General features: G+C 45.2%; 41 protein-coding genes and 1 pseudogene. 26 read left to right on the plus strand and 16 right to left on the minus strand.

Annotated features, from left to right (window positions below; all coding sequences use genetic code 11):
- Window positions 1-301: 301 nt before the first annotated feature.
- From ACBR23_RS18730 to rpsT, 4 genes are all read right to left on the minus strand, one after another.
- Window positions 302-2,176, minus strand: a complete 1,875-nt coding sequence (locus ACBR23_RS18730) for a DNA-directed RNA polymerase subunit gamma (protein ID WP_371113951.1) — start codon at window positions 2,174-2,176, stop codon at window positions 302-304.
- A gap of 566 nt (window positions 2,177-2,742) precedes the next feature.
- Entirely contained in the window at window positions 2,743-6,132 is a 3,390-nt protein-coding gene (gene rpoB, locus ACBR23_RS18735) for a DNA-directed RNA polymerase subunit beta (protein WP_371113953.1), read from the minus strand.
- An 808-nt stretch (window positions 6,133-6,940) separates the two neighbouring features.
- Window positions 6,941-7,720, minus strand: coding sequence for a TatD family hydrolase (locus ACBR23_RS18740; protein ID WP_341736225.1), 780 nt, complete (start codon window positions 7,718-7,720; stop codon window positions 6,941-6,943).
- A 161-nt stretch (window positions 7,721-7,881) separates the two neighbouring features.
- On the minus strand, window positions 7,882-8,181 hold the full coding sequence (gene rpsT / locus ACBR23_RS18745; protein ID WP_341736226.1) for a 30S ribosomal protein S20: 300 nt from the start codon (window positions 8,179-8,181) through the stop codon (window positions 7,882-7,884).
- Between the two features lie 726 nt (window positions 8,182-8,907).
- Here rpsT and hisD point away from each other — a divergent pair.
- On the plus strand, window positions 8,908-10,221 hold the full coding sequence (gene hisD, locus ACBR23_RS18750) for a histidinol dehydrogenase (RefSeq protein ID WP_371113954.1): 1,314 nt from the start codon (window positions 8,908-8,910) through the stop codon (window positions 10,219-10,221).
- A 306-nt stretch (window positions 10,222-10,527) separates the two neighbouring features.
- Here the strand turns inward: hisD and ACBR23_RS18755 are convergent, their stop codons facing one another.
- Together ACBR23_RS18755 and ACBR23_RS18760 are read right to left on the minus strand one after the other, a co-directional pair.
- Window positions 10,528-11,181, minus strand: a complete 654-nt coding sequence (locus tag ACBR23_RS18755; RefSeq protein ID WP_371113955.1) for a YdcF family protein — start codon at window positions 11,179-11,181, stop codon at window positions 10,528-10,530.
- A gap of 66 nt (window positions 11,182-11,247) precedes the next feature.
- The gene (locus ACBR23_RS18760) at window positions 11,248-11,895 is read right to left on the minus strand and encodes a DUF2301 domain-containing membrane protein (protein WP_371120003.1); all 648 of its coding nucleotides are present in this window, start codon (window positions 11,893-11,895) and stop codon (window positions 11,248-11,250) included.
- Window positions 11,896-11,979: 84 nt separating this feature from the next.
- Between ACBR23_RS18760 and ACBR23_RS18765 the strand changes: the two genes are divergently transcribed.
- Entirely contained in the window at window positions 11,980-12,624 is a 645-nt protein-coding gene (locus ACBR23_RS18765; RefSeq protein ID WP_371113957.1) for a hypothetical protein, read from the plus strand.
- Window positions 12,625-12,694: 70 nt separating this feature from the next.
- Here the strand turns inward: ACBR23_RS18765 and ACBR23_RS18770 are convergent, their stop codons facing one another.
- A complete protein-coding gene (locus ACBR23_RS18770; RefSeq protein WP_341736230.1) occupies window positions 12,695-13,450 on the minus strand; it encodes a DUF561 domain-containing protein in 756 nt (251 codons plus the stop codon).
- Between the two features lie 326 nt (window positions 13,451-13,776).
- Here ACBR23_RS18770 and ACBR23_RS18775 point away from each other — a divergent pair, with 326 nt between their 5' ends.
- The gene (locus tag ACBR23_RS18775; protein ID WP_371120002.1) at window positions 13,777-14,931 is read left to right on the plus strand and encodes an AAA family ATPase; all 1,155 of its coding nucleotides are present in this window, start codon (window positions 13,777-13,779) and stop codon (window positions 14,929-14,931) included.
- Window positions 14,928-15,221: a DUF4276 family protein gene (locus ACBR23_RS18780; RefSeq protein WP_371113960.1), complete on the plus strand. Its 294-nt coding sequence runs from the start codon at window positions 14,928-14,930 to the stop codon at window positions 15,219-15,221. The genes ACBR23_RS18775 and ACBR23_RS18780 overlap by 4 nt, the downstream gene beginning before the upstream one ends.
- Window positions 15,222-15,353: 132 nt before the next feature.
- Here ACBR23_RS18780 and ACBR23_RS18785 read toward each other — a convergent pair whose 3' ends face one another.
- Window positions 15,354-15,656, minus strand: coding sequence for a WGxxGxxG family protein (locus tag ACBR23_RS18785; RefSeq protein WP_371113961.1), 303 nt, complete (start codon window positions 15,654-15,656; stop codon window positions 15,354-15,356).
- A 275-nt stretch (window positions 15,657-15,931) separates the two neighbouring features.
- On the opposite strand from ACBR23_RS18785, the gene ACBR23_RS18790 reads away from it, so the two are divergent.
- Complete coding sequence (locus ACBR23_RS18790; RefSeq protein ID WP_341730348.1) at window positions 15,932-16,576, plus strand: hypothetical protein; 645 nt, start codon at window positions 15,932-15,934, stop codon at window positions 16,574-16,576.
- Between the two features lie 19 nt (window positions 16,577-16,595).
- Window positions 16,596-17,342: a pentapeptide repeat-containing protein gene (locus ACBR23_RS18795; protein WP_371113962.1), complete on the plus strand. Its 747-nt coding sequence runs from the start codon at window positions 16,596-16,598 to the stop codon at window positions 17,340-17,342.
- 38 nt (window positions 17,343-17,380) lie between these two features.
- Here ACBR23_RS18795 and ACBR23_RS18800 read toward each other — a convergent pair whose 3' ends face one another.
- Window positions 17,381-17,509, minus strand: coding sequence for a hypothetical protein (locus tag ACBR23_RS18800; protein ID WP_371113963.1), 129 nt, complete (start codon window positions 17,507-17,509; stop codon window positions 17,381-17,383).
- Between the two features lie 213 nt (window positions 17,510-17,722).
- Between ACBR23_RS18800 and ACBR23_RS18805 the strand changes: the two genes are divergently transcribed.
- The 9 genes from ACBR23_RS18805 (at window position 17,723) to ACBR23_RS18845 (ending at window position 25,449) form a co-directional block, all read left to right on the plus strand.
- The gene (locus tag ACBR23_RS18805; protein ID WP_371113964.1) at window positions 17,723-19,543 is read left to right on the plus strand and encodes an efflux RND transporter periplasmic adaptor subunit; all 1,821 of its coding nucleotides are present in this window, start codon (window positions 17,723-17,725) and stop codon (window positions 19,541-19,543) included.
- A 318-nt stretch (window positions 19,544-19,861) separates the two neighbouring features.
- The gene (locus ACBR23_RS18810) at window positions 19,862-21,127 is read left to right on the plus strand and encodes an ABC transporter permease (protein WP_371113965.1); all 1,266 of its coding nucleotides are present in this window, start codon (window positions 19,862-19,864) and stop codon (window positions 21,125-21,127) included.
- A 189-nt stretch (window positions 21,128-21,316) separates the two neighbouring features.
- Entirely contained in the window at window positions 21,317-21,652 is a 336-nt protein-coding gene (locus ACBR23_RS18815; protein WP_340521667.1) for a cation:proton antiporter subunit C, read from the plus strand.
- A gap of 83 nt (window positions 21,653-21,735) precedes the next feature.
- Window positions 21,736-23,166, plus strand: coding sequence for a cation:proton antiporter (locus ACBR23_RS18820; protein ID WP_371113966.1), 1,431 nt, complete (start codon window positions 21,736-21,738; stop codon window positions 23,164-23,166).
- Window positions 23,163-23,546 (plus strand): Na+/H+ antiporter subunit E, encoded by a 384-nt coding sequence (locus tag ACBR23_RS18825; protein WP_341736239.1) that lies wholly within the window; start codon window positions 23,163-23,165, stop codon window positions 23,544-23,546. The genes ACBR23_RS18820 and ACBR23_RS18825 overlap by 4 nt, the downstream gene beginning before the upstream one ends.
- 140 nt (window positions 23,547-23,686) lie before the next feature.
- Complete coding sequence (locus ACBR23_RS18830; protein ID WP_340521673.1) at window positions 23,687-23,917, plus strand: hypothetical protein; 231 nt, start codon at window positions 23,687-23,689, stop codon at window positions 23,915-23,917.
- Entirely contained in the window at window positions 23,914-24,201 is a 288-nt protein-coding gene (locus ACBR23_RS18835; protein WP_340521664.1) for a monovalent cation/H(+) antiporter subunit G, read from the plus strand. Before ACBR23_RS18830 ends, ACBR23_RS18835 begins: the two co-directional genes overlap by 4 nt.
- Complete coding sequence (locus ACBR23_RS18840) at window positions 24,191-24,778, plus strand: DUF4040 domain-containing protein (RefSeq protein WP_371113967.1); 588 nt, start codon at window positions 24,191-24,193, stop codon at window positions 24,776-24,778. The genes ACBR23_RS18835 and ACBR23_RS18840 overlap by 11 nt, the downstream gene beginning before the upstream one ends.
- Window positions 24,778-25,449: a Na(+)/H(+) antiporter subunit B gene (locus tag ACBR23_RS18845; RefSeq protein ID WP_341730309.1), complete on the plus strand. Its 672-nt coding sequence runs from the start codon at window positions 24,778-24,780 to the stop codon at window positions 25,447-25,449. The genes ACBR23_RS18840 and ACBR23_RS18845 overlap by 1 nt, the downstream gene beginning before the upstream one ends.
- A 108-nt stretch (window positions 25,450-25,557) precedes the next feature.
- On the opposite strand, the gene ACBR23_RS18850 is transcribed toward ACBR23_RS18845, so the two are convergent.
- Both ACBR23_RS18850 and ACBR23_RS18855 read right to left on the minus strand, forming a co-directional pair.
- On the minus strand, window positions 25,558-26,178 hold the full coding sequence (locus ACBR23_RS18850) for a Uma2 family endonuclease (protein WP_371113968.1): 621 nt from the start codon (window positions 26,176-26,178) through the stop codon (window positions 25,558-25,560).
- 63 nt (window positions 26,179-26,241) lie between these two features.
- Complete coding sequence (locus tag ACBR23_RS18855) at window positions 26,242-28,494, minus strand: transglycosylase domain-containing protein (protein WP_371113969.1); 2,253 nt, start codon at window positions 28,492-28,494, stop codon at window positions 26,242-26,244.
- Here ACBR23_RS18855 and ACBR23_RS18860 point away from each other — a divergent pair.
- The 4 genes from ACBR23_RS18860 to ACBR23_RS18875 all read left to right on the plus strand — a co-directional run bounded on the left by ACBR23_RS18860 (window position 28,485) and on the right by ACBR23_RS18875 (window position 30,715).
- Entirely contained in the window at window positions 28,485-28,649 is a 165-nt protein-coding gene (locus ACBR23_RS18860; RefSeq protein WP_371120001.1) for a hypothetical protein, read from the plus strand. The two genes, ACBR23_RS18855 and ACBR23_RS18860, sit on opposite strands and share 10 nt — an antisense overlap.
- A 75-nt stretch (window positions 28,650-28,724) precedes the next feature.
- The gene (locus ACBR23_RS18865; RefSeq protein WP_371120000.1) at window positions 28,725-29,555 is read left to right on the plus strand and encodes a RimK family alpha-L-glutamate ligase; all 831 of its coding nucleotides are present in this window, start codon (window positions 28,725-28,727) and stop codon (window positions 29,553-29,555) included.
- A gap of 358 nt (window positions 29,556-29,913) precedes the next feature.
- Window positions 29,914-30,225 (plus strand): hypothetical protein, encoded by a 312-nt coding sequence (locus tag ACBR23_RS18870; protein ID WP_371113973.1) that lies wholly within the window; start codon window positions 29,914-29,916, stop codon window positions 30,223-30,225.
- A 79-nt stretch (window positions 30,226-30,304) separates the two neighbouring features.
- Window positions 30,305-30,715 carry a hypothetical protein gene (locus ACBR23_RS18875; RefSeq protein WP_371113974.1) on the plus strand — a complete coding sequence of 137 codons (411 nt, stop codon included), beginning with the start codon at window positions 30,305-30,307 and terminating at the stop codon, window positions 30,713-30,715.
- Between the two features lie 365 nt (window positions 30,716-31,080).
- On the opposite strand, the gene argS is transcribed toward ACBR23_RS18875, so the two are convergent.
- The gene (gene argS, locus ACBR23_RS18880) at window positions 31,081-32,838 is read right to left on the minus strand and encodes an arginine--tRNA ligase (protein WP_371119999.1); all 1,758 of its coding nucleotides are present in this window, start codon (window positions 32,836-32,838) and stop codon (window positions 31,081-31,083) included.
- 243 nt (window positions 32,839-33,081) lie between these two features.
- On the opposite strand from argS, the gene ACBR23_RS18885 reads away from it, so the two are divergent.
- The 3 genes from ACBR23_RS18885 to ACBR23_RS18895 all read left to right on the plus strand — a co-directional run bounded on the left by ACBR23_RS18885 (window position 33,082) and on the right by ACBR23_RS18895 (window position 39,601).
- Entirely contained in the window at window positions 33,082-33,477 is a 396-nt protein-coding gene (locus tag ACBR23_RS18885; RefSeq protein WP_341736251.1) for a hypothetical protein, read from the plus strand.
- A gap of 482 nt (window positions 33,478-33,959) precedes the next feature.
- Complete coding sequence (locus tag ACBR23_RS18890) at window positions 33,960-35,354, plus strand: malic enzyme-like NAD(P)-binding protein (protein ID WP_341736252.1); 1,395 nt, start codon at window positions 33,960-33,962, stop codon at window positions 35,352-35,354.
- A 377-nt stretch (window positions 35,355-35,731) separates the two neighbouring features.
- Window positions 35,732-39,601, plus strand: coding sequence for a PAS domain S-box protein (locus ACBR23_RS18895; RefSeq protein ID WP_371119998.1), 3,870 nt, complete (start codon window positions 35,732-35,734; stop codon window positions 39,599-39,601).
- A 271-nt stretch (window positions 39,602-39,872) separates the two neighbouring features.
- Here ACBR23_RS18895 and ACBR23_RS18900 read toward each other — a convergent pair whose 3' ends face one another.
- The 3 genes from ACBR23_RS18900 to ACBR23_RS18910 all read right to left on the minus strand — a co-directional run bounded on the left by ACBR23_RS18900 (window position 39,873) and on the right by ACBR23_RS18910 (window position 43,260).
- A complete protein-coding gene (locus ACBR23_RS18900) occupies window positions 39,873-40,370 on the minus strand; it encodes a GNAT family N-acetyltransferase (protein WP_341736254.1) in 498 nt (165 codons plus the stop codon).
- A 93-nt stretch (window positions 40,371-40,463) separates the two neighbouring features.
- Entirely contained in the window at window positions 40,464-41,054 is a 591-nt protein-coding gene (locus ACBR23_RS18905) for a tRNA-(ms[2]io[6]A)-hydroxylase (protein WP_371113978.1), read from the minus strand.
- 37 nt (window positions 41,055-41,091) lie between these two features.
- Window positions 41,092-43,260 (minus strand): tetratricopeptide repeat protein, encoded by a 2,169-nt coding sequence (locus ACBR23_RS18910; protein ID WP_341736255.1) that lies wholly within the window; start codon window positions 43,258-43,260, stop codon window positions 41,092-41,094.
- A gap of 99 nt (window positions 43,261-43,359) precedes the next feature.
- On the opposite strand from ACBR23_RS18910, the gene ACBR23_RS18915 reads away from it, so the two are divergent.
- The 4 genes and pseudogenes from ACBR23_RS18915 (at window position 43,360) to ACBR23_RS18930 (ending at window position 45,831) form a co-directional block, all read left to right on the plus strand.
- Window positions 43,360-44,022 (plus strand): glycoside hydrolase family 108 protein, encoded by a 663-nt coding sequence (locus ACBR23_RS18915; RefSeq protein WP_340521635.1) that lies wholly within the window; start codon window positions 43,360-43,362, stop codon window positions 44,020-44,022.
- Window positions 44,023-44,483: 461 nt separating this feature from the next.
- Entirely contained in the window at window positions 44,484-45,167 is a 684-nt protein-coding gene (locus ACBR23_RS18920) for a hypothetical protein (protein WP_371119997.1), read from the plus strand.
- Between the two features lie 90 nt (window positions 45,168-45,257).
- Window positions 45,258-45,386 (plus strand): annotated as a pseudogene (locus tag ACBR23_RS18925) (MerR family DNA-binding transcriptional regulator); the annotation flags it as partial.
- Window positions 45,334-45,831: a hypothetical protein gene (locus ACBR23_RS18930; RefSeq protein WP_371119996.1), complete on the plus strand. Its 498-nt coding sequence runs from the start codon at window positions 45,334-45,336 to the stop codon at window positions 45,829-45,831. The pseudogene ACBR23_RS18925 and the gene ACBR23_RS18930, both read left to right, overlap by 53 nt.
- A 304-nt stretch (window positions 45,832-46,135) precedes the next feature.
- Here the strand turns inward: ACBR23_RS18930 and ACBR23_RS18935 are convergent.
- Window positions 46,136-47,106, minus strand: a 971-nt coding sequence (locus ACBR23_RS18935) for a valine--pyruvate transaminase (protein ID WP_371125672.1), incomplete at its 5' end; no start/stop codon positions are given.

A 47,106-nucleotide genomic window follows, 5' to 3' on the forward strand; every position in this document is an offset into this window, starting at 1 on the left:
GAGAAGCATCTTGCCCCCCCGCATCGTTGCGGGGACTTGGAGAAGAATCCTGTCCCCCCGCATCGTTGCGGGGACTTTGAGAAGAATCTTGTCCCCCCGCATCGTTGCGGGGACTTGGAGAAGAATCTTGTCCCCCCCGCATCGTTGCGGGGACTTGGAGAAGAATCCTGTCCCCCCCGACCTAAGGGGGGTTAGGGGGGATCGAAATTCCATGCAGCCTCATAAAAAATTGGTATCAAACAGTCACCTTTTTTTAGCAAACAGTTGACAACTGACTCCACATCAACCATCAACCCTCGCCCTAATTATTTATCACCGACAAAATCGTCTGATGATAAATAACCCTCCCCGGAGTAGTCCGAATATATTGATTAATCACATTCCCCTCCTCATCCTCCCGAACCCGACGAAACTCATACTCCTTAGTCACAATTCCCCCAGGCGATCGCTCCATCTTCAAAGGCTCCCCCTCCGGTTCCCCACTCTCAATAACCCCCTGGAACCTCACCCAAACATAAGAATGCAAATCCACAACCTTCTGCTCATAAGCAACCACCACATCATCCAAATTCGCAAAAAACCGACCAGCCCCCCTCTGCCCATGAGGATTATCCGCCGTCAAATAATAGCAACCCAAAACCATATCCTGAGAAGGAGTCACGATCGGTCTCCCCGTCGCCGGCGACATAATATTATTACAAGCCAACATCAACAACCTCGCCTCCGCCTGAGACTCCAACGACAAAGGAACATGCACCGCCATTTGGTCCCCATCAAAGTCCGCATTAAAAGCCGGACAAACCAAAGGATGCAACTGAATCGCCCTCCCATCCACCAAAATCGGCTCAAAAGCCTGAATCCCCAACCTGTGCAAAGTAGGAGCCCGATTCAACATCACCGGATGACCCTCAATCACCTCCTGCAACACCTCCCACACCCCAGCATCACCACGCTGAATCATCTTCTTCGCAGCCTTGATATTATTCACCAACCCCTGACGAATCAACCGGTGAATCACAAAAGGTTGAAACAATTCGATCGCCATCTCTCGCGGCAATCCACACTGATGAATCTTCAACTTCGGCCCCACCACAATCACCGAACGACCAGAATAATCCACCCGCTTACCCAACAAGTTTTGGCGAAACCTACCCTGTTTCCCCTCAATAATGTCCGACAAAGACTTCAGCGGCCGATTATTCGCCCCCACCACAGTCCTACCCCGTCTCCCATTATCAATCAGCGCATCCACCGCCTCCTGCAACATCCGTTTCTCATTCCGAATAATAATCTCCGGCGCCAAAATCTCCTGCAACCTAGCCAACCGATTATTCCGATTAATCACCCGCCGATAAAGATCATTCAAATCCGAAGTAGCAAACCGTCCCCCATCCAACTGCACCATCGGCCGCAAATCTGGAGGAATCACCGGAATCACCGACAACACCATCCAATCCGGCTGCGAACCAGTAGCAATGAAATTATCAATTACCCGCAACCGTTTAATCAACTTCGCCCGCTTCTGTCCCTTCGCATTCGCAATATCCTCCCGCAGTTTCTCCGCCTCCGACTCCAAAGGAATATTCTGCAACAAAACCTGCAACGCCTCCGCCCCAATTCCCACTTCCACCCCCGTCAGAGTCGAATCCTCACTATACAATTCATCCTCAATTTCCAGCCAAGCATCCTCCGTCAACAACTGCTTGTATTGCAACTTATCCGCATTCCCCGCATTCAACACCACATAAGCATTGAAATAAACAATCTGCTCCACATCCCGCAAAGGCATATCCAACAAAATTGCCATATAGCTAGGAATACCCTTCAGATACCAAACATGAGCCACCGGTGCCGCCAACTTAATAAACCCCATCCTATGACGACGCACCCGCGACTCCGTTACCTCCACCCCACATCTCTCACAAACAATTCCCCTATGTCTCACTCTCTTATATTTCCCACAATGGCACTCCCAGTCCTTCGCCGGCCCAAAAATCCGCTCACAAAATAAGCCGTCCATTTCTGGTTTTAAGGTTCTATAGTTAATTGTTTCTGGTTTTGTTACTTCTCCGGTTATCTGACCGTTGGGTAAGGTTCTTTCTCCCCACTGTCGAATTCTTTCTGGTGAGGCTAATCCTATTTTGACGTAATCAAAGCGTTGTTCTAACTTAGCCATTTTGACTCCAATTGATGATTTACAGTCGATGATTTTTGTGGATTTACTGTTTTTGTTGGCTCGATGGTTTGAGCAGGGGTGAATTTGTGATGGGGAGGTTATTAGTTATTGGTTATTAGTTATTGGTTATTTGTTCTTGGTTATTTGTTCTTCCCCTAACATATAACACTTCGACGCTTCAACTAAGCGGTTCGGACCCTGGGGCTCGGCTGACTCAAGCGCGGACTCGAAGGGCACGGCACACCGCCACTAACCACTAACCACTAACTAATAACTAAATTTTGTTTTTCCATTCTGATTGCTGTTGTTCTGCTTGGGTGCGGAATGGTTGCCAAATTTATTTTTTTGCCAATTAATACAGCCTGTTGAGCGGTGAATTTCTGTTTCATTAATTGCTGGGACAACTCTTGCAATGGTCATGTTCAGCGTCTCTCCCTTTTAGAGCGTTGATTTGCAATCTTACCGGTGGGTGGTACGAACAATGTTGAGGCTTTCTATTTGAGATGGTTGATTTGAGACTTTGGGTTTAGTGTTGCTCAAAATCTCAAATCCACTATCTCCAATACCTACATATCTTCGTCTAGTTCATCACGGGAAAGAGATTCATAGGTTGGTCTAGAGGGCGATCGCCTGCCACCGACATCTGCCATCAAATCTACCTCTACGTGTTCGCTACCATCATCGGATGTGTTGACTTTATGAACAGCAATATCTAAACACAAAGATTGCAATTCTCGCATCAACACTTTGAAAGATTCTGGAGTACCGGGGCGGGGAATTGCCTTACCTTTGACGATCGCATTTAGAGCCTCATTTCTGCCCTGCATATCGTCGGACTTTACTGTCAACAACTCCTGCAAAGTATAAGCAGCCCCAAAAGCTTCCAAGGCCCACACTTCCATTTCCCCAAACCGCTGTCCGCCTTGCTGAGCTTTACCACCCAAAGGTTGTTGTGTTACCAACGAGTAAGGTCCGGTGCTCCGGGCGTGAATCTTGTCATCTACCAAGTGGACGAGTTTCAGCATATAAGCGATGCCGACTGTCACAGGGCGATCGAACGGCTCACCAGTGCGACCATCATAGACAATAGTCTTGCCTGGATGTTTTTCATCAAACACCCAGGGTTTGCCTGTTTTTTCCCGCGCTTCTTGCAACTTGCCGTGCACAGTTTCGCGAGACTTCTCAGCCCCGTGCATTTCATCGAAAGGCACCATCTTAAACCGCATCGACAGATTTTCCCCAGCCCAACCCAGCAAGCACTCAAAAATCTGACCCACGTTCATCCGTGACGGTACACCTAGGGGATTCAACACCATATCAACCGGTGTCCCGTCCGGCAAATAGGGCATATCCTCCATGGGCAAAATCCGAGACACAATACCCTTATTCCCGTGGCGGCCTGCCATTTTGTCTCCGACTTGAATCTTGCGCTTTTGGGCGACATAAACTCGGACTACCATGTTTGCACCTGGGGGTAGTTCGTCGCCTTGTTCTCTGGTGAACACCCGCACGTCTACAACGCGGCCTTTTTCACCGTTGGGAACGCGCAGGGAATTGTCGCGGACATCTCGCGCTTTTTCGCCAAAAATAGCCCTCAACAGTTTTTCTTCCGGCGGTTGGTCTGATTCACCTTTGGGAGTTACTTTACCGACCAAAATGTCGCTAGCTTCCACCCAAGCGCCTTTGCGGATAATCCCCTGTTCGTCTAATTGTCGTAGTGCGTCTTCGCCGACGTTGGGAATTTCGCGGGTGATTTCTTCAGGGCCGAGTTTGGTTTGGCGGGCTTCGATTTCATACTTTTCAATGTGAATCGAAGTATAAACATCTTCGTAGACCAGGCGTTCGCTAATCAACATCGCGTCTTCGTAGTTGTAGCCTTCCCAGGGCATATAGGCTACGAGGATGTTGTGTCCCAGGGCTAGTTCTGCGCCTTCGGTGGAGGAACCATCGGCGAGGACTTGACCGGCTACGACGCGATCGCCCTCATAGATCAGCGGACGCTGATTCAAACAAGTATCCTGGTTAGAACGCTGATACTTTTGTAACTCATGTTCGATGCACCCAGCATACTTTTGCTTGAAAGCCGAAGGATTTCTCGCCCTGAGTTCGTCATAATCCCGAATCATAAACAACTCTTCCGATGAAGGGGATTCAGCATCGGGGGCTAGGGATTTGACGATTACTCTGGTGGCATCGATGTAGACAACTTCTCCGTTGGTGCGGGAAACCACCACCATCCCCGAATCTCGCGCTGCTTGAGCTTCCAAACCTGTACCCACGAGTGGTCGTTCTGGTTTGAGCAATGGCACTGCTTGGCGCTGCATATTGGAGCCCATCAGAGCTCGGTTCGCGTCGTCGTGTTCCAGGAAGGGAATTAGTGATGTGGCGACGGAAACGATTTGGACTGGCGAAATTGCCATGTAGTCCACTTGCATGGGTGTCGTCGTGGTGAATTCCTGACGGTAGCGGACGGCTACGGTTTCGCCGAGGAGGTTGTTGTTTTCATCGAGGCTAATGTCCCCCGGTGCAACCCGCAAATCATCTTCTTCATCGGCTGTCATGTAAACGGGAGCTTTGTCTCGCAGCACCTTTCCTTTTTCGACTGGGTAAAAAGGGGTTTCGATGAAGCCGTAGGGGTTGACTCTGGCGTGGGTTGCTAGGGAGCCGATGAGTCCGGCGTTGGGGCCTTCAGGTGTTTCGATGGGGCAAATCCGACCGTAGTGGGACGGGTGAATATCCCGAACTGCAAAGCCTGCGCGTTCGCGGGTTAGACCTCCTGGTCCTAGGGCGGATAGGCGTCGTTTGTGGGTCAGTTCTGCCAAGGGATTGGTCTGATCCATAAACTGCGATAGCTGGGAAGAGCCAAAGAACTCTTTGATGGCTGCTACTAGGGGTTTTGGATTGACCAGGGATGTGGGACTTAGGGAGTCGGAATCGGAAACGGTCATTCTTTCGCGAATGATTCGTTCTAGGCGGTTGAGTCCTACTCTGACTTGGTTTTGCAGCAGTTCTCCGACACTTCGGACGCGACGGTTTCCTAGGTGGTCGATGTCGTCTGTTGAGCCGATGTCGAATTCGAGGTTAATTAAATAGTCGATCGCGGTCAGGATATCCTGGGATGTCAACACGCGCACTGTGTCTGGGACGGTCAAGTTCAACTTTTTGTTGAGCTTGTAGCGTCCTACTCTGCCCAAGTCGTATCGTTTGGGGTCGAAGAATCGGGAATTGAGTAGTTGTTCGCCACCTGCTACCGTGGGGGGTTCCCCCGGTCTTAGTTTGCGATAGAGCTCCATCAGGGCTTCTTCTTCGCCGAATTGTCCTTCTTTTTCGATCGTCTTTTGGAAGTATTCGGGGTGCCGCAAACTGTCGTAGATTTCGCCGTCTGTGAGTCCCAGAGCTTTGAGCAAGACTTGGGCGCTGAGTTTGCGGGTTTTGTCGATTCTGACCCAGACTAAATCGTTTTTGTCGGTTTCAAATTTCAGCCATGCGCCACGGTTGGGAATCAGAGATGCGTTGTAGGAGCGGCGGCCGTTTTTGTCGGTTTCTGATTTGTAGTAAACGCCTGGGGAACGCACGATTTGATTAACAATGACTCGTTCTGCGCCGTTGATAATGAAGGTCCCGCGTTCTGTCATCAAGGGCAAATCGCCGATGAAGACTTCTTGTTCTTTGATTTCGCCTGTTTCTTTGTTAATCAAACGGGTGGGGACGTACATTTGTACTGAGTAGGTACTGTCCCGTCGTTTGGCTTCGTCTACATCGTACTTGGGGCGCTTCAGTTTGAAGTCTTTGCCGATGAAGTGGAGTTCTAGCTTCCCTGTGTAGTCTGTGATGGGGGAGAAGCTGTCTAGTTCTTCGATGAGTCCGGCTTCTAGGAACCAGCGAAAACTTGCCCGCTGGATTTCGATCAGGTCGGGCAAGGTGAATGCGAATTCTGTGTAATCTTTACTGGTCATGGGTGTCCTTTTTCCTGAGAAAGCTCTAGCTTTTTACATGGTGCCCAACCGGGGCGTTTTTTACCTTGCTTTCGTTTTTTTGAGAGATTGTGTGAGAGAATTTATATGATGTTTTCCATCGCTTACCAACTACTGCAACGGTTATTTTTGCGGGTAGCTCGCAGCGGATTATTGTTCATTTTGGCTTCGATCGAGATCTTTTTTGTGCCGATCTCTTGGTGTTCTATTTTTAATTCCCTACACATTTCATTCCTAGAATTTACTTTTCAGCTATCGCCAAATTTCTGAAGACCCCAGTTTTTTAGATGTGTATTTTTCCGGTGTATTAGTTGATTGTTTGGCCGGACTGGTCGGTGCAATACTAACTTTCGCTTGCAGTTTCTCGGAAACTGCTATCGCCCTAGTAGTGCGCCAACGCTCGATCGGCTTGTTCTTTTGATTATAGGGCGCAAATCCGATCGATGGCCAACTTCAAACGATAACATATTCGTGGTGCCGACTGATATGGCAGTAAGTAGAAGGAATAAGGCTCTGCGACCCTTCGACCCTTCGACTACGGGAGCTTGCAGGTTTCCGGTCACGAATCGTGTCAGGAAGAAAGAAGAAGACTTATGCAGCCAGCTTTTTACTCATCTGTATTTTTGGTTTAATTAGGTGAATTTACTGCTCTACAGGTAGTTTCTAGATCGCATAAAGACATCTACCAAATCTAAGCTATTGTTAGCATATTTTAGAAAAAGTCTTACTGTTAATCTACCTAACTTCTTTTGGGACTGGCTTTTTTCCTCCTTCCTCTGTTCGGCTTTAGTTAAAGTGAAAGGCCGAATAGCCGACAGGCATTTTCTGTTGTCTGCTGGGACACAGTTAAGAGAGAAACTCCTCTCAATTTAGCAACTTGCGCGGCTACGTGGTACACGAAGGCTGGTTCGTTGCGTTTTCCCCGTTCTGGTACGGGGGCGAGAAAGGGCGAATCTGTCTCGACTAGGAGCCGATCGCTATTTACCATACAAGCTGATTCTTGTATTTGCAAGGCTTTTTTAAAAGTGACTGTACCACTAAAACTGATGTAGAAACCCAGGTCTAAAAACCACTGGGTTTCTTCTGGTGTTCCTCCCCAGCAGTGCATGACTCCGCGCACCGGACCACGAGTTTGCCAAAATTCCCTCAGCATTTCTGCCATGGGGGCCGCTGCGTTACGACAGTGGATAATCACCGGTTTGTCTAGTTGCTGGGCGATCGCGAGTTGTGCTTCAAATACTTTGAACTGGTGTTCTCGATCGTCCGCTTTGTAAAAGTCTAGTCCGGTTTCGCCGATCGCCACTACTCTGGCATCTTGACTCGCCAATTCCCTAATCTGGTTTGCAGTCTCCTCTGTCCACTTCCCTGCGTCTAGGGGGTGGAGGCCTACGGCAAAGGATACTTCAGCAAACCGATTGGCGATTGCTTGAATTCCGGCAAACTCTTCTGGCTCTACACAAGAATGAACCAAACGAACTACTCCAGCTTCCCGCCAGCGTTCTCGAATGGCTTCTAACTCAGATTTGTACGTATCAAAGTTGATATGAACGTGGGTGTCGATGAGCTGCATGAGCGAGACAAGTACAAGTCAAAAGAATAGTGGGTGAGTGAGCGAGTTTGAGGAAGGACAGGGGGAGAGTCGGCTCTTGGTTATCTGTTATCCGTTCTTAGCTATTAAAAACTAACAACCACTCACAAATAACAACTAACTCATCACTGCTTCCTGCTTCTTTAAGATGCTACGGATACTTCATGGGGTTTGAGAGTTCTCGCCAAGCGCGACTTTTTGCGATCGCCATTGTTACGGTGGAGTACACCTTTTTTGACTGCTTTGTCGATTTTGCTGTAAGCCTCTGACATCCGCTGTTGCACTTCTTGCATTAACTCAGGACTCGGAGTGGCTGCGTATTTTTCAACCGCTGCAAAATACTTCTTCATCAGGGTTTTTACTGCTGACTTGTAAGATTTGTTGTACAAGCGGTTGCGTTCAGCGATTTGGACTCGTTTAACGGCGGACTTAATATTTGCCATAGTTCAGTTGCTGGAAGTAGGTATTCATTGATAGTTGCCCCTACCAGAGAAATTTCCAGAAATATCTCTGCTTTCTCTAGTTTTTGAGACTCTCAGGTCTGAAGACACTGAGATGCTTGATTCAGCCAGCCGATTTACCCAAACAGGATGCTTCCTGTAATAGTAGAGGTTGATTTTACGCAACCGTTGCTCGGCTCGGCTTCCGAAGGTTAAACAACCCAGTGACTAAAGTCACAGGCATCGCTTAGATCTGCGCGTTGCAGGCACTGAGTTTGACGCTGACCGACTAACCCGATGGAGACCAAACTACAATGGTCCCTACAAGTCACGGTTTATTGCGCGCAATTTTCGAGTATACAATATTTGAGGGTTTTTTATAAAAAAATTACGTCAGAAAAACTAACATAGCACATATTCTGCTCAAAATGTGATTCCCGGAAAAATCCAAGTTAAGCTATAACAAAGAGTACGGGTTATTCTAGCTTCGGCAAGAAGCATTTACAGAAGGCAGAAGGCAGAAGACAGAAGGCAGAAGGCAAAAGGTACAAGGCAGAAGGCAAAAGGCACAAGGCAGAAGGCAAAAGGCAGAAGACAATTTCTCCCGTTCTCCCATTCTCCCCCCTTCTCCCGCTCTCCCTCTCCCCCCTCTTGCTCCGATCTTCTCTCCTCTCCATCGCCACCCGGTTCTCAGGCGGGCAATTCCTAAGGAAGGCATTCCGAATCTCCATGCTGCGAATCATTACTCAGTGGGTTGAGGCACAAGCTGAACTGCGACGAATCTGCGATCGCACCCATGACGAACTTGTTGTTCACAAAGAAGCCACCGTGCGGGAGGTGCTGCAAGCTGTAAAGCGCAAAGGCGATAAGGCCCTGCTGCACTACACCGCTGAATTTGACCGCATGACCCTAAATGCGGAAGATTTACGTGTGAGTGGCTCTGAATTGGACGCTGCTTACCAGCAGGTGCCCAAAGAATTATTAAGTGCCATCCGCACAGCTTGCAAACAGGTAGAGGCGTTTCACCGACAGCGCGTCCCCAAGTCTTGGGTACAGTTTGGCTCGGATGAGGTAGTTTTGGGCAAGCGCTATACTGCGGTCGATCGCGCCGGAATTTACATCCCCGGCGGTCAGGCATCCTATCCCAGCTCGGTGATCATGAATGCGGTACCTGCTAAGGTCGCTAAAGTTCCGAGACTGGTGATGTGTACTCCCCCCGGACAGGAAAAGAAAATGAATCCTGCGGTGCTCGTAGCGGCTCAGGAAGCGGGAGTTGATGAGATTTATCGCGTAGGTGGAGCTCAGGCGATCGCGGCTTTGGCCTACGGTACGGAAACTATTCCGAAGGTGGATTTAATTACTGGACCGGGGAATATTTACGTTACCTTAGCGAAAAAACTGGTTTACGGGACTGTAGGGATTGATTCTCTGGCTGGCCCGTCGGAAGTGCTGATTATCGCTGATGGGGATGCTAACCCCGTCCACGTCGCTGCGGATATGTTGGCTCAAGCTGAACATGATTCGATGGCGTCGGCGATTTTGCTGACGGCGGATTCCGTGTTGGCGAGGAAGGTGGTGGCTGAGGTAGATAGACAGTTGGCAAATCACCCACGCCGGACTTTAACTGAAAAGGCGATCGCCAATTATGGTTTAGTCGTAGTAGTTGAGTCTCTCAAGGCGGCGGCGGAACTCTCTAACGAGTTTGCTCCCGAACACTTGGAATTGCAAGTTGCAGATCCCTGGGCTTTATTAGAGCAAATTCGCCACGCTGGGGCGATTTTCTTGGGCTACTCGACACCGGAAGCGGTGGGAGACTATTTGGCGGGACCGAATCATACTTTGCCGACTTCAGGAGCTCCTCGCTATGCTTCACCACTTTGTGTCGAAACTTTTATGAAGCATTCAAGTTTGATAGAATATTCGCCGACTGCACTGAAAAAGATGGCTAAGGCGATTAATGTTTTGGCCGAAGCTGAGGGTTTGCCTTCTCATGCTGATTCGGTGCGACTGCGGACTGAAAACGACGAGGATGTAGAATTTTAGGTTCTAAAGAGTAAATTTTAGCTAAACAGACGGAAGTACCCACACTAATCGAAGCGATATAGTGTGGGACCAAAAACGCTTGAGGCTGCGTGAGGCTGTTGGGGTTTGATATCAAATCCGGTTGTATCGGAATGATTTAACCGCGAAGGCGCGAAGTACGCGAAGGAAGAGAAGAGAGAGTTTAATACAGGACGATTAAGAGAGGATTTTATATGATATCAAATCCGGTAGCATCTGAATAATTCAGATATGTATTGGGGAATCGAGGAATTATCAAACCCTTGAACAAAATATCTAGGGTTTTAGCTAAATTTTCCAATCTACAAAAATGGCGTAAATATAAGCAATAATTTCTCCTGTTACTATGCGAAAACCTTCGCTGGATTTCCACCATTCTTGAGGATTGTAATCTTGGGGCTCTGCTGCGATAATTCCCACTTGAATTTCTGGATGCAGGACTTCTTTAAAGATGAGCCAACTTCTGCGGGCGTGAGTTCCAAAGGAATACAGATTAATGGCATCCACTTTTAAAGCTGAGGTAGCAAGCCATTCTTTAAGTGCGATCGCCGAAGCAGCAGTACGGTATTTGAGGACATTGGCTGCGGGTACTGCGATGATTTTATCGCGATCGAATCCGAGGGCAATGCAAGTGGCCGCGGTGAGTTCAGCATAATTTTTATATTCAGCTAAGTAGTAGCCTTTACTTAAGGGAATTCCTGTGGTAATTAGTTGGCGATATTTGCCTTGTTTGAATTCGGCGATCGCACTTTCGATCGCGTAATCTGGCAACCAGCCTTCTACTACCAAAATATCTGCTTTCACGGGCGAATTTACCGCCAAAAACGGATGGATATTTTTGACTATCAACATCATTGCAATTATTAATCCCATGATTGCAATTACCCAACCTTCCCTGGTAATTGCCCACTTTTCTCGCCGACGTATGAGACTGATTTTCATGGTCTGTGTTTAACAAAAAAACCAGGTTTCTTTGATTTTGGTGTGTCTAGGATTATGCTGCAATAATTATTGATTTTTGAGGTACTCAAACACGCTTTTGTCACCAATATCTTGGGGGATAGGTTGAAAAAACTTACGGACTGCAAATATGATAAACAAAACTGCCCAAACAGCGAGTAATAATTGTTCGTTTTCCCCTGAAAGAAAACCGCCAATATGTCCGATAATTAAGAACGGAACTCCGGGAGTCAAAAACTTAGTTTCTAAGCGATTGAAACAGAAAGCTTCTTTGAAATAGATGCCATTTAATGCGGCAAAAATAAAACCAATTCCCCACAAAGTTGCTGGATGTTCGTAAACTGCTAAAGCTAGGGGTTCTGTGCTTTGTATGGCGATAAAAAGTGCGGCCGCGCCACCGATCGCCCAAAATATTTGTAACAGTCGGTGTAAGGCAATCATGTAAATATGAATAGTTGCCAAACTAACGCCTAAAGCTATCCAGAAACAAGCAAAAATCGGCGTTATTGCTTGGATGGCGGTTGGGTTGTCACCCTGTTGCAGTACGAGGGTAGTGCCGATCGCCCAACAAGTGGCAGCTACCCCTAACGCTGCACGGTAAATTATCACACCCGTGCGATCGCTTTGAGTAATCGTAAACTCGCCAAATTGCCCTTGATAGACTGCCGATTCTTCAGGGGATTTTAATAGTTGCATCGCAGCTTCCTCCTATGTATTACAGACGAATGTACTTCTGTCAAGATATACTTTATTCATAAACCAGTACCACCAACTCCAGTTATGTCTAACTTTGACAAGCCTAGATTTAAAAAGCCTAAATTTGACGATAGTCCAAACCAGAGCAAATCCCTACCTTCGGAAGCTGAGCTTCCTCCGATTCAGCTTGATGAAACTATTGTAGCAGGTAGAAAGCAGAAACCACTAAATCGCCTTCAGCGTCTATTGATGGGCATTCCTGAATTTAACTTGATTAAACACGCAATGGTCACAGGTATGGATGGAATTACCCTGTTAGATCTCCAACAATTCGAGCAGAGAATTGCTCAAATATTGAATTCTCAAAGTATTGAAGTTGGGATTAAAAATCTCCTTACCTATTTAACATACCTCAAAAATAATTTGCAATTACCCTGTCATGTCACAGGCAGAGAATTGTTTATTTGGGAAGAAGATTTGGGTAGTGATTCGGGCAACAAAAAAGAATATAAAAAAACCACAAAAACTAAATCTTCTTACACAGACATCTTTGAAATCAAACAGTTTAAGGATACTGTTTATCAGAAAAATGGCATCCTTGTAGAGGTAAAGCGTCTCAGCGATAACCGAGATTTTGTGTTGCCTTTAGTGAATTTAAAAAGCAGTGATGAAAAATCCCCAAATAAGGTTTTTTTGGATGATTATTCAGTGTGGTTTATCAATCATTGAGGCAGATCCAAAGCATCTGCGTTACCAGGAAGAGCCTGGTAACGACTAAAAGATATCAGTTGGAAGCTGTTTAAATGGAAGTAGCTAAGTGCGATCGCTCTACCTTGGCTAAAGCTTCAACCAAACTGCGAACAGCGGCGATCATCGCGACTTCGCTATTAAGTTGACTGATGGCAGAACCGACACCAATACCCGCTGCACCGGCGCCAATAGCCAGCGGTGCGGTGACATTGGAGATGCCAGAAGCGCAAAGTACGGGAACCGATACGGCGCGGGAAATTTCAAAGGCGGCGGCTAAAGTAGGCGCTGCTTTTTCGATCAATCCCAAAGTGCCGGCGTGAACTGGTTGAGCACTGGTACCGCCTTCTGTTTGGATAATATCAGCGCCAGCTTTGACTAATTCTGTGGCTAATTGCACCTGTTGGTCCAAGGTCAAAATATGGGGAACAGTTACAGAAAGGGTGATGTTGGGAAGTAGCGATCGAGTTTGGCGAGTCAACTCCAAAACTTCGGCAGCTTCAAAGCGGCGACCTGAAGCGTAGAAAGAGTCAAAGTTACCAATTTCAATCAAATCTGCACCGGCTTCTACCGCAGAGACAAACTTTTGGGGCTCTACTGCTGATACACAAATTGGCAAATTTGTCAATTTTTTTGCCATGATTACCAAATCGCGATCGGCTGCAATATCAACAAATGTTGCACCGCCGAGATCCGCTGCTTTGACAACAGCCGCAACTCTGGCGGCATCAAAATTATTCAAACCGCTGATAATTTTCAGGGCGCGGCCTTGCTCAAATGCGCGCTGCAATTTAGGATTTACAGTCATCGTTAGTTTTCCAACTTAGAAAATTTCGTAAAATCATTTTGACACAGACTTGAGCAGGGTGCATCTCAATTTTGCAAATATGTTCGTAGGGGCGAAGCATGACCGCTGTAAATCTCTCGTTATCACTAATAAATTTTCTGCGGTCATGCTTCGCCTATGCAAAATCGGGATGCTCCCCTTGAGCACTTGGTGATTTTTAATAATTAATTCTTAATTACTTAGTGACTATCGCAATTTGTAGACATTATGGAAAAAAGCGTTCGGGCGGAGTAAAATTGTGCATATATTGTACATATTAAGATTCTACAAGCTCAACTACAAAAATTATGAACACATTTGAGCGTCTAAAGATCGATGGGTTTCGCCGTTTGTTTTCAGCAGAGGTGGAAATGCGACCTCTGACAGTCATGATTGGTGCTAACGGTGTTGGGAAAAGTTCTTTTTTAGAAATATTCTCACTTCTAGCAGCATCAGCCAAGGGTCAGTTACAGTCAAAAATTTCAGAGTTGGGCGGTCTAAATCAGACGGTAACATTAGACCGGGCTGATAGCTTGTCAATCTCCTTATTGATGCCTATAGAGAATCAGGAACCGCTCAACTATTCTCTAGAAATTGCAACCAAAGGTCAGTTCTATGAAATTGGTTTAGAAACTCTCATTCAAAAACGTAATCTCTCTGCTTCACGACCTTTTAAGTATATTGAATCTCGCGGTTTAGATGTCATATATTTTAATCCAGAGGATGAAAAGCTACAACGCCCAAACTGGCAACATAATCCTTACGAAACCTCCCTCGCCCAAGTTCCTAAGATGTATCGGGAACCGGAAACGTTGAGGCAAAATTTAGCTTCGTGCAGTTTTTATAAAGCATGGGAATTGAATCTCGCCCCTCAAAGTCCCATCCGTTTACCTCAATCTATGCGGCCTGCAACTTTACCCGGTACTAAGGGAGAAGATTTAGTTTCATGCCTTTATTATCTGCGAGAAACAGACCCCAATCGATTTGAAATTATCGAAGATACGCTTGCTGCGGCATTTCCTGATTTTGAAAGGTTGAGTTTTCCTCCAGTAGCGGCAGGAACTTTAGCAATGACTTGGAAGGATAGAAATTTTTCTCATCCTTTTTATATGCACCAACTTTCCGAGGGAACGCTACGGTTTCTCTGGTTAATAACCCTATTGCAAAGTCGAGATTTAACTGCTGTCACGCTGATTGATGAGCCGGAAGTTAGTTTACATCCAGAGTTGTTACAACTGTTAGCGGATGCCATGAGAGAAGCTTCTCAAAGAACTCAACTAATTGTAACAACTCATTCAGATAGACTGATCGGATTTTTAGAGCCTAAAGAGGTGCTTGTCTGCAATGCTGAAGATGGATTAACAACTCTAGCTTGGGCTGACTCTATAGACTTAGAACACTGGTTAAAAGATTATAGCTTAGATCAGCTTTGGGCAATGAATATCATTGGAGGCAGACCATGAAAATTGCCATCATAGTGGAAGGAAAAACAGAAAAAGCTTTTATGCCTATCTTGCGAACTTTTCTGATGTCGCGTTTGCAGCAACTGCCAGACCTCGATCCTAAACCGCCTTCTAAACACATTCAAGAAATCTTTGAACTTGGTAAATGTCGGGACAGCTATAGTAAAACGCGGGATGCCCCAAGGATATTAAAAGATCAAGACTTGATGAAGGCTGTAAATGAATGCCCTGAATTGAAGGCGTTTGTAAATACGATTCTATTACTTTGTAACGGGGATCTGATTCCTTGACTTGGTAATCGCTTGCGGAATTCCTCAAACAAAAAAACCCAAAGATGGGTTTTTTAAATTCCTATTTACGATCGCACAGGTGAAAAAACCCTGTTCCTGTATAAGGCTCATAGCCAACATACTAAAGTAGCATTAGTATTCAGTGCGAACAGAGGGGTCGCGATCGGTAGTAGTGTAGTTGACGGTTTTTGTTTCCTTGCGGGGCATCAAACCGAATAAACCAGACAAACCGAGCAGTCCCAACCATCCCCAGTCAAAATCGCGATCGGACTCTGTACGGTAAACATCGGAGCGAGGACTTGTGGTAGTTGTAGTGCTATTAGTACCAGGAGCTGTATTCGTCTGAGCAGCAGCAGGCAAGTTAGCTGGTACAATGGCTAAACCAGCAGCAATAATTCCTGCACCAATAACTTTAGATAAATCAGAACGTTTCATAACTAAAAATGCTCTTTGTGGGCAAAATCTTTAACTATCACTACTATATCGATAGCCAACTCCAGTAAAATCCACCTGTAGCCATAAACTGTGGTAAATTCCAGCTATTACTATAGGTCAATTTCCCACTCTATCGAACCCTAGTGTAGAGCATCAACAGGGGATAGAGGGGTAGCGGCATCTGATGGGACAAGGAAGAAAACAAGTCAACCGTGCGGTACACTCAGATATTGCAAGGAAAACAGTTGCAGATCGATCGACGGAGATAAAAACTTTTGGGCATAGAGCTACGCAGCTACGTCTTTCTAGACAACCTACAGCCACAGCACGCAGCATACATAGGCACTGTCGCGGCCGGATTCTTGCCGCTACCGGGGGATGCGTCGCTGTGGATCGAAATTTCCCCTGGCATCGAAATTAACCGAATTACCGATGTCGCCCTCAAATCTGCCTCTGTGCGCCCAGGAGTACAGATAGTCGAACGCTTGTACGGCCTTCTGGAAGTGCATTCAAGCCAGCAGGGGGAAACCAGGGCTGCGGGGAAAGCGATTCTAGAATTCATCGGAGTTCGCAGAGAAGAATGTATCAAACCGCGAGTTATTTCCAGCCAAATTATTCGCAACATCGACGCCCACCAAACGCAATTAATTAACCGCACCCGCCGGGGACAATTACTGCTGGCGGGACAAACGCTTTACGTATTAGAAGTAGAACCGGCAGCCTATGCTGCACTAGCGGCAAATGAAGCCGAAAAAGGCGCATCTATTAATATTCTAGAGGTTCAGGCTGTAGGCAGTTTTGGACGGCTGTACCTAGGCGGAGCAGAACGAGATATTATCGCAGGTTCCCAGGCGGCAATTGCGGCAATTGAAGGTGTGGCCGGGCGGGACAATCCAGCAATTTTTGGACGAAAAGAATAGCCATTAAAGGAGAGTAATTATGGCAAATAAAGAGCATTTGGCACTGCTGAAACTGGGTGCTGTAACCTGGATTGAATGGAGAAATATTCACCCAAATATCGAACCTGACCTGAGTGAAGCCAACCTGGCAGAAGCCAATCTGCGAGGCGCGCATCTTGGGCGATCTAACCTGTTTAAAATCGACTTATTCAAAGCTAAATTGATTGCAGCCAACCTCACTGAAGCTAATCTCAGTCTAGGAAATCTAGCGCGTACCCAACTGCTGGAAACTAACTTAGTCAAAGCTAATTTAACTGGAACCAACCTCCAGGAAGCCGACTTGAGAGGAGCCGATTTGAGTCTGGCAAATTTAATCGGGGCAGATATGAGCGCTGCTAATCTCCAAAATACCGATTTAGCAGATGCTAGCTTAATCGGTACGGTGATGTGTGGAGTTAAGGCGACGGGAGCCAACCTGAATAATGCTAATCTGAGTCAAGCCAATCTCAGTCAAGCAGAGTTGATTGAGGCGCATTTTTATAGTGCTAATTTCTATAAAGCTAATCTCGTGGAAGCTCACTTAACGGGAGCTTATCTTTTTAGGGCTAATCTGAGTTTTGCCTTGTTGAAAGGCGCTGATTTACGGTGGACAAACCTTGGCAAAGCTGACTTGAGGGGAGCTAATTTGGCGGGGGCGAATCTGAGAGGAGCAAATTTGAAAGGAGCAAATTTGTCGGAAGCTATTTTGACCAAAACTATGATGCCTGATGGTAGTATTGTTCTCTAAGTCATTTGTAGTCAATATTCCCGTCAGCGATGCTATCATTAACCGCAGTTACTGTCACTGGTTGCGCTGATGCCATCTTCACCAGTAGTCAACCCCGCCGTCGGATTAACTGTAATTCCCGGAGTTTCATTGTCACTGTTGGTGACGGTGACATCCACTTGTAGCAAATCTAACAGTATTTTCAGAGCATATCTGTAAAGTTTTGCTGAAAAATACCTGTTTAAATAAATTTTTGATGAAGATGGGGAGTTTTATTAAGTAATATTGCGGAAAATTTACTGCGAGGTCGATCGCTCAACCAAAAAAATCATCAATTAAATTGAACGTTTTGTGTTCCCGATCGGTCTAAAGTAAACAGACGCCCGATCGGTCTAACTTATATGTACTTAATAAAGCACTTTCAAATTAAAAAAGGGCTGACTCCGTGGTTAATCGGGTTCCTCGCCACCGGATTGCTTGCAGGAGTTGGCTACACAGCTTACACCCAACTCACAGTCAAATCCAGCCGGGAAAGCAGGCGCAAGGAAAAAACCGTTGCTGTAGAAAGAGTGAATTTACCCATCGCCATTTCAGCAAACGGCACAATAGTACCCGAACGCAGCGTTAATGTCAGCCCCAAAACATCAGGAGTGCTCAAAAGTTTGCTCGTCAAAGAAGGAGACAGCGTTGAAAAAGGGCAAATTCTGGCGCAAATGGATGATTCCAACCTCCAAGGGCAACTTACGCAAAATCGCGGACAACTAGCCTCAGCCGAAGCCAACTTGCAAAAATTACTCAATGGTAATCGAGCCGAAGATATTGCCGTCGCCAAGGCGCAATTAGCCGAACAACAAGCTAGTCTTGAAAAATTGCTCAACGGTAGTCGTAGTCAGGATATTGCCGTCGCCCAAGCCCAACTAACCGAACAACAAGCTAGTCTTGAAAAATTACTCAACGGTAGTCGCAGTCAGGATATTGCCGTCGCCCAAGCGCAATTAGCCGAACAACAAGCAACTCTCCAAAAATTGCTCAAGGGTAATCGCCCCGAAGATATCGCCCAAGCTGAATCTAAACTCAGGGATGCAGAATATGCCAAAAATCAGGCAGAAGAAGACTTTCAGAGAAATCAAGCACTCTATACATCAGGAGCGATTGCTCTCCAAATTGTGAATACTTCTCGCACGGCGCGCGATCGAGCTCAAACTCAAGTCAGACAAGCCCAACAAGCTGTAGCCTTGCTGCGAGCTGGTTCGCGCCCGGAAGAGATTGCCCAAGCGCGGGCCGCCGTTGAACAAAAACAGCAAGCTTTGGCCCTAATTCAAGCCGGTGCTCGCCCGGAAGAGATCGCCCAAGCGCGGGCCACAGTGGAGCAAAAACGGCAAGCTTTGGCTGGAGTGCGAGTGGGGGCGCGCCCGGAAGATATCGCCGCTGCTGAAGCAGCATTGGAGCAAAAACAGCAAGCTTTGGCGCTAATTCAAGCCGGTTCTCGCCCGGAAGATATCGCCCAAGCGCGGGCCCAAGTTCTCTCCGCCAAAGGCAGTCTCCAAACCGTGCAAGCCCTGATTAACGATACGAAAATTCGCGCTCCTTTCAGCGGTATTGTGACTCGGAAATATGCCGATCCGGGGGCTTTTGTCACCCCAACAACGGCTGGTAGTGCGGTGTCTTCGGCGACTTCTTCTTCGATTTTGTCCTTAGCTTCAAAAAATCAGGTTGTGGCTAATGTGGCCGAAAGCAATATTGCTCAAATCCGTATTGGCCAAAGTGCGTCTATTCAAGCCGATGCTTATCCCGGACAGACTTTTACAGGTAAAGTTAGCCAAATTTCACCTCAGTCGATCGTTCAGCAAAATGTTACCAGTTTTGAGGTGAAAGCTTCGATTGTTGATGATGAAAAGAAATTGTTGCGATCGGGAATGAATGTGAATGTGGAGTTTAAAGCCGGTGAATTGAAGGATGTTTTGGTTGTCCCGACTGCGGCAATTGTTCGCCAAAGAAAGGAAACGGGGGTGTATGTTACGGGTGGTGAAGATGGGAAGCCTCAGTTTGTGCCGATTAAGACGGGGATGACGGTTGATGATCAGACGGAAGTGCGATCGGGCTTGCAGGGAACTGAAAAGGTTTTTATTAGTTTACCCCCTGGCTTGCGGCAGAAATCTCAAAGTCCATCATCGGGGGGGATTCCGGGTTTGCAACCGGGGGGTGGAACTCGCTTGCGTTAGTTGTCAGTCCGCGCAGTCGGGGCTAGCTGGTTCGTCGCAGAGTCCGACAGGGATTGAAATCCCTGTCTCATAGCGAAAGTCCTCTGAAAGAGGACTGAAGAGTTAGTTGATGTACATCGGTTTTAGATTAATTTTCAGTCGGTTTCAACCGACTTTAGCTATGAGACGGGGGTTTCAACCCCCGGCGGACTGTGCCACAAATCATATCGTTTCCGGTTGCATCATCAGGTGATAAATTAGGGTGAAATTTAGGCATAATTATTAGAAGTTGCCACCAAATAACAAACAACTAATAACAAATAACTAATAACAAATAATATGAAATTAAAAACCCCGCCAGTTATCAACAAAATCTCCAACATTCAAATTGTATTCATGGCCACAGAAGCGCTATGGAATAATAAATTGCGCACCAGTTTGACGATGCTTGGGGTAATTATTGGCATATCTTCTGTGATTGCGATTACTTCGGTGGGCCAGGGAGTACAAAAGTCTACTGAGGAACAGTTGAAGGCTTTGGGTACTAATGTTTTATTGGTTTTATCTGGTGCTTCGCGATCGGGTGGTGTCAGTCAGGGTAGTGGTTCTGCTTCTACTGTGACATGGGATGACGCTAGGGCGATCGGCCTCCAAGCACCGGCAGTTAAGGCGATTTCCGCTTTTTTGCAGCGAAGCGTGCAAGTTGTTTATGGCGGGCAAAATTCGTTTACTGCTATTTTGGGAACTGATTTGAATTATCCTGATGTTAAGAATATTCAACCTCAAGCTGGACGGTTTTTTAATGAGGATGAATTGAATGCTGCTGAGCCAGTAGTTGTCCTCGGTTCTAAGGTGCGAGATGACCTTTTTGGAGTTGGGGCTAATGCGCTATCTGCTGATGTTCGCATTCAGGGAAACCGCTATAAGGTGATTGGAGTGATGGAACCCAAGGGGTCGGTAGGGGGTACGGATCAGGACGATCGCGTGTATGTTCCCCTGAAAAATATGTCGGCTCGGATTGTGGGTAGAAATTCTTTATCGGGAATTGCTATTTCTGGTTTTTGGTTGCAAACTACCGGGGAGTCTGATTTAGCCGATGCTCAATTTCAAGTAGAAAATATCTTGCGTTTACGTCATAATATTTATCCGCCACAACCGGATGATTTTCGAGTGATTAATCAAGTTGATATTGTTAATACTTTTAGCAATGTGGTAGGTTTGTTTACGGTGATGGTGGTGGCGATCGCCGGCATTTCTCTGGTAGTTGGCGGCATTGGTATTGCTAATATTATGTTGGTGTCTGTGGTGGAGCGGACTAAGGAAATTGGGATTCGGAAAGCTGTAGGTGCGACTAATGCGGCTATTCTGATTCAATTCATGGCTGAATCGGTTTTGGTTTCGACGGTGGGGGGTACGGCGGGTATTGGGTTGGGAATTGCGATCGCCTTTGGGGCTGCCACAGCATTTAGTTTTCCGTTTGTGATTTCAGTATGGTCGATCGCGGCGGGTTTTGGGCTATCTTTTACTGTGGGCTTATTGGCTGGGGTGCTTCCGGCGAGGAATGCGGCGCGCTTAGATCCGATCGCAGCTTTGCGGAATGATTGAATTTATTGAATTTGGGCCCGCTTAATCCCTGTTGCGAGCGCGATCGCTCCGCCGATGCAGAGTTGAACTGAGAAAATCTCTTGCTTTAGGTACATGATACCAATTATGATAAATCCTGGACGCAATTAGAAATAATCTACTTGAGTTCCAATATAACCCGAAAAACTCTTTATCCAACAGGCAATTTCCATGTTAGAAGCATTGGTATTGGCAACAGTATTTTGCGGCTTTTTTGGTATAATTTTGAAAAAAAACCTGATCATGAAAATCGTCTGCATGGATGTCATGAGCACAGGGGTTATCGCCTATTATGTGGTAGTAGCAGCGCGAGATGGCTGGCTGACACCAATTATTGCAAAAGGCAAAGATGTCCCCTACGCCGATCCGGTTCCCCAGGCGGTGATCTTAACGGCGATCGTCATCGGCTTTTCGATTCAAGCTTTAATGCTGGTAGGGGTGATGAAGCTGGCGCGAGATAATCCGACATTGGAATCTCACGAAATTGAGATGAATAACACTAATTAATACTCCCCGCTCTTGCAGAGACACTCATTAATACTCCCCGCTCTTGCAAAGATGGGGTTTCCCAAACTACCGAAGTTTTTTAGATGAATACCCTGACGATCGCCTGGATTGGATTTCCATTTTTTATCGGGTTTATCATTTATTTGATGCCCAAGCTTGACAAGTATCTCGCCCTATTAGGAGCGATTGTATCTGCTGCTTTTGCATTCCAGCTTTTTGCAATGCCGTCAGCAGTGACGCTGGAGTTACTAAATAATTTCAGCGTGACTTTGTTAGTCGATAGCTTGAGCGGCTATTTTATCTTAACCAATGCCCTAGTCACGGCGGCGGTTGTTCTCTACTGTTGGCCCACAGATAAGTCGGCATTTTTTTATGCACAGATTCTGATGGTGCATGGCAGTCTAAATGCCGCCTTTGCCTCTACGGATTTTATCAGTTTATATGTCGGATTAGAAGTCAGCGGGATTGCGGCTTTTCTGTTGATTTCCTATCCTCGAACCGATCACTCTATTTGGGTAGCTTTGCGCTATCTATTTATTAGCAACACGGCAATGCTATTTTATCTAATCGGTGCTGTGCTGGTTTATCAAGCAAGTCATTCGTTTAGTTTTGCAGGATTAGCAAAAGCCCCCCCAGAGGCGATCGCTCTGATTTTTATGGGACTTTTGGTGAAAGGAGGTGTGTTTGTATCGGGGCTATGGCTACCTTTAACTCACTCCGAATCAGAAACACCGGTGTCGGCTTTGCTATCAGGAATTGTGGTGAAAGCGGGGGTATATCCCCTCGTGCGCTGCGCCCTCATGGTGGATGAGGTGGCTCCCATTGTAGAGATTTTCGGGGTCGGGACGGCGCTAATGGGCGTGTTCTGTGCCGTTTTAGAAAAAGATAGCAAACGGATGTTGGCTTTTCACACGGTTTCGCAGTTGGGCTTTATTCTCGCTGCACCGGAAGTGGGCGGCTTTTATGCCCTGGCACACGGTTTGGTCAAATCTTCGCTGTTTTTGATTGCTGGCTCGTTACCGAGCCGGAATCTGAAAGAATTGAAACAGAAGCCGATCGAACTCAAAATCTGGATTGCTTTAGTTATTGCTAGCTTATCAATCTCTGGCTTCCCCTTTTTGGTTGGCTTTGGGGCCAAAGTTTTGACGATGAAAAGTTTATTACCTTGGCAAGCGATCGCGATGAATGTCGCCGCAGTGGGAACGGCAATTTCCTTTGCTAAGTTCATCTTTCTACCCCGTGGTGGCCAAGGGGAAGCAAAACCAGGTTTTTGGGCTGCTGTGTTGCTGTTGCTGGGTGGGTTGATGGCAGCTAATGCTTTTTATGTTGAGGCTTATACGCTGGAAAATATGCTGAAGGCGATCGCCACTATCGCTGTTGGTTGGTTAGCCTATTTCTTGATTTTTCAACGCACGGCAATCAAACTGCCACGTATCCTAGAAGAATTCGATCATTTGGTCGGTTTTATGAGTCTAATTCCACTTATACTATTCTGGATGGCATTATCAAAATGATTGGACATCTCATCTTAAGATTGAGCATCTGGTTTTTACTGACTGCGGATTTTAGTTTGGCAAATATTGCGATCGGTATTGTCATAGCTTTTCTATTACCTCGCAGCTACGCACCCCCAGAACCTTTAAAGGAGTGGTTTGATGTATTTGGTAAAATCTTGATGGCGATTCCCATAGCTTATATAGAAGCCTTTGAACTCATCTTCCGTCCCCACAGACATGAAGATGTGATTATGGAGAAAGTACCAAATCATCGATCGCCCTTGTTAATCTTCCTTGATGTGTTTTTGATTACTTTTACGCCGAAAACAATTGTTGTGAATTACCACGAAGAGGGTTTTTACGAAGTGCACCGGGTGCGACGGACTTCTAGTAATTAGCTGATGTTTTTTGAGGATTTTTTTTACCGCAGAGGGCGCAGAGGGCGCAGAGGAAGAGAAGAGGGAAATTTCTAGTTTTTATGGAGCTAAGTTAGGAGGGTAGATAATTGCAGAACTTGAACAACTTGATTTTGATTTTGATGATTTTGGCTCTGCTCATTCCCATGTATGAGGTATGGAAAGATGATGATATCTGGCAGACAATGTTGGCTTTTGCTAGTATTTCAACTAAGGCGGCAATCATTGCTCTGGTTATATCTGTCTGGCGCGATGATTGGATGATCGGTGTGGTAGCGGCGATTATCCTCAGTGTTGGTAATGCTGGATTGATGTTGTTGGCACAAATAATTAAACGTATTAGTGACGCATGATTGTAATAGATGTTTTGAGTTATACCTGCATCGGTATAGGAATTTTCTTCTGGTTTTGGGGTACTTCTTATCTGCTGGGGAAGCGATCGGTTTTATATAAACTTCACAGTCTTTCGGTAGCAGATACCCTTGGCTCGATGTTGATTGTTGTTGGATTGTTACTGAAAATACCCAGTAAATGGCCTCTGTTAATTCTTGCCCTCATTTGCTTAGCAATATGGAATACAATGCTGGGATATGTATTAGCCTATTGTTCCAATGCAGGGAGTAACTATGAACGATAACAGCTATATTTATGTCCTCGTCGCTCTGCTCCCGTTAGCTGCTGGTATGCTGGTGTTTCAGGTCAATCCATACCACGCATTGCTGCTGCGAGGTGTATTGGGGGCGATCGCAGCCTTGGTGTATACAATTTTAGGCGCGGGGGATGTCGGCTTGACCGAAGCCTTGATGGGCACTCTACTCGCGATTACACTTTATGCAGTGACGGTGCGTTCATCCCTGGTGCTGCGTCTGGGTGTCATCGAAGGTGGGATAGAGAATGATGCTGTCTCAGATGACAAAAAAACAGGTCATTTTCAGCAAGTGATAGATGACATTCGTGCAGTTTTCAAGAAACGCCATATGCGTCTGGAATTGGTTCCCTATGCGACTCCACAAGCATTAGAGCGGGCGCTGATGGAAAAAGAAGTTCATGCTGTTTGTTCCCCACAAGAACAACTAGAACAAAGTGGCGAAGTGCAACCTTATAACACCGTAATTAGAGTTCGGCGCGTCTATGACATCATGCAAACGGAACTTGCATCACCGGGGACAACCCTAACCTATGTAAATACACCAGACGTAGAGGAGAAGCATTGATGAAATGGGTTTACATTGTAGCTGGAATAGCGCTGTTTGTGAAAATGCTGCTTATTGCTAATCCAACAGCCGACTTATTATCATCGCAGCAAAGTTCTATCGTCGAATTGGTTGTCCAAGATAGTGGAGTATCCAATGCGGTTTCGGGTATCATTTTGCGAAACCGATTGTATGATACCATTTTTGAAGTCGTAGTATTTACGATCGCCATTTTGGGCGCAAGTTATCTACTCGCCAATGAAAAGCCGTCCTGCGCGATTTATCAATTTACCGATCGACCATCGATTATTTTGGCACGATTGGGAGCAACAATTGCGGCATTGGTGGGTGTAGAATTAGCAATTCGCGGGCACTTAAGTCCCGGCGGTGGTTTTGCAGCCGGTGTAGCGGGCGGAACCGCGATCGGACTCATCGCCATTACCTCATCACCCCAGGCGATGCAAGACATATACAAAAAGTGGCACGCCGCGACTTGGGAGAAAGTTTCCGTACTGGTTTTTATTGTACTCTCAGTAATCACTCTGTCTGGATATGAGTTACCCCACGGAGAATTAGGCACGCTTTTAAGCGGCGGCATTCTCCCCTTACTCAATATCATAGTTGCACTCAAAGTCGCCTTGGGTTCCTGGGCAGTAATGTTAGTATTTATCCGTTATCGCGGATTGTTGTGATTCATATATCAATATTCCGATCTCAAATTGACAGAGATCGGATTGAGTCATCCCTCTCTTATCTTACTCTGCGCCCTCTGCGCCCTCTGCGGTAAAAAAAATCCAAATTTACACTAAACCAGCTTGAAAAATCTGATTTGCAGTCAAGTTCAAATCGGGAAAAGCTTGCGATAAAATTCTGTCATTATCTCTAAACTTGAGAACTTGATATTCACCATCAACCAAATTACACACAGAAATCGTCGGTTGTTTCGGATTGCCAATAAAATTGCGTCCACCCAACGCAGCATAATCCACAATCCAATATTCAGGAATACCCATCTCCTCATAATCAGCATATTTTAAATAGTAATCATCGCGCCAATTGGTTGACACAACCTCAATTACCAAAGGTATGGATGCACCCAAACTCAGGACAGATTGTTTTTGCCATAATGTTTCGTTGGCCAGATTTGCACGATTCAGCACCAACACATCAGGGAAATAACCCGAATCTTTTTCAGGGGGTCTAACTATCACTTTGTTCGGGATACTGTATGGCAATCCCAGACGATCAATTAGAGCGGAAATTTTGATTGTCAGAAAGCCTGTAACTTCCTCGTGTTCGCCTACTGGTTGTGCCATCTCCACAATATCTCCGTTATGCAATTCGTAGCGTACCGTCGAATTTTCAGGTAGCCACTCCACAAATTCCTCGAAGTTTACGAGCTTGGGTGAAACTTGGATCATAAGTTTTGAGAATTACCGATCGTATCAATTATAGCAAATCTGGCGTTGATATTTCCTGATGAATTAACGCGCCACCTGTCGCATATAATCCCCCCACAATTGAGCCGCATCTCGACTACCTCCCTGAGTGGGAGAATTATCATCATTTCCCAACCAAACTCCAGTCACCAGTTGCTCACTCGGAATATAACCGACAAACCACAAATCTTTGTTATCATTAGTCGTGCCAGTTTTGCCCGCTTCTCCCAAGCCCAAAGCCGCACTGCTACCGGTACCTCCCCGCACCACTCCTTGCAGCATATCTGTCATGGTATCTGCTACGACTTCCGAAACTAATTGCTGATTAGCTACTCCATCTTTTTGATAGTCATAAACCACGCGACAATTCTTAAAGTTTTTTCTATCTTCGCAATCGCTGCTATCAATAATTCGCTTGATTACATGGGGGCGATTGCCCAAGCCCCGATTGGCTAAAACCCCAAAAGCCCCGGTTAATTGCAATACGTTAACTTCACTTTCACCTAATACTAATCCAGGGGTTGAACGCAAGGGAGAAGTGATTCCTAAACGCTTGGCCATTCGCACTACATTATCTAAACCAACATCTTGGGCTACTCGCAAAGCAATGGCGTTTTCTGACTGTGCTAAACCCCGATACATATCTGCACTACCGCTAGTTCTTTCGCAGCCACTGTAACTTTGTCCGCCCCAAGAAAGGGGTTCGCAGGAGTAACCTTTATTGGCGGAAATTCCCCGTTCTAGGGCGGCTGCATAGGTGAAAATCTTAAAGGTAGAACCGGGTTGTCTCAATGCTTGAGTAGCTCGGTTAAACTGGCTTTGCAGGTAATTTACACCGCCAACTAAAGCTAGGACTTCCCCAGTTTTTGTGTTGAGTGTTACCACGGCTCCTTCAGAAAAACCAGCCCTTGCTCCCGAATTTTCAACCGTATTTCTGAGTGAACTTTCTGCTAGTTTTTGCAGGCTGGGATTTAAGCCAGTTTCTACAATAAAATTACCTTCTCTGGCTAACTGTTCCCCCAGTAAAAATTCTAATTCGTCAAATACATAACTGTAGAAATAAGGAGCGATCGTACTTTGCAAAAATTCGCGCGCTTTCGGGTTGATCTCAATTCGCGATCGCCTCGCGCGATCGGCTTCTTCCTGAGAAATTGTCCCCATCGCCCGCATCCGTTCGATTACCCGATCGCGATACTGCACCGCCAACTGATAATTTTGAATCGGGTTAAAACTATTGGGAGCAGGCAAAATTCCCGCTAAAGTTGCCGCTTCTGACAAACTCAAATCCTTGGCAGATTTGCCAAAATAAAACCGAGATGCGTCCTCAAAACCGTAAAGGTCAATTCCCAAAAACACCCGGTTCAAATAAGTCAGCAATAGCTCGTCTTTACTGTAATAACTTTCTAACTTTAATGCAACTACTGCTTCTCGAAATTTGCGCCCCGCGGAATCTTGAGTCCCCACATAATCTCGAAACAAACTCCTAGCTAATTGCTGTGTCAGAGTGCTGCCTCCTTCGCGAATTCCTCCTCCACGAAAATTGGTTAAAAGTGCACGCAAAACGCCGATGGGATCTACTCCTAAATGCCAGTAGTAGCGACTGTCTTCTGAAGCCATGACTGCCTTGGCTAAATAAGGAGAAAAATCGGGTAATTTCTTTAATTCTAAGTGAGCATTATTTTGAGGAGGACGCAGGGGAGTTTGACCATCACGGGCGTACACAATCACTGGCCCGTTGACACTTCTCGGCAGAGGACGTACTTGAAATTTGGTCGATTCAATGCCGATCGCCATCCCGATTAAAGCCGTGACTCCGCTGATTCCATAAAAGCTGTAGCGCAAAATTTCTGAATACAAAGGTGGCGGATCTATGTACTGAATTCTGACAGCAGCGGCGAGTTCTGGTGGCCCTAAAGTAAATACATCGCCGTGACGCAGGGACATACTTTGAATTCGCCTTTTGCCGCGGTAAATTCCGTTGGTAGAACCTTCGTCTTTGATGACAAAAGGAGTGCGGCGCGTCGTATCCCGTGATAGGGATAAATGTAGGTGGCTGACTACGGCATTGCGAATGACAATATCAGAGGATTTGGACGATCGACCTAAAAGATATCGATCGCCCAATAGCGGATAAACCTCGGCCTTGGTAGCACCGGCATCCTGCACCCATAGTTCGGGGACTTTGGCATTCGGTTTCAGCACTAGCTGGTTAAAATTAACCTTGGCGATAGTCTGGACTGCTTGAGTAATAGCACCCAAGACGGTTCGAGGTTTGTGGGGCGGCTGCGGTGGGGTCATATTTCGCTGTAGACTACGATCGAGCGATCGGCTCTTGGACTATTCTACTCTTAACTTTTGGCTATTTTCGGAATCCTGCCCAGACTCAGGGCTATTTTCCCCCCAGTGCGATCGATTTTCGGGTGTGTAGGGATCAGATTGTGCGATCGGGCTAATCTCATTGTAGGATATTGGGCATTGGGCATTGGGCATCGGGCATTGAGAATAGTTTTTTCCTTCCACTTAACATTATGCTAACTAATATCAGTCTGGTGCTTGAAGCTTGTCAACAGTTAAATATCAATTATGAAATTCTTGCCCCCAACCAAAACTTAATCAGAATTCAACATTCTGGTCAATACTATTACTTTGTAAATTATATTACACCGTTTAATAGCGCACCCATAGTCCAAATATTTAAAGATAAAGAATATACCTATCAACTGTTGAATGGTAAAATTAAAACCCCAAAAACAATGGGTTTTTTATCTCCTTTTTGCGAGTCAAAATATCGAGAATATTTGAAAATTCAAAAATGTCAAGAAATTGCCACAGAGGTGAGTAAATTATTTTCATTGCCCCTGATTATCAAAAGAAATCGAGGTTCCGCTGGAAACAATGTGTTCCTGTGTGAAACCCCGGAGCAAATTCAAGCAGCTATTGAAACAGTATTTAATGTCAATAGCAAAGATTATGACTACATTTGCCTAGCTCAAGAATATATCGATATCCGCCATGAATATCGGGCGGTATTTTTCAATAAAAAGCTAGTTTTGCTGTATGAAAAAGATAAATCAGGTGCTAAATTCATGGGTAATTTAAGCCCGCTGCACTGGGAGGGAGCCACAGCTAAGCATATCAATGATTCCAAGATTATCTCAGAGATTGAAAGCTTTGTGCAGCCAGTGTTTGCGGAAATTAATGTTACTTATGGTGGCTTTGATATTGCGATCGACCAAAATGGCGATTACTGGTTAATTGAGATTAATTCAAGTCCCAATTACGATATATTTGTCAGAGATAACGATCGCCAAATTGTCGTAACAATGTTTAAACACATTCTAGAGAACTTTGGTTGTTAACAAAACACCTTATTTGAAATGAAGAGTTGAGTAATATCAATTCCGGTTGAACCGGAATGATATAGAGGAGACGGCAATGCCCATTAGTGTCAACTTAAGCCTGAAAGCCTTGAAAAATCTCGTTTATATCCTAGTCCAGATCCCCCTAAATCCCCCTTAAGAAGGGGGACTTTGAGAAGACTCCTGTCCCCCCCTTCTTAAGGGGGGCTAGGGGGGATCTAGGCTTAATAGTCAAACAACAGTCTCTGACTGGGTTTGACGTTAAGTTGACACTAATGGGCAATGCCGTGTCCCTACCCAAAATATTGTAGGGACACGGCACTGCCGTCTCCTAATTTCGGCTACTTCACTCCATTCCTTGAAAATACCAGTAAAGATTAGCCACAGTTTAGGCGATCTTTTTTGGGAAGAGGTTGTAAATTTTAAAAAGCAGGTTTCAACCGCGATTGATAATTTCATCAATTCAATCTTTGATGACAGATTATACCATGGAAGTAGAGCTTTAGTTAAAGCCCTGAGATTTTACAATGAATTTCTGGAAAAGCAAGATAGATATCAGCAAGAAACACCTGCACAACGTCAGGCTGAAAGAGCCTGGATTGATTCGCAATGGACGGAAATTAAGAGATTGGAAAAAGGTATTAAAGTAATTCTAAATTCTTCTCCATAATTCCTTAAGCTACTGTCATTGTACTCGATCGCACTTCTTTCTATGCTAAAATAAACTTAGTCACAATTCCATCAAAAAAATGACAGCACAAGTGTTAGAACTAGAGGGAACGTGGGAAGAAATTCTCGCCCAAGCGGCAAAATTTGCCGATCGCAGAGTCCGCATTATCGTTCTTGCTGAGGAACCGCTGAAGTCAGCCGAAGACTGTTTTCGTCAAGGATGGCACGAAGCAATGACAGGAGAGACTGTACCGCTTTCTGAACTGTGGGAAGGAATTGATGCAGTGATCGAGATGATGGAGTCTCTGCCAGAAAATTTACAGCAGCAAGTAGCAGAATACTTGAAAGAGTATATCGCAGACTTAAAAGATGAGCTTCAATGGGACGAATCTTTTCAAAAGACGCAACCGCAACTTGTGGCTGCTGCCCAACGCGCAAAACAAGAAATTGCTGAAGGAAAGGCACAGGAAATGAAACTGAATGAGCTATGAAATCTGCCACCCTTCCTTCCTTTTGGGAAAACTACAATTCTCTTGACAGTAGAGTAAAAGAGCAAGCTAGAAAAGCTTATCGTTTGTGGCTTGAAAATCCCTTTTATCCATCTTTGCACTTTAAGTGTATCAACCAAGAAGAAAATATCTGGTCTGTGAGAATCACGCGGAGCCATCGATCAGTGGGCATTTTACAAGGAGATACCGTGACATGGTTTTGGATTGGGAACCACGATGATTATGAACGTTTTTTCTAGTAATCAGGCCGGGGCGGGTTTTTGAGATGGTTGGTTTCAGGCAATTATTGTTAGCGAACCCGCCCCTACATCGCCAGGAATCTTGCCTGTTTCACAATAGTTAAAGCATCACATCCTCTCCAATACCTGAATCCCCAACAATCCTAAGCCTAACTGCAAAGTCCGCGCCGTCAAATCGCACAAAACTAACCGCGAACTCCTCAACGGTTCCTCAGCTTTCAACACCGGACATTGCTCAAAAAATTGATTGAACTTTTGACTCAATTCAAACAAATATTGACAAATTCGATTCGGCAATAAATCCCCATCCACAGAACTGAGAACTTCATTTAATTGCAATAGATGCTTGGCTAATACCAACTCCGCATCAGACTCTAAAATCACTTTTGCACCAGCATCTAAATTATCAAAATCAATTCCTCCTTTGCGACGAATTCCCTGCACGCGCACGTAAGCATAGAGCATATATGGAGCCGTGTTTCCTTGCAAAGCCAGCATTTTGTCGTAACTAAAGACATAGTTACTTGCCCGGTTTTGACTTAAGTCGGCATACTTAACCGCACTCAAACCAACTACATGAGAGACGTTAGCTATAAACTCTTCTGTTTCCTGTCTTTCTTCTGCTGCTAATCTTGTTTCCAAATCTGCGCGGGTTCGCACGATCGCCTCATCGAGCAAATCCTGCAACCGCACTGCATCCCCAGAACGAGTTTTGAGTCTTTTGCCATCCTCTCCGCATACCAAACCGAAGGGAACATGGACAATCTCCACATCTTCGGGAATCCAATTGGCTTTTCTGGCTACTGCAAATACTTGGGCAAAATGGTTGGCTTGTCCTGAATCGGTGACATAAATTATCCGTTTTGCGCCGTCTTCTTCGATGCGGTAGCGGATTGCTGCTAAATCGGTGGTGGCGTAGTTGTAGCCACCGTCGGTTTTTTGGACAATTAGCGGCAATGGTTCGCCTTCTTTATTGGTGAAACCGTCTACAAAAACGCATTTTGCACCGTCACTTTCTACTAGCAAACCGAGACTGGTTAAATCCTCGACTACTGCGGGTAATAATGGATTGTAAAACGATTCGCCACGTTCGGTTAATTTGATGTCGAGTAAGTTGTAGATTACTTGAAATTCGCGGCGGGATTGATCGCATAGCAATTTCCAAGCGCGACGGGTATCTTCGGCACCGGATTGCAGTTTTACTACTTCTTGTCTGGCGGTTTCTTTGAAGGTTTCGTCTGCATCAAATCGCTGTTTTGCTTGGCGGTAAAATGCGACTAAATCGCCTAAATCTAGGGAGTCAGCAGTTGTTAATGCTTCGGGGTGTACTTCGCGCAAATAGGCGATGAGCATTCCGAATTGGGTGCCCCAGTCGCCGATGTGGTTGATTCTGATGACGTCGTGGCCGAGAAATTCGAGGATGCGGGCGATCGCATCTCCGATAATAGTCGATCGCAGGTGCCCGACGTGCATTTCTTTGGCGATGTTGGGGCTGGAAAAGTCGATCGCCACTTTTTGAGGTGTTTCTGTGGGTGCGATTCCCAAACGGGGGTCGATCGCCATCGCCCTAACTTGCGCTTCCAAATAAGCCGGTTTGAGTTTTAAATTGATAAAACCAGGGCCTGCAATTTCTGGGGCTTCGCAGATGTCGGCGATGTCGAGGTTTTCGATGATGGTTTGGGCGATCGCCCGTGGTGGCTTTCCTAACTTTTTCCCCAAACTCATCGCCGCATTGCACTGAAAATCCCCAAAGTTGGGATTGCTTGCTGCGGTCAACATCGGATCGGTACCTGCTAGATTTTCCCCGAATGCTGTGGTGAATGCTTTGTCAAATCTTGCTTTTAACTGGGATGTGGTTGAGAACATACTGTATAAGTAGAGCCAAAATTAGGAATATTTTTACTTTTCTGGCGCGTTAGTCTGGGGATGTCAATTATTCGCCGCGATAACACATAACTGATTTTATCACAGTTGCGAACGCTACACAAATCCTCAAAAATCACATTTAGTTGATGATCTCGATCGCGCTCAAATTTAATTAAATCGATTAAATTAAGGTATGTTAAAATTTTTTCAATCCTCCTAAAGATCCTACCAAAGGAAGTTGCCATGTTATCTCAACCTATTTTTGGCGATCGTTCTCTGACTCAAGCCTTTTATCAAGCTGTAATCGATCGCTTCGATGACCCTTTGAGTCTCTCAACTCAAGCATTATTACGAGAGTGTACCCTCGGCTTTGCACCCAGTCCCGAAGGAGTCAAAACCTTTTTGATTATCGCGCCGACGCTGGAAGCAGCCGAGCAACTGATTAACAAAATGGAAAGTATTTTAGATCGGGTTGCCGAACTTATGGCTGGAGTCGGACAAGTTGCTCTCTGCGTCAAGCCCGCCGACAGTGCAGCCCTAGAAACTGTCGATCGACAAAACTTAGAAAAAGTTCCCACTGATTGTCTAGCTTGTAAATTCTTTTCTATTTTGTGTGACTGTGAAACAGCCGATCGCTAAAATCTACAATTAGCAACCAGCACTTAAGCTGTATTGCATTTCTCTTCAAAGCCCAAACGTGCAGGTAATTCGATCGTTATCAAAGGTCGCGCTCGGCGGCGCAGCAACTGTTATCAATAAAATGCCAGCTTGTCAGTTGATCTGAATATTACCTGCCGTCTCCAACAGCGGTGCATCTATAGCAAGCTTCTCCACAGTTAGGAAATTTTGGCATCGATCTAGTCATTGATTTTATTCGTTCTTCAAATCTTTGTGTTTCCTGGTTCGCTACTTTGGCTATCAAAAAGCGGCATAAATTCCCCAAGCGTCTCGCATCAAAAGACAGCAACAGGAATTTATAGCTATTTAGGGAAAACCCGATCGCCACCAGCAAACAGAGATTAAAAATTTATGTTTGAAGTTTAAATTATTAAATTTTTGAGATAAAGTTAGTAATTCCATCTAAGATCGAAATTCTGAAATCTCAAATCTTTAATTCAGCCATGAGCGTAAAACTGACACCGAATCCTAGCTTTAGTTTGACAATTCGCGTTTCTCTGCCAAACCAGCCGGGAATGCTGGCCGGCGTCACCAGCGCGATCGGCTCTGTTGGCGGCAACTTTGGCCAAATTGACTTAATCGAGCAAACCCGCGCCACTACAACTCGCGATATCACTGTCGATGCTTCGAGCACCGAACACAGCGAAGAAATAGTGCAAGCAGTGAAAGCACTGCCCAATATCAAAGTGCTCGATGTATACGATCGCACCTTCAACTTGCACCGCGGTGGCAAAATCCGAGTTGAAAGCAAAATTTCCCTCAAACGCCAGTCCGATTTGGCAATGGCATACACCCCTGGAGTTGGCCGCATCTGTATGGCGATCGCCAAGGACCCCCAGCAAGTTTACAACCTGACAATCAAACAAAATACTGTGGCGATTGTTACCGATGGTAGCGCCGTTTTGGGACTGGGAAACCTCGGTCCGGCCGCTGCACTGCCAGTCATGGAAGGCAAAGCCATGCTATTTAAAGAATTTGCGGGAATTGATGCCTTTCCTATCTGCTTGAATACCCAAGATACTGAGGAAATTATTCGGACAGTCCAGAATATCGCCCCTGTATTTGGCGGCGTTAACCTCGAAGATATTTCCTCACCTCGCTGTTTTGAAATCGAAGCAAGATTGCGGGAAACTCTAGATATCCCGATTTTTCATGACGACCAACATGGCACTGCTATTGTGAGTTTGGCCGCCTTAATTAATAGCCTAAAATTAGTACAAAAATCGATGTCCGAAGTGTGCATTGTGATTAACGGAGCCGGTGCCGCTGGAGTGGCGATCGCCCGCTTGTTACGCAAAGCAGGTGCCGAAAACATCATCATGTGCGACTCCAAAGGTGTCCTCTCCAAAGACCGTACAGACATGAACCCAGAAAAACTAGAGTTTGCCGTGGCTTCGGGCGGGACCTTGGAAGATGCGATCGCCGGTGCCGATGTGTTTTTAGGAGTCAGCGCCCCCGGAGTTCTGACCCGCTCCATGGTGCGTTCCATGGCCGAGAATCCGATTGTGTTTGCCATGGCAAATCCGATTCCCGAAATTCAGCCAGAACTAATCATGGATGATGTGGCGATCGTGGCAACTGGGCGTAGCGATTACCCGAATCAAATTAACAATGTTTTGGCATTTCCGGGCATATTCCGAGGTGCTTTGGACTGCAAAGCTGCCACGATTACCACCAATATGTATTTGGAAGCAGCTTATGCGATCGCCTCTTTAGTCAGCCCTTCCAAGCTGAACAAAGAATACATTATACCCTCTGTATTTGACGAGCGAGTTGCCACTGCTGTCGCTAGTGCAGTGCAGTTGGCAGCGCGAGCCGAAGGCATAGCCCGCGATTAATTAGACCTAGTGATTGGTTATTAGTTATTGGCAGAGTCGAAAGACACGGCATCGCCAATAACTAACAACCAACAACCAATAACCAACAACCAATAATATAAAATCCTCTCTTCATCGTCCTGTATTAAACTCTCTCTTCTCTTGCTTCGCGCACTTCGCGCCTTCGCGGTTAAATCATTCCGATACAACCGGAATTGATCTAACCAATAACCAATAACAAACAACCAATAACAAACAACCAATAACAAACAACCAATAACAAACAACCAATAACAAACAACCAATAACTACTGACTGCTGAAATAGTGATAAAAATCACAAGATAAAAAAAATATAAAAGTAGATTATAATTAGTTAGCCCCTCCCACACAGGTCAGATGCCAAGCCAGCTAGGAGAAGACCGGAGCGATCCCTGCCACCGCAAATTATTAGAAATCAGTCCCATGGGGCTTGCCTTGTGTCGGATGGACGGGACTTTTTTGGACGTAAATCCAGCCTTTGCAGCAATTATCGGCCACACAGTTGAAACAACTCTCACCCTCAACTACTGGGCAGTTTTGCACACAGAATGTACAGCCCAAGACAAAAAAGAGCCAGAAAATCAGCTCCAGCATAACTGCACAGACCACTGTGCAGCAGCATACCAACACAAAGACGGTCATCTCGTACCTGTGCGCGTTTCCCAGTGGACAGTGGAAATAGAGGGAGAGCCTGGGCTGTGGCTGACTGCTGAAAAAATTGGCAACGAGGGGGTTCAAAACAGTATCTTACTCTCGGCATCTTTGTCGCAGCCAAGCAATTTCAATCGAGAAAACTTACTAGCTCAGCGAACTACGGAACTGGCAAAAACTCAGGAACAACTCCAACAAACCATCGCCGAACTTGAACAAACTCAAGCAAAGTTGCGTCACCACAGTCAAATTATCGACCAAATTCGAGAAGCGGTGATTTGTACAAATATGGATGGTCTCATCACCAGTTGGAATCAAGCATCCCAAAGGTTATACGGCTATCAAGAAAGTGAAGTATTAGGAAAGCATATTTCTCTCATTTACCCGCCCGAACAACACCAGATTTTGTTAAAAAAAGTGATCGGCGTGTTACAAAAAAAAGGTGAGTATCAAACGGAAGTTATAACACGTCGTAAATCAGGAGAAATTTTTTATTCTCACCTCGTGCTTTCGCTATTGCAAGACACCATGGGAGAAGTTATAGGGATGATTGGCTATTTAACAGATATTAGCGATCGCAAAGCTTTAGAACAAGAATTAGCCGTGCGACAAGCACGATTTGATGCTTTTTTCAAGGATGCGCCGGCCGGACTTTGCATTTTGGACGATGAACTGCGATTCGTACAAATCAATAAAATGTTAGCAGAAATGAATGATGCCAGCCCAGCCGACCACATCGGCAAGACTGTGCAGGAAATCATACCAGATCTCGCTCCCATCGTCGAGCCTTTATACCAGAAAATTTTGCGGACAAAAGAACCCGTACTCAATATCGAACTCAGCGCGGAAAAAGTGAGACAGCCCGGAGTAATGGCACACATCGTCGCCTCTTACTTTCCCCTACTAGATGCAGGTGGCGAGGCGATCGGCATTGGCGCAGTAGTTATTGAAATTACCGCTCGCAAACAAGCAGAAGAAGCCCTACGACAAAGCGAACAACTCTACCGCACTATGGCAAGCAATTTTCCTAACGGTGCGGTGATGCTATTTGATACAGAATTGCGTTATACCCTTGTAGAAGGGAAAGAATTAGCAGCAGTTGGTCTTTCTAAAGAGTTGATGGAAGGCAAGACAATTTGGGAAATATTTCCTCCAGAATTCTGCGCTGCTGTGGAACCCAATTATCGGGCTGCACTAGGTGGAGAAACCGTGGTAACTGAATTTAATTATAACGATCACACTTACCTAGCCTATACTTTGCCAGTCAGAAATGAACGGCAAGAAATCACCGGCGGATTGCTGATGACTCAAAACATTACTGACAGTCAATTAGCCGAGGAAGCACTCCGGCAAAGCGAGGAAAAATATAGGTGCATTGTAGAGACAGCCGACGAAGGCATTTGGATGATTGATGCCGAGAGTAAGACTACTTTTGTGAACCAAAAAATGGCTGATATGCTTGGCTGCACCACCGATGAAATGATGCAACAGCCGTTATTTAATTTCATGGATGAAGAAGGTATTGCCATCTCTCAAGCAAATCTAGATCGCCGTCGTCAAGGCATCCGCGAACAACATGATTTCAAGTTCCGTCGCCGAGATGGCAGTGATTTGTGGGCGATAGTTTCTAGTAATCCCATGCTAGATCAACAGGGAAACTATATCGGTGCTTTGGCGATGATTGCCGACATTACCGATCGCAAAAAAGCAGAAGCAGCATTGCAGCAGTCGGAAGCTAAATTTCGCTCGCTTTACGAATTAACCAGTTTGGCTGTTTTAATGTTAGATGAAAATGGGATTCGTGATGTCAATAATGCCACCCTAGAACTATTTGGAGGCACGGGCAAAGAGCAGTTTGTAGGTAAGAATCCTGGTCAATTTTCGCCACCTTTCCAACCTAGTGGCAAAGCATCTTTGAGTGAGGCTAATGAAATGATAGCCATCGCCTTTGAACGCCGCCATAACCGTTTTGATTGGCTTCACCAGCGTTTCGACGGTACGGATTTTCCGGCAGAAGTCGTGCTGACAATCATCCAAGTCGGCAATGAAACAATGATCCAAGCAGTAGTCCAAGATTTGAGCGATCGCAAATTTGCCGAAGAAGTCTTACTGCGATCGGAACAAACACTCCGACAGCAAGCTCGACGCGAACAACTGCTAAACCAAATTGCTAGCCAAATTCGCAATTCTTTAGAATTAGAGACTATTTTAGAAACTTCTGTAGCAGAAATTCGCCATCTCATGCAGCTAGATTGGTGCATTTTTGCTTGGTATCGCTCCCATGATAATTCAGCAGTTTGGGAAGTAACTTGCGAAGCCAAAAATCCGGCATTACTCAGCTTTTTGGGTGCCTGTTTTGTAGACGAAAATTCTAGTATTATAGCCCAGCATATGGGGCAGATGAAAACTTTGCAAATTAATAATATTAGCAGTTTACCAAATCGAGAAATAGGCGAAATTCATCAAACATTTGGAGTCGTTTCCATGCTAGTGCTGCCAATTCAAACTACTGCCGGCGATATTGGGGCCATTGGCTGCTATCAAGCTGGGGAAATGCGACAGTGGAACGATTCTGAAGTGGAACTGATGCAAGGAGTGGCTGCTCAAATTGCGATCGCCATCGATCATGCCGAACTTTACACCCAAACCCGCACTGCGGCCAAATTAGCTCAAGCCCAAGCTGTACAGTTAGAAGAAACTTTGCACCAACTCCAGCGCACCCAATCTCAGTTAATTCAGAGTGAAAAAATGTCGAGTTTGGGACAGTTAGTGGCTGGTGTCGCCCACGAAATTAACAACCCCGTAAATTTCATCTACGGTAATCTTACTTACGCCAGCGAATACACTCAAAGCCTGCTGAAACTAATCCAAATTTATCAGCAGGAATACCCGGAGCCTACCGCAACAATTTTAGATGAAATAGAAACCATCGAACTTGATTATATTCTTGAAGATTTCCCAAAAATCATCTCATCCATGAAACTAGGAGCCGATCGCATTCGGGATATAGTTTTAAGTTTGCGTACTTTCTCCCGACTTGACGAAGCCGAAATGAAAAAAGTGGACATTCACGAAGGGATAGAAAGCACGCTGATGATTTTGCAAAACCGCATCAAAAATAAACCCGATCGCCCTCCTATTAATGTGATTAAACAATACGGAGATTTACCCAAAATAGAGTGCTATCCTGGTCAGTTAAATCAAGTATTTATGAATTTGTTGAGTAATGCCATCGATGCCATAGAAATGGAGGTGGAAAAATCCGCTGCGGAGGTCAGAAATCGGGCAAATACAGCCAAAAATCTCGAAATTACGATTCGCACAGAAGTAACCGAAAATAACTGCGTGGCGATTCGGATTAGGGATAATGGACCAGGTATCAGCGAAGATGTGAAGAAGCACTTATTCGATCCATTTTTTACCACTAAACCAGTGGGTAAGGGAACTGGTTTAGGTTTAGCAATTTCCATGTCAATTATCGCCGAAAAACACGGTGGCGAGCTTTTTTGCAATTCTGTATTGGGAGAAGGTTGCGAATTTGCGATCGAGATTCCTCTGCGACAAAAAAAAGATTAAGCAGCGATATAAATTGTGGTTGCATGGTCATGATTGAGCCTTTCTAGAACACTCTTGATATTAATTTATGTTGTATTGGAATGATTTATATCAAATCCGTTGACATCGGAATTATTATTTCTCTCTTCTCTTTCTCTGTGTCCTCTGTGTTCTCTGTGGTTTAATCATTCCGATACAACTGGAATTGATATTAACCGCGAAGGCGCGAAGGAAGAGAAGAGAGAGTTTAATAATTCCGATTTGTGGCCGGAGTTGCCTAGGCCTGATTTTTTTATTCCTTTATTTCTGGTTTGATTACTTTTTTGTAAACCCGATCGCACCTTTGCGTCTCTACACCAGTTGTCGGTTGATATCCGTTTTTTTCATACATATTAACAGCTTCCTTGAGAACGCTAGCAGTTTCGACCCAGATTTCATCAAAGCCACAACTAGCAATTTTACTTTCCAATTGTTGCAGTAAAAACTTTCCTAAACCCTGTCCCCTAGCTGCCGGCAAAATATACATTTTGCGAATTTCCACAGCATTATTGCCTCGTTCAATGGGATAGTATGCCGCCGTTCCTAGGATTTCTCCTTCCCGTTCAACCACCCAAAATTCTCCACCTTTGGCATGATAATGTAATTCTACATCATACACATCTCGATCGGCTCCGAAAGGCTCGGATCTTAAACCGTACTCCAATAAGACATCGCGAATTACATGAAAAGCATCAGCCCGGTCGCGTGTTTCCCAGGAACGAATTAAAAAATCATGATATTGGGTTTTCATTGGTTTTCGTAAATCATATTTTTCAGTCACTTTAGAAACCACTGTAAAATTGCCATAAATTTGTGTTTTACAGCACTTTAATGCACCCTATATTTAGCTATGAATTCTCGGTTCTGGATGAAGAGTTGCCAGCAACTCGCTTTCAACTAAGGATAATTGGTCCAGCCGCCGATCGACAACAGAGCGATCGAAATAAGTTGTTGCCAAAATCCAATATACACCATAATGGCGAGCTTCCGAAACCATCAAACTCCGGTAAAATTTAGCTAATTCTCCATCGACACAACTATCTGCCAGCAGTCCCAGCCGTTCGTGACTCCGCGCTTCGATTAAACCAGAAACCAGCAAAGAATCCAAAAGTCGATCCGGTTCTTGCTTCCGAATTTGGCTAGACAAACCAGCACCGTAGGGAGGAGCCCCCAAGGGGCCCAAAGCAATGTTACGTTTTTCCAAGTGCTGATTGACTTGCTCAAAATGCTCTAATTCTTCGCGGGCGATCGCCGTTAACATCCTCACCAATTTAGCATGAGCCGGGTAGCGAAACATTAAATTCAATGCTACCCCAGCCGCCTTGCGCTCGCAGTGAGAATGGTCTAATAAGATAGTATCTAAATTGGCGATCGCCTGTTGTACCCAATCTTGGGAAGTCGGCTGTTTCAGAAACTTAATAGTTGGTAAAGCCATCAGATTTGAGATTGGATATTTGAGATTAAATCTATATTTAACACAGTTTTTCAAACAGTGCGTACATATCTCCCGCAAACTTTTTAGGGTTCCACAAAGGCGACAAATTTTCGGATTTCTTAGAATTAGCCAACTGCGATTTCACCCCGTTTCGTAATTCACTATCTTGACCTAATTTTACCCCAAATTCCACATATTCCTCCCAAGACCAAGCCATCCCAGTGGTAATTCCCAAAGTCTGCAAAAACGAATAACCCATTCTGGATAAAAACTGCTCTCCAATTCGAGTAACCACAGGCAAATTAAACCACAAAGCCTCTAAGGTGTGAGTCCCACCATTATAAGGATAAGAATCCAACAACACATCGGCCAGCAAATAGACAATTCTATGTTCTTCCTCCGTAGCAACCCGTGGCAAAAACTTAATCCGGTGCTTGCTAACTCCTTCAGTTTCGCAAACCTGGTGATAAGCCGCTTGAAACACCGCATTATCGCCTAAAGCTTTATGAATCAAGACACTATTTGGCACTTGTTTAAGAATAGCTACCTGTGCTTTCACCAACTCGTAATTAAATTTTCTACCCGGAGCGACACACAGGTAAACTATCTGGTCTAAACCTATGCGATTCGACCTTCTCAAGGCCACTGGATTGACTCCATACCTTTGAAAACCAGACAACGCCACAAAGGAATCAGGCATCCTAATTAGCTGCTCATCATAATATTTTTCCCTACCTGCTGGGTGCGAGTGCCAATCAGAAAGAAAATAATTTGCTGGTGATATGTAAGCCGCATCAAATCCTAACCAAGACACACAAACTGCTGCGGGTTTGGCGTAGAGAATATCAACATGAACTGGTACGCTGAGAGAATCTAAATCAACTAAAACATCTAATTCATCACTTCTAATTTGAGCGATAATTTCTGAGGAATTAGACATTCCGTTGGCAAAATTTTTGGGCAAAGTTAGTTTGCCAAAACTTTCAAACTTTTTGGTTTGGTCATCAGGAACAATTCTTTCGGAAGCGTACAAATGCAAATTCGCGATCGCCGACAATTCGCGAAGGATGTCAGCACTGCACCAACCCACAGAATGGCGACGGAAGTGATTGGACAAACACCCGATTTTTAGTTTACCTGCCCTCGCCGTTGTTTTTAGACTGTAATGAGTGACTTCGGGAAAATTAGGTTTGATACATTGGTCGATATACTTTTGGGCAATTCTTCTGTAAAGTTGAGAATTGACTGCCACATCATCTCGCAAATAGGGCGTACTAAACAAGAAATTGGCATACAGCGATTTAATTTCAACTGCTTTAACTGGGTCTAAGTTTTGCTCCAAGTAAGATTCTAGTTCTAAAAATCTATCTTTAGCAATTTGATTCAGCCCCGACACTTGATAGGTACTGACGAAGTAAATTGCGGTCATAATTGGATCGTTTTCACCGCACATTTGACTGTATCTGTGAACAGCTTGCCGCGCCTGAGATAAATCGCTGGTATCTCTGAGAATGGCACACAAATGTTGGTGAGCGGGAATAAAATCTGGTTTAATTTCTAGGGCTTTTTCCAGATAAGGAATTGCTTCTTTTAATTGGCCTTGATAGCGCAAAACTATGCCTATTTGACAGTATGCTTCTGGTAAATCCGGCTTGAGGTCGATCGCCCGTTGCCAAGCAGCCACAGCCTCATCCAGCTTACCTTCCCCCGCCAATTTATCTCCCAAATCTAAGTTAAAATCTACCTCAGCCAGATCGGGCTTGAGTTCGAGAGCTTTTTGCTCGTAGGAAAGCGCCGCATCAAATTGCCCTTGCTGCTTGAGTGTGAGTGCCAAATTCCAGTAAGCTGGTGCTAAATCCGGTTTGAGGACGATCGCCTTTTCGTAATTGACAATCGCCTCTACAAACAGCCCTTGTTTGTAGAGCATACTCCCCAAATTAGCATAGGCCTCGGCAAAGTCTGGATTCAGGGCGATCGCCTCAGAATACAGCCGCATCGCCTCATCAAGTTGCCCGTTGGCTTGGTGGACGTTGCCCATTGTCACGTAAGCTGGAGCCCAATCCGGTTGTAATTCCAGTGCGAGGCGACAAGTGGCAATTGCTTCTGCTAAATTACCTTGAGAGTAATATTTTTCTGCCAGGATTGTCAGAGATGCAGCATCTTCCAATTTGGGTGTTTCAGACTGATTGTGGAAATCGGGATTCATCTTCGCTGCCTATCTGTGCTATCAAGTTAAAGGTTGAATCTATATTATTTTGCAGAGTAGCAGTTTTAGCGGAACTACGGGCGATCGGACAGGGAATTTATGAACGACAAGCAACGATCACAGCGTCAACAGAAAATTAAGTGGAGACCAAACCTCCTACTGGGCTTACTTTTGTTAAGTCTGGCAATTCCCTTGCCCTTTGCCCAAAAGACGGTGGCACAGCAGCAGACAGCCAACTTTCGGCAGAAAATATTTCAAACAGCCCTTTACTTTACCCTATATTTTGAGGGCGGGTTCAGCGATCACCCCGCAGACAAGGGTGGCAGAACTTATCGAGGGATTCTGCAAACCGAATATAATGCTTACCGATACAGTCGGGGGCTGCCACCCCTAGATGTGACGCAGATGTCGGAAGCAGAGCTCCTAGAAATTTATAAATATTACTGGGATTCGAGTCTTTCGGGAACAATGCACCCAACTTTGGCGATCGTCATGTTTGACACGGCGGTTAACTTTGGAATTAACAACTCAATTACCTTTCTTCAACAAGCGTTAGGATTGCCACAAACGGGAATTTTTGATAGCCGCACCAAGGAAGCACTCAAAAGTGCAAACAACAGAAATACCGCTTTGCAAATGATTAATGAACGGATTATTTATCGCTACAAACGGGTGCAAGAAGACCCTAGTCAGATGGCTTTTTTCCGGGGTTGGTTGAGTCGAGATTACAGTTTGTGGGGCTATGTGAATAAGATTAAGTAGTTGGGAATGGGAATGGGGAATTGGGGAATTGGTAATTGGTAATTGGGAATTGGACACTGAGCGTAGTCGAAGTGTATCAGTTTATAAGTGTCGAAGGTCTTTCTTCCTTCTTCCTTAAATCTTTTCCTAACAGCCCCTCATTAAACTCATATTTGTAAAAATATATTTCAAAAAAGGGACAAAATATCAAAATTAAGTTAAATCATGTATAACTTAAACATAGCGATTTTCATTGGTCCGATCGCAAAGCAATCCATACTTGGTGATGGACAAGTAATATCAAATCCCTTGATTTCGGAACCATTCATCTCTCTCTCCCCCTACTCTGCTTCCTCTGCGTACTCTGCGGTTAAATAATTCCGATACAACCGGAATCGATATAAAAAGTTATACCCAATCTATTGAAAATTGCTATTTCAGAAAATCAAGTATCGACTACAAATCACTAAACAGCTAAAGCTATGACCATAGAAGAAGCCATTAATCTTGTGGACAATTTGGTAGAAAAATCAACCAAAAAATCATTGACTCGGTTGCAGCAAGCGATAATTCGCGGTGTTTTACAGTCTTGGACATACCAAGAAATTCAGCAAAACGATCCGATCGCCCGCGGTTACACAGTGGGCTACCTAAGTCGCTACGTCGGTTACAATTTATGGAAAGATCTCACAAAGGTACTGAGAGAAGCAGAAATTATTGGACAAGAAGAAAGAGTAGTTGCAGCAAATCTCTGGGACTGCATCATGAGAGCATCACAACAAGGTAGACAACCCCCTAAACCGGGCGAGCCGATGTTAGAAAAACTGATGCGGATGCGTTACCGCATCACCGAACATTTGGTGAGTACCGAGTACAGCGATACCTATCTCGCTGAAGATGAAAACTTACCCGATCGCCCTTTGTGTCTCGTCAAGCGCCTGAAAAGCCAGTCTGACAGAACCAGCCATTTATTCGATCGAGAAACGCGAGTTTTATATAGCCTAGGTCAACACGATCGCATCCCGGAATTATTAGCTCGTTTTGAAGAAGATGGATATTTTTATTTAGTCTATCAATTCATCGAAGGACAACCCCTGTCTCAAGAACTGATCGAAGGTAAACCTTGGGAAGAACATCAAGTTATTGCCTTATTGCGAGACGTGTGACCTAAAGGCAGTTTACACGACTTCAACGGACATAGTAGACATAACGGACAAACTCAGATAAAATCAAAAGTATTCTTCCACGAGAATGCCATGCCGTATGTCACACCAAGAAAAGCAGCTAACGCTTTGGGAGTTAACCCCAGAACCCTTGCCCGATGGTCAGAAGATGGCCTCATCAAGACCATCAAAACCGAGGCAGGACAAAGACGTTACGATATCGCCCATCTTAGAAATTCTGGTTTTTGTTCACCAAAGAGATATAATTCACCGCGACGTTCACCCTCAAAACTTAATCAGACGTACATCCGATGGCAAAATGGTCTTAATTGACTTTGGCTCAGTCAAAGAAATTAGTAATTGGCAGCAAAACATCGGTCAAACGAAATCCCGTGGTGGGACTCAACAGGATTATATTCCCCCCGAACAAGCCATCGGTTCCCCAAAATTGTGCAGCGACATCTATGCTGTCGGTATCATCGGCATTCAAGCCTTAACAGGAATGAAGCCAAAACAATTCAAAGTTGATAATATCGGAAATCTCATCTGGCGGCAAAATGCACAAGTTAGCCCAGAATTTGCTAAGGTTTTAGACCGGATGATACTGTACGATTTCCCCCAGCGCTACCCATCAGCAACAGAAGCTTTACAAGCAATTCATAACTAATATCAATTCCGGTTGCACCGTCAGGATAGAGGACACCGGATTGCCCATTGGTGTCAACTTAAGTGGATGGGGAGGGTAGGCACGCACCATCCACTACCCCTACAAAATGATGATTTGTCACCAGAATGAAACAGCCCTGGGGAAAGGGGGACTTTGAGTAAGTTCTTGTCCCCCCCTTGTTAAGGGGGGCTAGGGGGGATCTGGCCTTAATAGTCAAACAGCAGTCTCTGACTGGGCTTGAAGTTAAGTTGACACCTATGGGATTTATCCTGCCACTAAGCAACAGTTTAGAATCCCCGTGTCTTTAGACCGGGGAGAGGTCAACCTGATAGACTTTTTCCACCATTTTAGCCAAACGTTTCATCGCAGTTTCAATCTCCTGATTAGTCGCAGTCAAACTAATCCGCAAACACTCCTGCTTGTGCCGCCAATCTTCCCGCAAACCAGGGAAGAAAGAACTTCCCGGCACCAGAATCACACCGACTTGCTTCAATTGTTGATAAAATTCCCAATCTGTCATTGGCAAATCTTTCAGCCACAACCACGCAAAAATTGCTCCTTCGCCACGGTGCAAAAACCAGGGCAAATCTTTCGGCATTGCTTGTTCTAGGGTTGTTTCAACTACATCAAATTTACTTTGATAATAAGGGCGGATGACATTGACACCAATATCAGCCAAAGCTCCAGAATTAATCGCCCGCGCCGCGATCGCCTGTCCGTATCTCGGCGAGTGAATGCACATATTCGTCTGAAAAGATTGTAAAACTTGAATAATATTTTCATCTCCGATCGCAATTCCGATTCTTTCTCCCGGTAATCCCGCTTTCGACAAACTCATGCAGTGGATAATATTTTCACCAAAAATCGGAGTCATCTCAGTATAATTCAAAGCTGGGAACGGAGGCCCGTAGGCAGAATCAATGAAAACTGGCACATCAAAAACACTAGCCATCGCTGCAATTTTCTTCACTTCGTCATCGGTGAGAACATTGCCAGTAGGGTTGCAGGGACGAGAAAATATTACGCAGCCGGAAGTTTCATCGATCGACAACTGACTGAAATCCGGGCGATATTTAAACCGATGAGCGGCCGCATCAATATCCAGAGTTGGTTTGCAAGCAATTACGGCTTCGGGAATCAAGCTGACTCCACCATAACCCGTATAATCCGGGCTTAGGGGCAAAACAATATGTTTAAGGCTACCCCCCCTCGCCCCCCCTTGGTAAGGGGGGGATGTGGGGGTCTTTGCCCCCCCTTGGTAAGGGGGGGATGGGG

This window comes from Microcoleus sp. (assembly GCF_041354475.1).
GTDB lineage: Bacteria > Cyanobacteriota > Cyanobacteriia > Cyanobacteriales > Microcoleaceae > Microcoleus.

Bases quoted from the DNA above. Each gene is read 5' to 3' on its own strand.
- ACBR23_RS18760 (WP_371120003.1), bottom strand. From the start codon at position 11,895: ATGCAACTATTAAAATCCCCTGAAGAATCGGCAGTCTATCAAGGGCAA.
- ACBR23_RS18770 (WP_341736230.1), bottom strand. From the start codon at position 13,450: ATGACTGTAAATCCTAAATTGCAGCGCGCATTTGAGCAAGGCCGCGCC.
- ACBR23_RS18890 (WP_341736252.1), top strand. From the start codon at position 33,960: ATGAGCGTAAAACTGACACCGAATCCTAGCTTTAGTTTGACAATTCGC.
- ACBR23_RS18900 (WP_341736254.1), bottom strand. From the start codon at position 40,370: ATGAAAACCCAATATCATGATTTTTTAATTCGTTCCTGGGAAACACGC.
- ACBR23_RS18905 (WP_371113978.1), bottom strand. From the start codon at position 41,054: ATGGCTTTACCAACTATTAAGTTTCTGAAACAGCCGACTTCCCAAGAT.
- ACBR23_RS18875 (WP_371113974.1), top strand. From the start codon at position 30,305: ATGACAGCACAAGTGTTAGAACTAGAGGGAACGTGGGAAGAAATTCTC.
- rpsT (WP_341736226.1), bottom strand. From the start codon at position 8,181: ATGGCAAATATTAAGTCCGCCGTTAAACGAGTCCAAATCGCTGAACGC.
- ACBR23_RS18755 (WP_371113955.1), bottom strand. From the start codon at position 11,181: ATGAAAATCAGTCTCATACGTCGGCGAGAAAAGTGGGCAATTACCAGG.
- ACBR23_RS18835 (WP_340521664.1), top strand. From the start codon at position 23,914: ATGATTGTAATAGATGTTTTGAGTTATACCTGCATCGGTATAGGAATT.
- ACBR23_RS18850 (WP_371113968.1), bottom strand. From the start codon at position 26,178: ATGATCCAAGTTTCACCCAAGCTCGTAAACTTCGAGGAATTTGTGGAG.
- ACBR23_RS18915 (WP_340521635.1), top strand. From the start codon at position 43,360: ATGAACGACAAGCAACGATCACAGCGTCAACAGAAAATTAAGTGGAGA.
- ACBR23_RS18830 (WP_340521673.1), top strand. From the start codon at position 23,687: ATGATTTTGGCTCTGCTCATTCCCATGTATGAGGTATGGAAAGATGAT.
- ACBR23_RS18910 (WP_341736255.1), bottom strand. From the start codon at position 43,260: ATGAATCCCGATTTCCACAATCAGTCTGAAACACCCAAATTGGAAGAT.
- ACBR23_RS18895 (WP_371119998.1), top strand. From the start codon at position 35,732: ATGCCAAGCCAGCTAGGAGAAGACCGGAGCGATCCCTGCCACCGCAAA.
- ACBR23_RS18865 (WP_371120000.1), top strand. From the start codon at position 28,725: ATGCTAACTAATATCAGTCTGGTGCTTGAAGCTTGTCAACAGTTAAAT.
- ACBR23_RS18765 (WP_371113957.1), top strand. From the start codon at position 11,980: ATGTCTAACTTTGACAAGCCTAGATTTAAAAAGCCTAAATTTGACGAT.
- ACBR23_RS18820 (WP_371113966.1), top strand. From the start codon at position 21,736: ATGAATACCCTGACGATCGCCTGGATTGGATTTCCATTTTTTATCGGG.
- ACBR23_RS18805 (WP_371113964.1), top strand. From the start codon at position 17,723: ATGTACTTAATAAAGCACTTTCAAATTAAAAAAGGGCTGACTCCGTGG.
- argS (WP_371119999.1), bottom strand. From the start codon at position 32,838: ATGTTCTCAACCACATCCCAGTTAAAAGCAAGATTTGACAAAGCATTC.
- ACBR23_RS18920 (WP_371119997.1), top strand. From the start codon at position 44,484: ATGACCATAGAAGAAGCCATTAATCTTGTGGACAATTTGGTAGAAAAA.
- rpoB (WP_371113953.1), bottom strand. From the start codon at position 6,132: ATGACCAGTAAAGATTACACAGAATTCGCATTCACCTTGCCCGACCTG.
- ACBR23_RS18780 (WP_371113960.1), top strand. From the start codon at position 14,928: ATGAAAATTGCCATCATAGTGGAAGGAAAAACAGAAAAAGCTTTTATG.
- ACBR23_RS18810 (WP_371113965.1), top strand. From the start codon at position 19,862: ATGAAATTAAAAACCCCGCCAGTTATCAACAAAATCTCCAACATTCAA.
- ACBR23_RS18855 (WP_371113969.1), bottom strand. From the start codon at position 28,494: ATGACCCCACCGCAGCCGCCCCACAAACCTCGAACCGTCTTGGGTGCT.
- ACBR23_RS18730 (WP_371113951.1), bottom strand. From the start codon at position 2,176: ATGGCTAAGTTAGAACAACGCTTTGATTACGTCAAAATAGGATTAGCC.
- ACBR23_RS18775 (WP_371120002.1), top strand. From the start codon at position 13,777: ATGAACACATTTGAGCGTCTAAAGATCGATGGGTTTCGCCGTTTGTTT.
- ACBR23_RS18825 (WP_341736239.1), top strand. From the start codon at position 23,163: ATGATTGGACATCTCATCTTAAGATTGAGCATCTGGTTTTTACTGACT.
- ACBR23_RS18930 (WP_371119996.1), top strand. From the start codon at position 45,334: ATGGCCTCATCAAGACCATCAAAACCGAGGCAGGACAAAGACGTTACG.
- ACBR23_RS18795 (WP_371113962.1), top strand. From the start codon at position 16,596: ATGGCAAATAAAGAGCATTTGGCACTGCTGAAACTGGGTGCTGTAACC.
- ACBR23_RS18740 (WP_341736225.1), bottom strand. From the start codon at position 7,720: ATGCAGCTCATCGACACCCACGTTCATATCAACTTTGATACGTACAAA.
- ACBR23_RS18785 (WP_371113961.1), bottom strand. From the start codon at position 15,656: ATGAAACGTTCTGATTTATCTAAAGTTATTGGTGCAGGAATTATTGCT.
- ACBR23_RS18885 (WP_341736251.1), top strand. From the start codon at position 33,082: ATGTTATCTCAACCTATTTTTGGCGATCGTTCTCTGACTCAAGCCTTT.
- ACBR23_RS18815 (WP_340521667.1), top strand. From the start codon at position 21,317: ATGTTAGAAGCATTGGTATTGGCAACAGTATTTTGCGGCTTTTTTGGT.
- ACBR23_RS18840 (WP_371113967.1), top strand. From the start codon at position 24,191: ATGAACGATAACAGCTATATTTATGTCCTCGTCGCTCTGCTCCCGTTA.
- hisD (WP_371113954.1), top strand. From the start codon at position 8,908: ATGCTGCGAATCATTACTCAGTGGGTTGAGGCACAAGCTGAACTGCGA.
- ACBR23_RS18845 (WP_341730309.1), top strand. From the start codon at position 24,778: ATGAAATGGGTTTACATTGTAGCTGGAATAGCGCTGTTTGTGAAAATG.